This is a genomic window from Pseudomonas putida, from assembly GCF_001636055.1.
GTDB lineage: Bacteria > Pseudomonadota > Gammaproteobacteria > Pseudomonadales > Pseudomonadaceae > Aquipseudomonas > Aquipseudomonas machongensis.
Genome location: NZ_CP011789.1, coordinates 5,720,966 through 5,778,636, shown reverse-complemented (window position 1 = coordinate 5,778,636; position 57,671 = coordinate 5,720,966). Strand labels below are relative to the sequence as shown.

Below are 57,671 nucleotides of genomic sequence, written 5' to 3'. Positions count from 1 at the left end.
CCCAGGGCCGCATGTCCAGCCGCTGGCAGGCCGAGGGCGACGCCTACGACGATTTCGACCCGCTGGAAATGGACCGCCATTCGCAGTTGCAGCAGCTGTCGCGGGCCTTGTTCGAATCGGCTTCCGACTTGCTCGACCTCAAGGAAACCCTGACCCTGCGGGCCCAGGAGGCGCATGGCCTGCTGCAGCAGCAGGCGCGGGTCAACAGTCAGTTGCAGGAAGGCCTGACCGCCACCCTGATGGTGCCTTTCGAGCGCCTGGTGCCGCGCCTGCAGCGCGTGGTGCGGCAGGTGGCGAGCGAGCTGGGCAAACAGGTCGAACTGGTGGTCGGCAATGCCGAGGGCGAGCTGGACCGCAGCGTGCTCGAGCGCATGGTCGCGCCCCTGGAGCACATGCTGCGCAACGCCGTCGACCATGGCCTCGAGCCGCGCGAGGTGCGCCTGGCGGCAGGCAAGCCGGAGCAGGGCACCATCCACCTCAACCTGCTCCACGAGGGCGCCGACATCGTCATCGAGATGAGCGACGACGGCGCCGGGGTGCCGCTGGAGGCGGTTCGCAAGAAGGCCATCAAGCGCGGCTTGCTGGCGCCGCAGGCGCAGCTCAGCGATCACGAGATCTTGCAGTTCATCCTGCGTCCGGGGTTCTCCACGGCCGAGAAGATCACCCAGATTTCCGGGCGCGGGCTGGGCATGGATGTGGTCCATGAAGAGGTCAAGCAGTTGGGCGGCTCGATGAGCATCGAGTCCAGCCCAGGCAAGGGGGCACGCTTCCAGATCCGCTTGCCGTTCACGGTATCGCTGAACCGGGCGCTGATGGTGCACCTGGGCGAGGAGCAGTACGCCATCCCGCTCAACACCATCGAGGGCATCGTCCGCGTGCCGCCCGCCGAGCTCGAGGCCTGCTACCAGCTGGATCCGCCGCGCTATCGCTATGCAGGGCACGCCTACGACCTGCGCTACCTGGGCGAGCTGTTGCAGGATGTCGGCCGTCCGCGCCTGCTGGGGCAAAGCCTGCCCTTGCCGGTGCTGCTGGTGCATGCCCAGGAGCAGTCGTTTGCGATCCAGGCCGATGGCCTGTCGCCGAGCCGCGAAATCGTGGTGAAAAGCCTGGGGCCACAATTCGCTGCGGTGCCGGGGTTGTCTGGTGCGACCTTGCTCGGTGATGGGCGGGTGGTGCTGATTCTCGACCTGCTCGGTCAGCTGCGCGGCCAGCAGCGGCGCCTGGCGCGGTTGCCGGTGGGTGACGGCGAGCGGCGCCAGCTGTTCGGCCCGGCGGCGCGGCGTCCGTTGCTGGTGATGGTGGTCGACGATTCGGTCACCGTGCGCAAGGTCACCAGCCGCCTGCTGGAACGTCACGGCATGAGCGTGTTGACCGCCAAGGACGGGGTCGATGCGATGGCCCTGCTGGAGGAGCACCGCCCTGACGTGTTGTTGCTGGACATCGAGATGCCGCGCATGGACGGCTTCGAAGTGGCGACGCGGGTGCGGCGTGACAACCGCCTGCACGACTTGCCGATCATCATGATCACCTCGCGTACCGGGCAGAAACACCGCGACCGGGCCATGGCCATCGGCGTCAACGAATACCTCGGCAAGCCTTACCAGGAGTCGCTCCTGTTGCAGAGCATCGCCCACTGGAGCCAGCCTCATGCTTGAACATATCGCCGGTCAGCGCAGCAGCCTCACCGGGCTGTTGCTGCCCCTGGGCGACCGTACCCTGGTGCTGCCCAACGTTGCGGTGGCCGAGCTGATCGGCGAGCGTGCGTTCGTCTGCGAACTGCATGAGCCGGCCTGGCACATGGGCTGGATCGACTGGCGCCAGCAGTGTCTGCCGCTGATAGGCTTCGAGGCCGCCTGTGGCGGTGAAACGCCCTGTGGCGAGCGGGCGCGGATCGTTGTGCTCAACGCCTTGGGCGATACCGGGCTGCGCTACCTGGCGCTGCTGCTGCAGGGGATCCCGCGCTCGTGCAAGCTCGACAGCCAGTTGAACTATGTGGACGTGCCGCTGGGGGCGCTGGAGCTGGCGGCGGTGCAGGTGGGCGAGCAGGTGGCGCGGGTGCCGGACCTGGCGGCGCTCGAGCGGCTGGTGCGTGACGCGGATCTGCAACCTTCGACGCAGTAGCATGATGCTCGTGCGGGCCCTGTCGCGCCACTGCCCGCCAGGAACCCATTGGCCTTGTGGAGGTCTGAGCCTGCATGTACTACGGTGAACGCTTCAACGCCTGGACCCACCTGGTCGGTGCTGTCCTGGCCTGTATCGGTGCCATCTGGCTGATCGTCGTCGCGGGCTTGCAGGGCGACCCCTGGAAGATCGTCAGCTTCTCCATCTACGGCTTTACGCTGCTGTTGCTCTACAGCATTTCCACGCTCTATCACAGCACGCGCGGCCGGGCGAAGGTGGTCATGCGCAAGCTCGATCACCTGTCGATCTACCTGCTCATCGCCGGCAGCTATACACCGTTCTGCCTGGTCAGTCTGCGCGGGCCCTGGGGCTGGAGCCTGTTCGGCATCGTCTGGGGCCTGGCGGTGATCGGCATGCTCCAGGAGATCAAACCGCGCTCCGAGGCACGGATCCTCTCGATCATCATCTACGCGGTGATGGGCTGGATCGTGCTGGTGGCGGTCAAACCGTTGCTCCACAGCCTCGGTGGCGCCGGCTTTGCCTGGCTGGCGGCCGGCGGTGTGCTGTACACCGTCGGCATCATCTTTTTCGCCTTCGACAGCCGCTTTCGCCACTGGCACGGCATCTGGCACCTGTTCGTCATCGCTGGCAGCCTGATGCACTTCGTCGCGGTGTACTTCTACGTGCTATAGGGGGCTGATCTTAGAAATCGCCCCACAGCTGCTGCGCCACCGATAGCGCCACCACCGGCGCCGTCTCGGTGCGCAGTACGCGAGGGCCGAGGCGGGCGGCGTGGAAGCCGGCGCCCTTGGCCTGATCGACTTCGGCATCGCTCAAGCCACCCTCAGGTCCGATCAGGAAGGCCAGGCGTGTCGGTTTGTCATGGCTGGTCAGCGGCTCGGCCACCGGGTGCAGGACCAGCTTGAGATCGGCCTCGCTGTCTTTCAGCCATTCGGCCAGGGGCACCGGTGGGTGGATCACTGGCAGGGTAGAGCGCCCGCATTGTTCGCAGGCGCTGATCGCCACCTGGCGCCAGTGAGCCAGGCGCTTGTCGGCGCGCTCGTCCTTCAGACGCACTTCGCAGCGCTCGCTGACGATCGGGGTGATTTGGCTGACGCCCAGCTCGGTGGCTTTCTGGATCGCCCAGTCCATGCGCTCGCCGCGTGACAGCCCCTGGCCGAGGTGGATGTGCAGCGGCGAATCGGGTTGGCCGGGCAGGGCCTGGTCGAGGCTGACCCGCACGGATTTCTTGCCCACGTCGAGCAACTGGCCGAGGTATTCCTGGCCACTGCCGTCGAACAGTTGCACGGCGGCGCCGGCGCTCATGCGCAGCACGCGGCCGATGTAGTGGGCCTGGGCCTCGGGCAACTCGTGCTCGCCAAGGCTCAGGGGGGCGTCGATGAAGAAACGGGACAGTCTCATGGTTCGGCTCGGAATAGGGGTGAGGACATCATCCTCTGTGGGAGCGGGCTTGCCCGCGAATGCGCCAGTGGCAGCACTGCAGCATTCGCGGGCAAGCCCGCTCCTACAGGGTTAGGTGGTAGTCAGCCCGGATCGCGGAAGTCGGGATGGAAATCGGCCGGCACCGTCACGCTGACACTGTCACGGGTGGCGATATCGATGCCTTCGCTGGCCACTTCGGCCAGGAAGTCGATCTGCTCCGGGGTGATCACGTAGGGCGGCAGGAAATACACCACGCTACCCAGCGGACGCAACAGCGCGCCGCGGGTCAGGGCATGCTCGAAGACCTTCAGGCCGCGGCGTTCCTGCCATGGGTAGGCGACCTTGCCGGCCTTGTCCTTGACCATCTCGATGGCCAGGGCCATGCCGGTCTGGCGTACTTCGGCCACGTTCGGGTGATCGACCAGGTGCGCGGTGGCGCTGGCCATGCGCGCCGACAGCGCTTTGTTGGCGTCGATCACCTGGTCCTGCTCGAAGATGTCCAGGGTCGCCAGCGCGGCGGCGCAGGCCAGCGGGTTGCCGGTGTAGCTGTGCGAATGGAGGAAGGCGCGCAGGGTCGGGTAGTCGTCGTAGAAGGCCTGGTACACGTCATCGGTGGTCAGGCAGGCGGCGAGCGGCAGGTAGCCACCGGTCAGGGCTTTGGACAGGCAAAGGAAGTCTGGGCGGATACCGGCCTGCTCGCAGGCGAACATCGTGCCGGTGCGGCCGAAACCGACGGCGATTTCGTCATGGATCAGGTGCACACCGTAACGGTCGCAGGCTTCGCGCAGCAGCTTGAGGTAGACCGGATGATACATGCGCATGCCGCCAGCGCCCTGGATCAGCGGCTCGACGATGACCGCGGCGATCGTGGCGTGGTGTTCGGCCAGGGTCTGCTCCATGGCTGCGAACATGTTGCGCGAGTGTTCCTCCCAACCCATGCCTTCAGGGCGCAGGTAGCAATCGGGGCTGGGCACCTTGATGGTGTCGAGCAGCAGGGCCTTGTAGGTTTCGGTGAACAGTGGCACATCGCCGACCGACATCGCGGCGATGGTTTCGCCGTGGTAGCTGTTGGTCAGGGTGACGAAGCGCTTCTTGGCGCCTTGGCCCTTGTTCTGCCAGTAGTGGAAGCTCATCTTCAGCGCCACTTCGATGCATGACGAGCCGTTGTCGGCGTAGAACACTCGATCCAGCCCGGCCGGAGTCATGGCCACCAGGCGCTCGGACAGCTCGATCACCGGCTGATGGCTGAAGCCTGCGAGGATGACGTGTTCGAGCTGGTCGACCTGATCCTTGATGCGCTGGTTGATGCGCGGATTGGCATGGCCGAAAACGTTGACCCACCAGGAGCTGACCGCGTCCAGATAGCGCTTGCCCTCGAAGTCCTCGAGCCAGACACCCTCGCCGCGGCGAATCGGGATCAGCGGCAGGCTCTCGTGGTCTTTCATCTGGGTGCAGGGGTGCCACAGGACCTTGAGGTCGCGCTGCATCCACTGTTGATTCAGGCCCATGGGCGGATCTCCTGGCTGGGGTGGCAAGTAGGACGGCGTAAGCCTAAGCAAAGGCACCCCCAGGAACAACCTTGGATTTTGTGCAGGCTTGTGTGGGAGCTGGCTTGTCGGGACGCCGAACCGCCGCGAAGCACCCACCACAGAAACCTGAACCATTCGAAGCACTTGATAGCGCTGTGCTGGCAGGCTCCGGGGACCTGACGTATTCTTAGCGCATCTCTCCTGGGGAGATCCCTCCCACTTACATTTCGCTTCTGATCCGGAGTTCGCCGACATGGCTGCTGCTTGGGTGCGCCTGTGCGCGTTGGTATTGATTGGTGCATCCAGCGCTGGTGCGCTGGCGAAGGACAAGACCCCCACGGCCATTGTCGTCGGCGGTGGCCTGGCCGGCCTGACGGCAGCCTACGAGCTGCAATCCAAGGGCTGGCAGGTGACCCTGCTCGAAGCCAAGGGCGGCATGGGTGGCCGCTCGGGACTTGCGACCAGCGAGTGGATCGGCAACAACAAGGCGCAACCGGTACTCAATCAATACCTGGACCGCTTCAAGCTGGAAACCTTGCCTGCGCCCGAGTTCGTGCGTACCCCAGGCTACCTGATCGACGGCGAGTACTTCAGCGCGGCCGACCTCGCCACCAAGCAGCCCGCGACCGCCGAGGCGATCAAGCGCTACGAGAAGACCCTCGATGACCTGGCCCGTTCGATCGATGACCCGCTGAACCCGGCTGCCAACAGCACGTTGTTCGCCCTCGATCAGATCAACGTCTCCACCTGGCTGGACAAGCTGCAACTGCCGGCGACCGCCCGTCAGTTGATCAACCAGCAGATCCGTACCCGCTATGACGAGCCCTCGCGCCTGTCGTTGCTCTATTTCGCCCAGCAGAGCCGGGTCTATCGTGGGGTTGGCGATCGTGACCTGCGCGCCGCACGCCTGCCCGGCGGCAGCCCGGTACTGGCACAGGCCTTCGTCAAGCAACTCAAGACCATCAAGACCAGCTCGCCGGTCACCGCCATCGTCCAGGACAAGGACGGCGTCACCGTAAAGGTGGGGGCCGTGGGCTACCAGGCTGACTATCTGGTTCTTGCCGTGCCGCTGCGCGCGCTGGCCAAGATCCAGATGACGCCGGGGCTGGACAACCAGCATCTGGCGGCACTCAAAGGCACCAACTACGGCTGGCGCGACCAGTTGCTGCTCAAGTTCAAGAACCCGGTGTGGGAGAGCCGCTCGCGTATGTCGGGCGAGATCTTCAGCAACGCAGGCCTGGGCATGCTGTGGATCGAACCGGCGCTCAAGGGCGGTGCCAATGTGGTGATCAACCTGTCAGGCGACAACGCCCGCCTGCTGCAGGCCTTCGGTGACAAGCAGATGGTCGACCAGGTGCTGATTCGCCTGCATGCCTTCTACCCTCAGGCTCGTGGCGCCTTTACCGGTTACGAGGTCAAACGCTACAGCACCGACGCCGGCACCGGCGGCGCCTACCTGGCCTACGGGCCGGGGCAGATCAGCAAGTACTGGCGTCTGTGGGAGCGCCCGGTGCAACGTGTCGCCTTTGCTGGCGAACACACCGATGCACTTTACCCGGGCACCCTGGAAGGCGCGCTGCGCAGTGGCCAGCGTGCCGCGGGCCAGGTCGAGGACCTGGCCGCTGGGAAATCCTTCGATCCAGTGGTCAAGGCGGCGCCGGTCGCTGCTGCTGCGGGCGCTGCGGCAGTCGGCGCGGCAGCCGCCAAGGACAACAAGCCTGGCTTCTTCTCCCGTCTGTTCGGTGGCGACGACAAACCGGTGGCCAAGACCGAGCCGGTGACCAAGGCCGCCGAGCCGACACCCGCGCCGCCAGCTCCTGCTCCTGCAGCCGCACCAGCGGCGCCGGCCGTTGCGCCTGTGGCCAAGGAAGAACCGGTCAAGGCCCAACCCGCCAAGGCTGCACCGACCAAGGCGGCACCTGCCAAGCACGCACCAGCGCACAAGCCGCCGGCCAAGCAGGCCAGCAAGACGGAGCCGGTGAAGAAGGCCGCCGCAAAAGCCGAGCCCGTCAAGAAGAAACCCTCGACCGACACTCAGGCCAAGGCCAACTGATTGGTCATTGCGGGCACTCGTGGCATTGCCGCGATGTGCCCGCGCTGTTGCCTGCCCTGGCAAGTCCCCCGCGTTCGCCTACTGTTAATGTTTTCTTAATTAGATGAATTCAAAATAAGCTATCGATTTTTTCGATTATAAGAAGCGGACTTTTCCGCTTTATTTCGATACTTATCGCGTTATCTTGTGCACAGCTTTCACGGGGAATACGCCAACATGCAACTGCGCAATTCTGCTTCTCGCTATGGTGCGGTCAGCATCTTCCTGCACTGGGGCGTAGCTCTTGTCGTATTCGGGTTGTTCGGTCTGGGCCTGTGGATGGTCGGTCTCGACTACTACGATCCTTGGCGCAAAGCCGGGCCCGACCTGCACAAGAGCATTGGCCTGGTATTACTGGCTGTCATGCTGCTGCGGGTACTCTGGCGTTTGATCAGCCCACCTCCACCGGCTCCGGCCAGCCACGGGGCACTCACCCGCATGGCCGCCAAGCTGGGGCACCTGGCGCTGTATCTGGGGTTGTTCGCGGTCATGGCCGCCGGCTACCTGATCTCCACCGCCGACGGTGTCGGCATTCCGGTCTTCGGCCTGTTCGAAGTACCGGCACTGGTCAGCAACCTGCCCGATCAGGCGGACACTGCCGGTGTGATTCACCTGTATCTGGCCTGGGGGTTGGTGATTTTCGCCATCCTGCATGCCCTGGCAGCCTTGAAACACCATTTCATTGACCGTGACGCGACCCTGGCTCGTATGCTGGGCCGCAAAGCTTGACTCTCAACCTCAATTGCAAAGGAAGGAAGTAAGGATGTTGAAAAAGACTTTTGCCGCCCTGGCGCTCGGTACCGCTCTGATTGGCGCTGGTCAGGCCATGGCCGCTGACTACAAGATCGACAAGGAAGGCCAGCATGCTTTCGTCGACTGGAAGATCAGCCACTTGGGCTACAGCTTCATCCACGGCACATTCAAGGACTTCGACGGTTCGTTCTCCTGGGACAGCGCCAAGCCTGAAGCCAGCAAGATCAGCGTCGACCTGAAGACTGCCAGCCTGTGTTCCAACCATGCCGAGCGCGACAAGCACATCGCCAGCGCCGACTTCCTGGACGTGAAGAAATATCCGGACGCCAAGTTCGTCTCCACGGCCGTCAAGTCCACCGGTGACAAGACTGCCGACGTAACCGGCGACCTGACCCTGCATGGCGTGACCAAGCCGGTCACCTTCAAGGCCGTGTTCAACGGCGAGGGCAAGGACCCGTGGGGTGGCGAGCGCGCTGGCTTCAACGCCAAGACCACGCTGAACCTGAACGACTTTGGCATCAAGGGCCCAGGCCCGACTTCCCAGACCCTGGATCTGGACATCAGCCTGGAAGGCGTGAAGCAGAAGTGATTCGCGTCATCTGAAACGACAAGGGGCCGCTATGCGGCCCCTTGTCGTTTCTGTCAGCCCTTGCGGGTCAACAGCGCCGGACGCTCGCCACGGGGGCGGCTCGGCAGGTCGTCCAGTTGCTCGGGCGTCGGGTAGCGGTCGAGCTTGGATTCCTTGCGGATGATCACAGGCGTGCTCTGCGACTCGCGCGGATTGCGTACGGCAGGTTCCTGGCGGTTGCTGTCGTCCCGGCGCGCACGGCCCGGGTTGCCATCGCGGCGTGCACCACCACCATTGTTGTTGCGGGGGCGCTTCTCGCCAGAACCCTGGCCGCCCTGGCGCTGGCCGCCGCTACCGTTGTTGCTGCGAGGCTGGCCCGAACCCGAACGCTGCCCCTGGCCTTGAGCCTGCCCGCCGTTGCCGCCCGGGCGACGGTTGCGGCCCTGGTTCTTGCCGTTCTGGTAAGGGCTGACGTAGTCGGCGCGGTTACCGAAGTTGTCGATATCGTCGTCCAGGAACTCTTCCGGGTCGCGATCGGCGGGTACTTTGGGGGCATTGCCCTGGGCCTGGCCGGCCTGCTGCTGACGCGGCTTCCTGTTGTCGCGCTGCTTGCGTGGCTCCTGCTTCTTCTGCTGCGGCTTGTCGCCCGCAGTGCCCTTGTCGGCAGGCTTGTCGGCGGCCTGTTGCTTGGCCTTGCCTTTGTCCTTGCCCTTGTCCTTGCGTCCGCCGCTGCCTTCCTTGCTGCCTTCGGCACGTTGCTGCTGGTTGCGCCCGCCACGGCCGTTGTTCTGCTGGCGCTCGCGCACCTCGGGTTTCTCGGCCTCGACCTGCGAGGCATCGAAGCCCATCAGGTCGCCATCCGGGATCTTCTGCTTGGTCACCCGCTCGATGCTCTTGAGCAGTTTCTCTTCGTCAGGTGCCACCAGCGAAATGGCTTCACCGGAGCGGCCAGCACGGCCAGTACGACCGATGCGGTGAACGTAGTCTTCCTCGACGTTGGGCAGTTCGAAGTTGACCACGTGCGGCAACTGGTCGATGTCCAGGCCACGGGCGGCGATGTCAGTGGCGACCAGCACTCGCACGCTGTTGGCCTTGAAGTCGGCCAGAGCCTTGGTGCGCGCATTCTGGCTCTTGTTGCCGTGGATCGCGGCAGCGGTCAGACCGTGCTTTTCGAGGTACTCGGCAAGGCGGTTGGCGCCGTGCTTGGTACGGGTGAAGACCAGCACCTGTTCCCAGGCGCCGAGGGTGATCAAGTGGGCCAGCAGCGCACGCTTGTGGCTGGCAGGCAGGCGGTAGACGCGCTGCTCGATACGCTCGACGGTGGTATTGGGCGGCGTGACCTCGATGCGCTCGGGGTTGTGCAGCAACTTGTCGGCGAGGTCGGTGATGTCCTTGGAGAAGGTCGCCGAGAACAGCAGGTTCTGGCGCTTGGCCGGCAGGCGTGCGAGGACTTTCTTCACGTCATGGATGAAGCCCATGTCGAGCATGCGGTCGGCTTCGTCCAGAACGAGAATTTCCACCTTGGACAGGTCGACGCTGCCTTGGCCGGCCAGGTCGAGCAGACGGCCCGGGCAGGCGACCAGAACGTCGACACCCTTGGCCATCGCCTGGATCTGTGGGTTCATGCCGACACCGCCGAAGATGCAGGCGCTGATGAAGTTCAGGTCGCGGGCATAGATCTTGAAGCTGTCGTGGACCTGTGCGGCCAGTTCGCGGGTCGGGGTCAGGACCAGGACGCGCGGTTGGCGCGGGCCGTGACGCTGCGATTTGTCGGGGTGACCACCTGGGAACAGGCGCTCGAGGATCGGCAGGGCGAAGCCACCGGTTTTACCAGTGCCAGTCTGCGCGGCGACCATCAGGTCGCGGCCTTGCAACACGGCGGGAATGGCCCGCTGTTGCACCGGGGTAGGCTGGGTGTAGCCCGCAGCCTCGATAGCGCGGACAAGTGCCTCGGAGAGACCGAGGGAAGCAAAGGACATGGGCAATCCTGTTCTCGTGTGGGCTGGGCCCTGTGGGATGTTCTGCCTGGCGCGACGGGCATCGGTGGGATGCGATCGCGTCCGGTCCAGCTGGGCTTACACTGCGCATCCTGGAGGCGGCGGGCGGGCACTTGAGGGTGCGTCGCTGCTGGTCGAGATGCCTTTTGCGAGGCCGAGCGTCCGGGCGTGAGCCGGGCGGGAAGGCCCGAGTATAACAGAGCTATCGCGATGTGCTGCGATCCTGCTGCTCAACGGCGTCGAGAAAATGTTCGGCGGAGTTTGCGTTGCGCGCATGCTGGGCAGTACAGGGGCGCTCCGCGATCGCCAGCAGGGCTGTACTCAGGCTTGCTGTGCGTCGATCAGATGCCGTTCGATATCTTTGTGACGCGTGCCCAGCGACAGACGAAGGCCGGGTTGGCGCAAGCATTCGCGCAGTTGCTCGGGGCTCATGCCGCCCTGGCGCTGATTGAAGTTTTCCAGGGCCTTGTCCCACCACGCCGTGGCGCAGGCGCGGTCGAATTCGTTGTCGTAGGGGTAGCAGCCGTAGAGCAGTTCACGGGCGAACTGGCGGTGACGACTGGGTAGCGTGAGGCTCATGGCCTTGTAGCCGAGGCGGTGCAGGGTGGGGGGGCGAGGCAGTTGATCGTTGACCAGCGTGATGTCGGCCATCGCGGCCTCGCCGAATGGATCGTCGCCGTGCTTGCGCAACCACGCCTGGATCTTGGCACGGAACTGGGCCTTGCGGCTCCAATAGTGATGGATGACGTCGGTGCAGGTGGCCAGTTGCAACGTGCGGTAGGCGGCGACCGCCAGGCAGAACTCCTCGAGCGTATAGGCCTCGCGTGCCAGGGGATAAAGCTCGTCCATCAGCGCGATGGAGTGGTCCAGGATCGTTGCATCCTGTGCAGTCAGGCCCATGACACCGGAGTTGACCAGCGGCATCTGGCAGTCGGCCAGGGCACGCTGTTGCAGGAGCGTCAGCAGGTTCTTGTACAGCAGGCACTTCTGGTTTTCGCCGTAGCGACCGCCAATGGCATTGCACAGCAGGCTGCCGGGCTTTACCCGGCGGAACAGCTCTATGGGCGATTGGCGGAAAAAGGTATCGGTATCGATCAGCACTGCCAGCGGGTGCTGTTCGAGGACATGGCGCAGCAGCACATGCTTGCTGCGAAAGTGATACCCGTGCGGCTGGTTCCAGGTTGTACGCGTGTGCTCATCGAGCAGGTGCACGGTGACGGGCAGCTTGGCGTAGGGTTCGGGGTTGTCGGTGTAGACCTGGATGTCCATGGCTTCACCTGGCGTCTTGCGCAGGTTGGCCAGGGCGCTGACGATGCTGAAGCAGGCTTCCTGGTGATAGGTAGCCGGGCCGAAGGCGAGGTAGACGAGTTGCGGGGTGTCACGGTTGCACGGCTGCATCGGGGGAAACCTGGTATCAGCTTGAATGATCAAGGCTCCAATCTACGTTCGGAGCCTTAATCATTGCTTAAGCTATTGTTACCAATAGGTTTCAGCGCGGCAGCTTGAGGTTGTTCCAGATCGCCAGGCTCGGCTCGGCCTGGTTCAGCGTGTAGAAGTGCAGGCCCGGTGCGCCACCTTGCAGCAGCTCTTCGCACATCTTGCTGATCACTTCTTCACCGAATGCCTGGATGCTGGTGGCATCGTCGCCGTAGGCTTCCAGCTGCTTGCGGATCCAGCGCGGAATCTCGGCACCACAGGCGTCGGAGAAGCGCGCCAGCTTGCTGTAGTTGGTGATCGGCATGATGCCGGGCACTACCGGAATATCCACGCCCAGCTTCTGTACGCGCTCGACGAAGTAGAAGTAGCTGTCGGCGTTGAAGAAGTACTGGGTGATGGCGCTGTCGGCACCGGCCTTGACCTTGTGTACGAAGTTGGCCAGGTCGTCCTCGAAGTTGTGCGCCTGCGGGTGCATTTCGGGGTAGGCGGCAACTTCCAGGTGGAAGTGGTCACCGGTTTCCTGGCGGATGAACTCGACCAGGTCGCTGGCATGGCGCAATTCGCCACTGGCCATGCCCATGCCGGATGGCAGGTCACCGCGCAGGGCGACGATGCGCTTGATTCCGGCCGCCTTGTATTCGGCGATCAGGGCGCGCAGGTCGTCCTTGCTGTCGCCGACGCACGACAGGTGCGGGGCTGCCGGGACCTTCACTTCGTTTTCCAGTTGCAGCACGGTGTTCAGCGTCCGGTCGCGAGTCGAGCCGCCGGCGCCGTAAGTGCAGGAGAAGAAGTCGGGGTTATAGGTGGCCAGTTGACGGGCAACGGCCATGAGTTTTTCGTGACCGGCATCGGTCTTGGTCGGGAAGAACTCGAAACTGTAGCGGCGTTCCTGGGACATCGGTCGTTCCTCTGGCAGCGTGCTTCAAGCGCCAAGCTGCAAATAAAAGCCAGATCGGTGATGGCCGATCTGGCTTGGGCGTCGTTCAGATCCTTGCGCTGCTGCGGCGCGCAGTGCGCGCCGCATGCCGCTTAGTAGCGGTACGCGTCGGGCTTGAACGGGCCTTCGACAGTCACGCCGATGTACTCGGCCTGCTGTGGGGTCAGCTGGGTGACTACACCGCCGAAGCCGCGGACCATTTCCAGGGCCACTTCTTCGTCGAGCTTCTTGGGCAGCACTTCGACGGTCAGGCGCTCGGCCTTCTTCGCAGCTGGCAGCTCGGCGAACTTCTGCTCGAACAGGAAGATCTGCGCCAGTACCTGGTTGGCGAACGAGCCGTCCATGATGCGGCTCGGGTGGCCGGTGGCGTTGCCCAGGTTCACCAGACGGCCTTCGGCCAGCAGGATCAGGTAGTCGTCATTCTGCGGATCGAAGGTGCCGGCGCCGGTGCGGTGGATCTTGTGCACCTGTGGCTTGACCTCTTCCCATGCCCAGTTCTTGCGCATGAAGGCGGTGTCGATCTCGTTGTCGAAGTGACCGATGTTGCAGACCACTGCGCGCTTTTTCAGGGCCTTGAGCATGTTGGCGTCGCAGACGTTGACGTTACCGGTGGTGGTGACGATCAGGTCGATGCGGCCCAGCAGGTCCTTGTTGATGCCGGCTTCGGTGCCGGTGTTGATACCGTCCTTGAACGGCGAAACCACTTCGAAGCCGTCCATGCAGGCCTGCATGGCGCAGATCGGATCGACTTCGGTGACCCTGACGATCATGCCTTCCTGACGCAGGGACTGGGCCGAGCCCTTGCCCACGTCGCCGTAGCCGATCACCAGGGCCTGCTTGCCCGACAGCAGGTGGTCGGTGCCGCGCTTGATGGCGTCGTTCAGGCTGTGACGGCAGCCGTACTTGTTGTCGTTCTTGCTCTTGGTGACCGAGTCGTTGACGTTGATCGCCGGGACTTTCAGCTCGCCTTTGGCCAGCATGTCCAGCAGGCGATGTACGCCAGTGGTGGTCTCTTCGGTCACGCCGTGGATCTTGTCCAGCATGGCCGGGTATTTCTTATGCAGGATTTCGGTCAGGTCACCGCCGTCGTCCAGAACCATGTTGGCGTCCCAGGGCTGGCCATCTTTCAGGATGGTCTGCTCGATGCACCACTCGTACTCCTGCTCGGTTTCGCCTTTCCAGGCGAACACCGGGATGCCGGCAGCGGCGATGGCGGCAGCAGCCTGGTCCTGGGTGGAGAAGATGTTGCAGGACGACCAGCGCACTTCGGCGCCCAGGGCGATCAGGGTCTCGATCAGCACGGCGGTCTGGATGGTCATGTGGATGCAGCCGATGATCTTCGCGCCCTTGAGCGGTTGCTCGGCTTGATACTTGCGGCGCAGGCCCATCAGTGCGGGCATTTCCGATTCGGCGATGATGACTTCCTTGCGGCCCCAGTCGGCCAGGGAGATGTCGGCGACCTTGAAGTCGGAAAAACCAGCGGGCGTGTTTACAGCGCTCATGAAGAGCCTCCATTCGTAGTGTGCGAATGGGCGCCGTTGTGCGTTGAGCGTCCGCAGCAGCGGACAACGCCCCATCCGAGCCTGACAGGTGAACCTGCTGCAGCGCCCCTCGGACAGGTGGCGGGATGACCACCGCAGGGGGTGGCCATTGGAAAACGGCGAGATTATAGCCGCGCCCGTGTGACACACCCAAGACTTTCTGTCGATTTATCGCGACGATAGTCGATGTTCAATGGAGGCTGACCGGCGGGTCTGCCATCATTACCCCACGTCAGTCAGGCACGTCAGGAGTTGTAATGAATTTCCACACGCGCAAATGGGTAAAACCCGAAGACCTCAATCCCAACGGCACCTTGTTCGGTGGCAGCCTGTTGCGCTGGATCGACGAGGAAGCGGCGATCTACGCCATCGTCCAGTTGGGCAACCAGCGGGTGGTGACCAAGTATATTTCCGAGATCAACTTCGTCAGCGCCTCGCGCCAGGGCGAGATCATCGAGCTGGGTATCACCGCCACCGAGTTCGGCCGCACCTCGATCACCCTGCAGTGCGAAGTGCGCAACAAGATCACCCGCAAGAGCATCCTCACCGTCGACAAGATGGTCTTCGTCAATCTGGGCGAGGATGGCCTGCCGGCACCCCACGGGCGCACCGAGATCAAGTACATCCAGGATCAGTTCCCGGATTCGGCGGTGGAGTAGAGCTGGAAACCGTGCGGCGCACTTCGCGGGCTTGCCCGCGAAGTGCGCGCCATCGTCATCACGGCTGGGCGCTTACCCGTCGCACCACCTTGCCGATTGTCAGCCCCTGCACCAGGATCGACGACAGCACCACGATGTAGGTGATCGACAGCAACAGGTCGCGTTCGTCACCCACCGGCAGCGACAGCGCCAGGGCCACCGATACACCCCCGCGCAGGCCTCCCCAGGTCAATACCCGCACCGTGCCACGTGGCACTTCGCGCCAGCGCCGCAGCAAGACGATGGCTGGTGCCACGGTCAACAGGCGCGATGCCAGCACCGCGACCGCAAGCACGCCACCTGCTGCCAGGTGCAGCCAGTTGAACGGCAGCAGCAACAGCTCCAGGCCGATCAGGGCGAAGAGCAGGGCGTTGAGCATGTCGTCGATCAGCTCCCAGAAACCATCCATGTAGCGACGGGTCATGTCGTTCATCGCCAGGTTACGCCCCAGGTTGCCGATGATCAGGCCGGCTACCACCATGGCGATCGGCGCCGACACGTGCAGTTCGTAGCACATGGCCGAGCCACCGATCACCAGTGCCAAGGTCAGCATCACCTCGACCTGATACTGCTCGATGCTTTTGATCATGCGGTAGGTGGCGTAGCCGATCAGCCCACCGAACACCACGCCGCCTACGGCTTCGCGGGCGAACAGGGTGGCGGTGTCGGAAACGCTTGGCGTCTCGCCGAGCTGAATGATGCCCAGCAGCACGGTGAACACCACCACCGCGGTGCCGTCGTTGAACAGCGACTCACCGACGATGGTGGTCTTCAGCGGTTTGGAGGCGTTGGCGGTACGCAGTGCACCGAGCACCGCGATGGGGTCGGTCGGCGAGATCAGCGCGCCGAAGAGCAGGCAGTAGATCAGCGGTACGTCCCAGCCGAACATCGCGAACACCCAGTGGGCGAGATAGCCGATTACCACGGTGGCGATCAGAACGCCGATGGTGGCGAGCAGGCCGATTGGCCAGCGGTAGCTGCGCAGGTCGCCGAGGTTGACGTGCAACGCGCCCGCGAACAGCAGGAACGACAGCATCCAGTGCATCAGCAGGTCATTGAAGTCGATCTGGTTCATCAAGCCTTCGACGCGTTCCTCCAGGCCGGGAAAGCCGATCAGGCTCAGGCCTTGCAGGATCAGTGAGAACAGCAGGGCGGTGACCATCACGCCGATGGCGGGCGGCAGGCCGATGAAACGGTAGTTCACATAGGTGAGGAGGGTGGTGAGGCAGATGAACGCGGCAACTAATTCAAGCATCCTGAATCCTGTGACAATGGCTTCCAAGTCGTAACCCGAACAGCTCGGGCAGTTCTTTGATGGCCTGACGGAGCACTCGGGACACACCTTATGACCGGAATTATCAGGATCGTTCCTCAATTCACGGCTGAAGCGGCGCCTACAGGCGCTGCCCGGATCGCGTATATAGTGACGCGAGTCTTGTTCAAGGAACCTTCCGCGTGCTGGCAACTTCCCTCGTCCTGATCGCCGCCCTGCTGCATGCCACCTGGAACACCCTCATCAAGTTCAGCGCAGAACGCCTGCTGGTGATCGCCAGCATGGACGCGGTGGCGCTGGTCTTCGCGGTGCTCGCGGTGGCGTTCGTCGAGCCCCCTCCGGCCGCGATCTGGCCGTGGCTGCTGGCCTCGGCGCTGGCCGAGCAGGTCTATCGTGTCCTGCTGATCAAGGCCTACCGGGTCGGTGACCTGGGCCTGGTCTATCCTCTGATGCGTGGATTGTCGCCGCTGGTGGTACTGGGGCTGACCCTGGCTTTCGCCGGTGAGTCGCTGAGCGGCCAGCAGATCATTGGCATCCTGCTGATCCCCTGCGGCATGGCTTGTCTGCTCTGGCAGGGCGGTGGCGGTGATCGGTTGCCCTGGTCGATGCTGCCGGTGGTGGCGCTGATCGGCCTGTGCATCGGCTGCTACACCTGGTTCGACGGCCAGGCGGTGCGCCTGTGGGGTAAACCGTGGGACTACCTGGTCTGGCTCACTCTGCTGAGTGCCTGGCCGTTCCCGGTGCTGGCGGGCGTGGCCCGACGCGAACCCTTCGTGCTGTTCTGGCGCAGCCAATGGCGACTCGGGTTGGCGGTCGGGCTGTGTGTATTGCTGAGTTATGCCCTGGTGTTGTGGGCCATGCATCTGGGGTCGGTGGCGGAGGCGGCAGCGCTGCGCGAGGTCAGTGTGATCCTGGTGGTGCTGTTGGGCATGCGCTATCTCAAAGAACCTTTTGGCGGCCCGAGACTCCTAGCTTGCGGGCTGGTCCTGGCAGGCATGCTGGTGATGAAGCTCTGACCTTTCTGAACGAGGAGCCTGTCCATGACCGTTGCCCTGTGGTGCATCCTGATCGCCCTGGTCCTGCCGCCTTTGTGCGCATTGATTGCCAAAGTCGCCAGTGGCCGTTTTGGCTTGAGCGACAACCATGATCCGCGAGCCTTTCTCGACACGCTCTCGGGCCTGCCTCGGCGCGCCAATGCGGCGCAGCAGAACGGCTACGAGGCGTTTCCAGCCTTTGCCGCAGCGGTGCTGGTGGCGGATATCGTCGGCAACGCCGAGCAGGTGACCCAGGATGTGCTGGCGGTGCTGTATATCACCAGCCGCCTGCTGTACATCATCTGCTACCTGGCGGACTGGGCAGCGTTGCGCTCGCTGGTGTGGTTCGCCGGATTGGCGTTGATCGTGTCGTTGTTCGTGGTATCGGCATGAAGCTATCGCGGGCTTGCCCCGCAATAGCTCAACCCCCGATCACGGCACCTTCGGCACTTCAGGCAGAGCGGCCCCCTTGGGCCACAGCATCCAGATCTGCCCCTGCTGCTTCATGTTCCCTGCCAGCTCGCCGGCCTCGGGGCCGGTGCCCCAGAACAGGTCGGCGCGCACCTCGCCGGTGATCGCGCCGCCGGTGTCCTGCGCACCTACCGGGCGCACCACCGGCGAGCCGTCCGGTCGGGTGGTGGACAGCCACAGCAGGCTGCCCAGCGGAATCACCTTGCGGTCGATGGCCACGCTGTAGCCCGCGGTCAATGGCACGTTGAGCGAGCCGCGCGGGCCTTCGTCGCTGTCGGGGCCTGCGGCGAAGAATACATAGCTCGGGTTGCTCGCCAGCAGCTCCGGCACCCGTTGTGGGTTGGCCTGGGCCCAGGCGTGGATGCTGCCCATGGTCACGTCTTCTTTCTTCAACTGGCCCTGGTCCACCAGCCAGCGGCCGATCGGTCGGTAAGGGTGGCCGTTCTGGTCGGCGTAGCCCAGGCGCAGCTGGCGGCCGCTCTCCAGTTGCACGCGACCGGAGCCCTGGATCTGCAGGAACTGCAGGTCCATCGGGTCGGTCAGCCAGGCCAGCACCGGCGCCTTCACACCCTGGCGGTTGATCACTTCGGCGGTGTCGTAGGGCTTGAGCACACGACCTTCGATACGACCGCGAAGGCGTTTGCCTTTGAGCTCCGGGTATACGCTGGCCAGGTCGACCACGATCATGTCGTCGGGAGGGCCATAGACGGGGACCTGGGCTTGTGCCGTGCGCGTCAGGCTGCCTGGGTAGACCGGTTCGTAGTAACCGGTGATCAGGCCGTTGGCGTTGTTCTCGGCGGAGCGCAGGCCGTAGACCTGCAGGTTCTGTTGCAGGAAGGCACGTACCTGGGCGGGATCGCCCGGAACCGCAGCCGCCGCGCTGCACGTCGCAGCCCAGACCGGGTCGCGCTTGAGTTTCTCGCAGCCGTTGCGCCAGGCCTGGAAGCCTGCGACCAGGTCGCTGTCAGTGACGCTCGGCAAATCTTGCCAGGTGGCACCGGTATAGGTGGCGATGGCGTGGGGCTCGGGCTTGGTGCCCTCGCCGCCGTTGCAGCCGGCCAGCAGGGCCAAGGCCGGGAGCACCCAGGCCAGAGGGCGCAAAGCAGATTTCATAAGCGGGGTCCTGTTACGGGCGGAGATGAAAATTCGCCCTTGTCTTTTGTGTGGCTATTGGTCTTTGCCCGACGGGCGGCGATACTGGCGACCCGTTCATGCAGGCCGAAGAGACCGTGATGTTCAAGCGATTGACCGTAGTACTGCTCGCCACCCTGACGCTGACCGCTTGCGAGCGTGTCGATCCGAACTCGCCATTGGGCCAGCGCAAGGCAATCTTCAAGGACATGCTCAAGACCAGCGAAGACCTGGGCGGCATGTTGCGCGGCCGCTTGCCGTTCGATGGGGCGAGGTTCGCCGAAGGGGCGGTAAAGCTCGATACCCTGGCCCACGAACCCTGGCAGCACTTCCCGCAGGCTCGTGACGGGGGAGATAGCAGCGCCCGGCCTGAGGTCTGGGAGCGCCAGGCGCGTTTTCATGACCTGGCCCGCCAGCTCGAGAGCGTTACCGGCGAGCTGGTCGGTGTGACCCGCAGCCAGCCATTGGATGCTGCTGGGCTGAAGGCACCGATGGACCGCGTCGAGGCTGCGTGCAAGGCCTGTCATACCGAGTTTCGCAATCATTGATGGTCCGCGGTGCCCTGTGTGGGAGCGACCGCGTTTGCCGTTGGCCTCAGCGCTCGAGTTCGTCGACCGCTTCCTGCAGTTCCTTCTTGGCGTCGGCGAGCTTTTCCTTGCGCTTGTTGATCTTCTCCGAGTCGCCCTTCTTCATGGCCTTGTCCAGGTCCTTGGTGCGCTGGTTCACTTCATGCCGGGCGTCGAGCACCTTCTGCTCGCGCTCCTTGCGCAGGCTGCTATCGGTGCAGTTGGCCGTGACTTCGCTCAGGGCTTTTTCCAGGCCTGCGACCTGGGCACTGTTGTTGTGCGCGCGGGCTTCGCTCAACTGGTTTTCGATGGCGCTGCGCTTGGCGGCGCAGCCGGTCAGGCCGGGCTCGGGCTGGGCGGCCTGCAGGGGGCCGGTGGCCAGGCCGACGGCAGCCAGCAGAACGAGCGTGGAAACTGATTTCATGAACTAGAGCCTCTTTTCAGGGCAGGGCGGCAAAAAGGGAAATCCTGCCCTGATTTTGCCCATTTGGAAACCGCAATGGACTGATCGCTGGCAAGATGAGGAAAGTGCCTACGTAATCAGTGCATTACACGGACTTGCAGTAATTTCTGGAAACGAAAAAGCCCCTGTCGATCACTCGCCAGGGGCTTTTGTCAGGCCGGGTGTTTACAGGCCGGCGGCGTCGCGCAGGGTGGCGGCGCGGTCGGTGCGCTCCCAGGTGAAGGTGGTGAAGGTGTCGTCACCCACGGTCTTCTGCTGCGGCTCACGGCCGAAGTGACCGTAGGCGGCAGTCTCCTGGTACATCGGGTGCAGCAGGTCGAGCATGGTGGTGATCGCGTAGGGGCGCAGGTCGAAGCACTCGCGCACCAGCTGGATGATCTTGTCGTCGGACACCTTGCCGGTACCGAAGGTGTTGATCGAGATGGAGGTCGGCTGGGCTACGCCGATAGCGTAGGAGACCTGGATCTCGCAACGTTCGGCCAGGCCTGCAGCGACGATGTTCTTGGCCACGTAGCGACCGGCGTAGGCGGCGGAGCGGTCGACCTTGGACGGGTCCTTGCCGGAGAACGCGCCACCACCGTGACGGGCCATGCCGCCGTAGGAGTCGACGATGATCTTGCGGCCGGTCAGGCCGCAGTCGCCCACCGGGCCGCCGATGATGAAGTTGCCGGTCGGGTTGATGTGGTACTGGGTGCCCTTGTGCAGCAGTTCGGCCGGCAGGGTGTGCTTGACGATCAGCTCCATCACCGCTTCCTGCAGGTCTTTCTGCGACACTTCAGGGTTGTGCTGGGTCGACAGGACCACCGCGTCGATGCCGACCACCTTGCCGTTCTCGTAGCGGCAGGTGACCTGGGACTTGGCGTCCGGGCGCAGCCACGGCAGCAACTTGGACTTGCGCGCTTCGGCCTGACGCTCGACCAGACGGTGCGAGAAGCAGATCGGCGCAGGCATCAGCACTTCGGTTTCGTTGCTGGCGTAGCCGAACATCAGGCCCTGGTCGCCTGCGCCCTGGTCTTCCGGCTTGGAGCGGTCGACGCCCTGGGCGATGTCCACCGACTGCTTGCCGATGATGTTCATCACGGCGCAGGTGGCGCCATCGAAGCCGACGTCGGAGCTGTTGTAGCCGATGTCGATGATGACCTTGCGCACCAGGTCTTCCAGATCGACCCAGGCCGAGGTGGTGACTTCGCCGGCGATGATGGCGACACCGGTCTTGACCAGGGTTTCACAGGCTACGCGGGCGTATTTGTCCTGGGCGATGATGGCGTCCAGGACCGCGTCGGAAATCTGGTCGGCGATCTTGTCCGGATGCCCTTCGGACACGGACTCGGAAGTGAAAAGGGAGTATTCGCTCATCTCGAGGGGTTCCTAAAATTTACCGATGTGTGTGTCGCCAGCGGCCCGCTGGAAATGGCGGACCTGAATCTGGAAACCGTTACGCAAGCCAACATAGAGGCTGTCCCCGGGGATCAGCCCCGCAGCATTGGCCCAACGGGCCAGGTCGTCCTGCTCGAAGCCAAGCCAGAGGTCGCCGCAGGCGTCCCGCGCCCACCCCTGGTCATGACTGCACAGCTCGGTGACCAGCAGGCTGCCGCCCGCCTTCACCCGTTTGGCCAGCAGGCGCAAGGCCAGGGCCGGGTCGCTGAAATGGTGCAGGACCATGTTCAGCACAACGCAGTCGGCTTCCACATCCGTTGCACCCAGTGCATCGGCCAACTGCAGGATTACATTATCCAGGCCTTCACGTTCGCAGACCTGGCGCGCCAGCTCGAGCATGGTCGGGCTGTTGTCCATCGCCGTGACCTGGGCGAAGCGCTGCGCCAGGTCGGGCAGGAAGCCGCCATCGCCGGGGCCAACCTCCAGCGCGCTGGCGTCGCTGCCAAAGCTCAGCTTGTCGAGCAGGGACAGCAGGCTTTCGCGGTATTGCGGCACGCCGGCGATCAGGTCCTGCTGGGCACGGAATTTTTCTTCGACGCGCTGGAAAAAGTCTTGGCTGGTGGCCGCGCGGCGCTGCTGCACCTGGGCAATACGCGCCTGCACATCGTCCGGCAGGGCCAGTTCGTCGACTTCTTCGAGCAGGGCCGCGTGCAGGCGTCCGCCCTGGCGCAGGCTGTCGGGCAGGGCGCGGCGATAGAAGATCGCATTGCCTTCGCGGCGCGTGGCCACCAGTTCGGCCTGGGCCAGCACCTTGAGGTGGTGGCTCATGCCGGACTGGCCGATGTCGAAGATTTGCGCCAGCTCCAGTACGCCGAACGAGTCGCTGGCCAGGGCGCGCAGGACATTCAGGCGCAGCGCATCGCCACTGGCCTTGCACAGGGCAGCCAGTGCGTCGCTTTGCTGGGGTATCGCTTGCGCACGCAGGTTCATGGGGCGGCAGTCTAGACAGGCATCGTTGCCCTGGCAAGGCAATATCAAAAAGTTTTGATATTGCCTGATGGGTGGCTGATGCCTGGCTCCGGGGGCTGTGTGGGCGGGTTCACTCGCGCAAAGCATGAGGCTGGTCCCACGTTTTTTACCCGAAGTGCCAGCCAATCACAGGAAAAATCCCCGACTGCGACCATCCGTCATTGCCCCCAAGGCCCCCAGTGGGCGAAAATGGCCGCCTTTTTTCGTTTCACCACTTATTCAAGCCTCAGGAGATAAGCGATGCCCAGCCGTCGTGATCGTGCCAACGCCATTCGTGCCCTCAGCATGGATGCCGTGCAAAAGGCCAACAGCGGCCATCCAGGTGCCCCCATGGGCATGGCGGATATCGCCGAAGTGCTTTGGCGCGACTACCTCAAGCACAACCCGAGCAACCCGAATTTCGCCGACCGTGACCGTTTCGTGCTGTCCAACGGCCATGGCTCGATGCTCATCTATTCGCTGCTGCACCTGACCGGCTACGACCTGTCCATCGATGACCTGAAGGCGTTCCGCCAACTGCACAGCCGTACCCCGGGCCACCCGGAATATGGCTACACCCCAGGCGTCGAGACCACCACTGGCCCGCTCGGCCAGGGCATCGCCAACGCGGTCGGTTTCGCCCTCGCCGAGAAAGTGCTGGCAGCGCAATTCAACCGTGAAGGCCACCAGATCGTCGACCACAACACCTACGTGTTCCTGGGCGATGGCTGCATGATGGAAGGTATTTCCCACGAAGTCGCCTCGCTGGCCGGCACCCTGGGCTTGAACAAGCTGGTCGCCTTCTACGACGACAACGGCATCTCCATCGACGGCGAAGTCCACGGCTGGTTCACCGACAACACTCCGGCGCGTTTCGAAGCCTACAACTGGCAGGTCATTCGCAACGTCAACGGCCACGACGCCGAAGAAATCAAGATGGCGATCGAGACCGCGCGCAAGAGCGACCGTCCGACCCTCATCTGCTGCAAGACCATCATCGGTTTCGGCTCGCCGAACAAGCAGGGCAAGGAAGACTGCCACGGCGCGCCGCTGGGCAACGACGAAATCGCCCTGGCCCGCAAGGAACTGAACTGGAACCACGGCCCGTTCGAAATCCCGGCCGACATCTACGCCGAGTGGGACGCCAAGGAAGCCGGTGCCAAGGCCGAAGCCGAGTGGAACCAGCGTTTCGACGCCTACGCCAAGGCTTTCCCTGAACTCGCCGCCGAGTTCAAGCGCCGCGCTGCTGGCGACCTGCCGGCCGACTTCGCCGAGAAGGCCCAGGCCTACATCAATGAAGTCGCCGCCAAGGGCGAGACCATCGCCAGCCGCAAGGCCAGCCAGAACACCCTCAACGCTTTCGGCCCGCTGCTGCCCGAGTTCCTCGGTGGTTCGGCGGACCTGGCCGGTTCCAACCTGACCCTGTGGAAAGGGTGCAAGGGCGTCGAGGCCAATGACGCCAGCGGCAACTACGTGTTCTACGGCGTGCGCGAGTTCGGCATGACCGCCATCATGAACGGCGTGGCGCTGCACGGCGGCCTGGTGCCTTATGGCGCCACCTTCCTGATGTTCATGGAATATGCCCGCAACGCGGTGCGCATGTCGGCCCTGATGAAGCAGCGCGTCATCCACGTCTACACCCACGACTCCATCGGTCTGGGCGAAGACGGCCCGACTCACCAGCCGATCGAGCAACTGACCAGCCTGCGCAGCACGCCGAACCTGGACACCTGGCGTCCGGGTGACGCGGTCGAGTCGGCCGTTTCCTGGAAAGCCGCCCTGGAGCGCAAGGACGGCCCTTCGGCGCTGATCTTCTCGCGTCAGAACCTGCAGCACCAGGAGCGCAGCGCCCAGCAGATCGCCGACATCGCCCGTGGCGGCTACGTGCTCAAGGACTGCGCCGGCGAGCCTGAGCTGATCCTGATTGCCACCGGTTCCGAAGTGGGCCTGGCGGTCCAGGCATTCGAAAAGCTCAGCGAGCAGGGCCGCAAGGTCCGCGTCGTGTCGATGCCAAGCACCAGCGTGTTCGACGCCCAGGACGCTGCCTACAAGCAGTCGGTACTGCCGTTGGAAGTGGGTGCGCGTATCGCCATCGAAGCTGCCCATGCCGACTTCTGGTACAAGTACGTCGGCCTCGAAGGCCGCGTCATCGGCATGACCACCTACGGCGAATCGGCCCCGGCCGCCGCGCTGTTCGAGGAGTTCGGCTTCACTCTGGAGAACATCCTGGGTACCGCCGAAGAGCTGCTGGAAGACTGATGTAACGATCTGCGGGCGGTGTCGCCCTTGTTCGCGGGCAAGCCCGCTCCCACAGAGGTTGCAATTGACCTTGTGGGAGCGGGCTTGCCCGCGAATGCCGCACCGCAAATCCTGCAGACTGACGACAATCGATCTGTTTCGTGAGCGCTGAATGTCCCACCCTCGTCCCTACAAAGTTGCACTCAACGGTTACGGCCGCATCGGCCGCTGTGTCCTGCGCGCACTGTTCGAGCGGGGGGCGAAGGCCGGGTTCGAGATCGTTGCGTTGAATGACCTGGCCGACCAGGCCAGCCTGGAGTACCTGACGCGCTTCGACTCCACCCACGGGCGGTTCCCCGGCGAGGTGAGCGTTGACGGCGACTGTCTGCATATCAATGGCGACTGCGTGAAAGTCATGCGCAGTGCCACCCCTGAAGGCATCGACTGGGCCGCGCTGGGCATCGACCTGGTGCTGGAATGCTCCGGTGCCTACAACACCCGCGCCGATGGCCAGCGTTTTCTCGACGCCGGTGCGCCGCGCGTGCTGTTCTCGCAGCCGATGGCCAGCGAGGCAGATATCGATGCGACGGTGGTCTACGGTATCAACCAGCATCGCCTGACCGGCGACGAACTGCTGGTCTCGAACGCCTCCTGCACCACCAACTGCGGTGTGCCGCTGCTGCGCGTGCTGGACCAGGCTTTCGGCATCGAGTACGTGCAGATCACCACCATCCACTCGGCGATGAACGACCAGCCGGTGATCGACGCCTACCACCACGAAGACCTGCGCCGTACCCGTTCGGCGTTCCAGTCGGTGATCCCGGTGTCCACTGGTCTGGCGCGCGGCATCGAGCGCCTGTTGCCGGAACTTGCCGGGCGAATCCAGGCCAAAGCGGTACGCGTGCCGACCGTCAACGTCTCGTGCCTGGACATCACCCTGCAGACTGCCCGTGACACTACGGCTGCCGAGGTCAACCGGGTGCTGCGCGAGGCGGCGCTGGACGGCCCGCTCAAAGGCCTGCTGGCCTACACCGAACTGCCCCATGCCAGCTGTGATTTCAACCATGACCCGCATTCGGCCATCGTCGATGCCAGCCAGACCCGCGTCTCAGGCCCCCGCCTGGTGAACCTGCTGGCCTGGTTCGACAACGAATGGGGGTTCGCCAACCGTATGCTCGACGTTGCCGAACATTATCTGCACGTCGTCCACCAAACCCGCAGCAAACAGCCCTGAAGGACTGCATTCATGACCGTGTTGAAGATGACCGACCTCGACTTGCAAGGTAAGCGCGTACTGATCCGCGAAGACCTCAACGTGCCTGTGAAGGACGGTGTGGTAACGAGCGATGCGCGTATCCTGGCTGCGCTGCCGACCATCAAGCTGGCCCTGGAAAAGGGTGCTGCGTTGATGGTCTGCTCGCACCTGGGCCGCCCGACCGAGGGCGAGTTCTCCCAGGAAAACAGCCTCAAGCCGGTCGCCGACTACCTGAGCAAGGCCCTGGGCCGTGCGGTGCCGTTGGTCGCCGACTATCTCGACGGCGTCGAGGTCAAGGCCGGTGAGGTGGTGCTGTTCGAAAACGTACGCTTCAACAAGGGCGAGAAGAAGAACGCCGACGAGCTGGCGCAGAAGTACGCCGCCCTGTGCGACGTTTTCGTCATGGACGCCTTCGGCACCGCCCACCGCGCCGAGGGTTCCACCCACGGTGTAGCCAAGTTCGCCAAGGTCGCCGCTGCTGGCCCGCTGCTGGCGGCCGAGCTGGACGCCCTGGGCAAGGCCCTGAAGGCGCCGGCCAAACCCATGGCGGCCATTGTTGCCGGTTCCAAGGTCTCGACCAAGCTCGACGTGCTCAACAGCCTGTCGACCGTCTGCGACCAGCTGATCGTCGGCGGCGGCATCGCCAATACCTTCCTCGCCGCGGCCGGTCACCCGGTCGGCAAGTCGCTGTACGAGCCTGACCTGGTCGAGACCGCCAAGGCCATCGCCGCCAAGGTCAGCGTACCGCTGCCGGTCGATGTGGTCGTTGCCAAGGAGTTCGCCGAGAGCGCCGAAGCCACCGTCAAGGCTATTGCTGACGTGGCCGCCGACGACATGATCCTGGATATCGGCCCGCAGACCGCCGCCAACTTCGCCGAGCTGCTGAAGTCGTCGAAGACCATCCTGTGGAACGGTCCGGTCGGTGTATTCGAGTTCGACCAGTTCGGCAACGGCACTAAAGTGCTGGCCAAGGCCATCGCCGAAAGCGCCGCGTTCTCCATCGCGGGTGGTGGCGACACCCTGGCGGCCATCGACAAGTATGGCGTCGGGGCTGATATCTCCTACATTTCTACCGGTGGCGGTGCGTTCCTCGAATTCGTCGAGGGCAAGGTCCTGCCTGCCGTGGCAATCCTGGAAGAACGGGCCAAGGCCTGATAGTGACGGCGCCTGGCAAAGGGAGCGACCTGATGGTCAAGCAATTGCCTGTGATGATCGTGGCCTTGTTGCTGGGTGCCTGCTCCAGTGGCGGCGCCCCGCAAAGCGAGCCCGCCGGCGAGCCAAAGGGCGGCTGTTACCAGTCGCAGTGGCAGGCGGAGACGGTGCCGGTGATCAACAAGCGCCTGGGGCCGGACGGGCTTGAGAAGTACGACGAAGAACACCAGCGCAAGGCGCCCGGCTGCCCTTGATCGGACAGCGGGCAACCGATGGGCTGTTTTGTGGTCTTGAACAGAGGAGCGGTGGTGCGGCCTTCGCGGGCAAGCCGCACCACCGACTTCGAAGCGAGGATACTCAATGAAAGCGCTGCTGGCCGTACTGGCCCTGGCGACCCTGGCAGGCTGCTCCCTGCTGCAACCGTCGCAACCTGCCGCGACGGACAACTGGACCCGCTGGGTCTGCGACAGCCAGGCCGAAGTGCTGTGGCGCTTCGCCGATGCCGCGCAGCAGTCGGTCGATGTCCGCCTCGGCGGCGCTGACCAGCTCTACCGGCTCAAGGCTGAGCCCGGCGCCTCGGGCGCGCTGTACAGCGATGGCGTGCTTGCCTTCCACACCAAGGGTAATGAAGGCCTGGTGTACTGGGAAGCGACCAACGATCTGATTGGGCGGGGCTGCAAGGCACCGTGATTGGCCGGACCGCGACGGTGGTCCACAACTACTTGAACAGCAACCGCCCCTGCGGCAGGCTTGCACGAAACAACGACGCTTGTCGGGAGAGAGATACACAATGGCACTCATTAGCATGCGCCAGATGCTGGACCACGCCGCCGAGTTCGGCTACGGCGTTCCAGCTTTCAACGTCAACAACCTCGAGCAGATGCGCGCCATCATGGAAGCCGCCGACAAGACCGACTCTCCGGTCATCGTCCAGGCCTCCGCCGGTGCTCGCAAGTACGCCGGTGCTCCCTTCCTGCGTCACCTGATCCTGGCGGCGATCGAAGAATTCCCGCACATCCCGGTGTGCATGCACCAGGACCACGGCACCAGCCCTGACGTGTGCCAACGTTCGATCCAGCTGGGCTTCAGCTCGGTAATGATGGACGGCTCGCTGCGTGAGGACGGCAAGACCCCGTCCGACTACGAATACAACGTGCGCGTCACCCAGCAGACCGTGGCATTCGCCCACGCCTGCGGTGTATCGGTGGAAGGCGAGCTGGGCTGCCTGGGCAGCCTGGAAACCGGCCAGGCCGGTGAAGAAGACGGCGTCGGCGCCGAAGGCATCCTGGACCACAGCCAGATGCTGACCGATCCGGAAGAGGCTGCCGACTTCGTCAAGAAGACCCAGGTCGATGCCCTGGCCATCGCCATCGGCACCAGCCACGGCGCCTACAAGTTCACCAAGCCGCCTACCGGCGACATCCTGGCGATCGACCGCATCAAGGCGATCCACCAGCGTATCCCCAACACTCACCTCGTGATGCACGGTTCCTCGTCGGTTCCGCAGGACTGGCTGGCGATCATCAACGAGTTCGGCGGCGACATCAAAGAGACCTACGGCGTGCCGGTCGAAGAGATCGTCGAAGGCATCAAGCACGGCGTGCGCAAGGTCAACATCGACACCGACCTGCGTCTGGCGTCCACGGGCGCGATTCGTCGCTTCCTGGAGCAGAACAAGTCCGAGTTCGACCCGCGCAAGTACTTCGCCAAGACCGTCGAAGCCATGCGTGACATCTGCATCGCGCGTTACGAAGCCTTCGGTACCGCTGGCAACGCGTCGAAGATCAAGCCGGTTTCGCTGGATGAGATGTACCTGCGTTACGCCAAGGGCGAGCTGGCCGCAAAGGTCAACTGATCCGCTGATTGCCTGGCAGAAACCCGCAGAAATGCGGGTTTTTTTATGGCCGGACGGTGGGACATATGCAAAAGCCAAGGCGCGCTGACCATTAGTCGGCTATTTTCACTTTATCCATTGATAGCGAACTGATTGCATTGCGTCCTGCAAAGTCGCGTCTAGAGTAGAGAATCGGATCCAATTACAAGACGAAGTCGGTCGGACAAGAGAAGCGGCATGGATGGAGCTCAACCCGCGGCACCGGAAGGCAGCTCAGTACTGCTGGTGGTCGATGACTACCCGGAAAACCTGATCAGCATGCGGGCTTTGCTAGCCCGGCAGGATTGGCAAGTACTCACCGCAAGCTCAGGAATGGAAGCCCTGAGCACGTTGCTGGAACACGAAGTGGACCTGGTCCTGCTCGATGTACAGATGCCCGAGATGGATGGCTTCGAGGTCGCCCGCCTGATGCGTGGCAGCCAACGCACGCGCCTGACCCCGATCATCTTCCTTACCGCCAATGAACAGTCCGAAGCTGCCGTGCTCAAGGGCTATGCCAGTGGTGCAGTGGACTACCTGTTCAAGCCCTTCGATCCGCAGATCCTCAAGCCCAAGGTGCAGGCCCTGCTCGAACAGCAGCGCAACCGCCGCATGCTGCAGCGACTGAGCCGTGAACTGGAGTCGGCCCGGGCATTCAATGCCTCGATTCTGGAGAACGCCGCCGAGGGTATCCTGGTGGTTGACGAGGCGGGCGATATCAGCTTTGCCAACCCCGCCATCTCGCGTCTGCTGCAGGTGCCGGTGGACAAACTGCAGGGCGCCCATCTCCTGGACCTGATCCAACTGCCCAGCGCCGCGTTGTGGCGCGACTCGGACTTCTACCAGGCTTACCTGGGGCGGCAGATCTTCCGCGTGCACGATGCCCAGTTGCGTCCGCCCGAGGGGCCGCTGGTTCCGGTGGCGCTGTCGTGCGCGCCATTGCCCGCTGAACAGAAGGCCATGGTGGTGACCGTACTGGACATGTCGGTGGTGCGCAGCCTGCACCAGCAACTGGAACACCAGGCGGTGACCGACCCGCTGACCGGCCTGCTCAACCGCCGCGGTTTCTACCAGACGGCAGAAGGTGCATTGCTGCGCAACGAACGATCCGGCAAGGTCCAGGCCTTGATGTACATGGATCTGGATGGTTTCAAGCGCATCAACGATTCGCTGGGCCACGAGGCGGGCGACCGGGTCTTGCGCTGGGTCGCCGAACAACTCAAGGAGTGCCTGGGCAGCCAGGCGCTGCTCGGGCGCATGGGCGGCGATGAGTTCACGGCGTTGTTCGATGGCTTGCCCTATGCGGAGCACGCAGGCCGGTACGCCGAGACCCTGATCGAGCGCATGTCCAGCTGTCCGCAGGTGGACGGCCAGGATGTCATTCTTGGTGTCAGTATCGGCATCGCCACCTATCCCGATTGCGGCGCCACCGTCGAAGGCCTGCTGCGCGCTGGCGATGCGGCGATGTATGCCGCCAAGCGCGCCGGGCGCCAGCAGTATCGCTTCTATGATCAGGAGCTCAACGGCCGCGCGCGTTCGCGGCTGATGCTCGAGGATAGTGTGCGCACCGCCATCGAGCACAAGGACTTCACCTTGGTCTACCAGCCACAGGTGGGGTTCGCCGACGGACGCCTGCGTGGCTTCGAGGCGCTGCTGCGCTGGCAGCACCCCAGTGTCGGCGATGTACCGCCGGGGCTGTTCATTCCGTTGCTGGAGGAGGCGCGTCTTATCCATCGGCTGGCGAGCTGGATCTACAGCAAGGGCGCGGCCCAGCGTCACGAGTGGCGTCAGGTGTTCGCCGACGATGTAGTGCTGGGTATCAGCCTGAGCCGCGCGCAGTTCACCCAGCCGAACCTGGTCGATGAATTGCGGCGGGCGATCCAGGAGCATGGCCTGGAGCCTGCGCAACTGGAAGTGGAGGTGGCGGAAACCTCGTTGATGTACGACATCGACGCGGCGGCCAAGCAGGTGACGCGTTTGCGCGAGCTGGGCGTGCGCGTGGCGCTGGATGACTTCGGCGCAGGGGATTGCTCGCTGCGCATGCTGCGCGACCTGCCGATCGACACCCTGAAACTCGACCGTAACCTGGTCGCCCGCCTGCCCGATTCGAAGGTCGATACGGCGCTGGTGCGCAGTGTCATCGCGCTGTGCGCCGACTACGGCATCACGGTGATCGCCGAGGGCGTGGAAACAGACGCCCAGGCGCAGTGGCTGCGCGACAGCGGCTGCGCCTACGTGCAGGGCTTCCTGGTTGCGCGGCCAATGACGGCAGGGGATGCGCGTGGTTTTCCGGCGGTGTATCCGTGGGCGCAGGCTGGATCGCCTGCCTCCCTGACCTGATAAATCTGCCAGTTGTCTGTTCCCGTCGTTGTGGGCGACTGTTGCCTCTCCAGCCATGAATGGCAGGTAAAAAGGTGGTGAGCAGCGCACTGTTCCAGCAGACCCCCTCGATCAAGGTACTCGACAATCGGCGCCAAGCGGTGCGTGAGGTCGAGTATCACCGTGCGTCGCCATTGGACGCCGATACGCGTATCACGCGACAGGTTTTCAGTCCGGCAGGGCGATTGGCACAGATCACTGATCCACGGTTGCATGACGCAGGTGTTGCCAACTTCGTCCATGGGCACGACCTGACAGGCCAGGTCATACGCACGCAAAGCGTCGATGCGGGGGTGAGCCTCGATTTGAAAGACGCGGCCAGGCGCGACTTGTTCTCGGTGAGCCGTATTGGCAGGACGTTGGATGGCCAGGACAGTTTCGCCGAAGCCGTGACCCGCACCCTGCGCTACGAACCGGTCAATATGCCCGGGCGTCTGCTGGCAGTGGGCGAGCAGGTTGCTGGCGATATCCCTCATACCAGTGAGCGTGTGTTGTACGGCGGCAATGAGGCGCAAGAGAAAGCCCGCAACCTGGCAGGTACCCAGATCGCCCACTACGATCCAGCCGGGCGCGTTTCTATCCTCGCCAACGCTCTCGGCAGCGCAGCCCTCTGTGTGCAGCGCAAACTGTTGAAGGGTGGTGACGACGATACTCTGTGCGTTGACTGGCAAGGTGAGGCCACTGAGGCCTGGGACGCACTGCTGGAGGATCAACGCTACACGACTCGTACTCAGGTAGACGCCACAGGCAAGGGCCTCACCACGCTGGACTGCGCAGGCCATCAACAGCGCAGCGCCTACGATGTGGCAGGCGCCCTGGCGGCCAACTGGCTGATGCTCAAAGGCGCGCCAGAGCGTGAGATCGTCAGGTCGGTGAGTTATTTGGCGGGTGGACGCAAGCAGCATGAGGTGCATGGCAACGGCATCGTCACTGTGTACACCTACGAACCGACGACCCTGCGCCTGGCGACCGTGCGGACTACTCGCCAGACCAGCGAAGGCCAGCGATTGCAGGACCTGCACTATCGCTATGACCCTGTCGGCAACGTCGTCGGGCTGGCCAACGACGCCGAGCCGACGCGCTTCTGGCGCAACCAGAAGATCAGCGCGCAAAGCGAGTACCGCTACGACAGCCTGTATCAACTGGTCTTCGCCAGCGGTCGTGAGATGGCCAATGCCGGGCAGCAGGGCAATCATCTGCCAGGCGTGCTGGTGCCGCTGCCGGTGGATGATTCGGCCTATACCCTCTACACCCGGACTTATACCTACGACAGCGCGGGCAATCTCACGCATGTCCGTCATAGTGCGCCGGCCACGAACAACAACTACGTCACTGCAATCACCGTCAGCCAGTGCAGTAATCGCGGCGTGTCGAGTACGTTGGCCAGCGACCCGAGCAAGGTCGAGGCGCTGTTCACCGCAGGGGGCGAGCAGCGTGTGCTGCTGCCGGGACAGCCGCTTGAGTGGACGGCACGCGGTGAGTTGCGCAGGGTTGCAGGCGGTACTCAGGAAAGCTATCGCTACGACGCTGGCAGGCAGCGTGTGCTCAAGGTGAGTCATCAGCAGCAAGGTGGATCACTGAAGGTGCAGCGCACGCTGTATCTGCAGGGGCTTGAGTTGCGTATCACCATGGTCGACGGCGTCGTGCAGGAGAGTCTGCACACCGTGGTGCTGGGCGAAGCAGGAGGCGCCCAGGTGCGGGCGTTGCGTTGGGAGTCGGGCAAACCGGAGGGGGTCGATAACGACCAGGTACGGTTTGGCTATGACAACCTGATCGGCAGTGTAGGGCTGGAGCTCGATGGCGAGGGCAGTGTCATCAGCTTCGAGGAGTACTACCCCTTTGGCGGGACAGCGATTCTGGCGGGGCGTCATCGTATCGACGTGGAGTACAAGACGGTTCGCTATTCGGGGCGGGAGCGTGATGCGACAGGGCTTTATTATTATGGGTATCGCTATTACCAGGCGTGGGTGGGGCGGTGGTTAACCTCCGATCCTGCAGGGGACATTGATGGTCCTAATCTATATCGAATGTTGAATAACAATCCCGTAGGAAATTTCGACGACTCAGGTCTGAGGATCATGAGCTTTAATCTCGACGAGAGCCGAGGAGATCTCATCTATGGCCTGAGCGACCCGCGTCACAATTATCTAAGGGTTGTTGTCGATGGTTACAAGGGTTTCGATGACACATCCGCTTTGACGATCGATCACTATAATCTAGCGATCGCGAAAGCCATCCGATTGAAAGCGCTGGCGGACTTTGAACTGCCGGATAATGCTTCTCCAAGACAGGTTTTAAACGCTGTTCGTACGGATGCTAGGCTTATAGATGTGATTAAATTGGCCTTTGGCAGTTATGTGCTCTGGGATAGCTATTTCTCAGCAGGCCGGGAAAATGAAAAATTTAACATTTCTGCTATTTATGGCGACGTTTCACGGCAGTAGGGAAAGAGTTCCTTTCATGATTGGTGGGAGGGGGACACCGGGCCACAGTTACTATGGAAGCGAGGATCGAAACTGGGTTTATATATGGCAGCCCACGACGCTGGACAAAAAAATCACTTTGTCCTGGATGACTTGAAAACGTCGACGGTTGTCACGAAAAAGGGTGAGTTTGGAAGTTCTATTAGTGCGAGCGAGTTACGTTATGCCTTTCGAAACAGGCATGCGTTGCGTGGAAAAATTCACTTTTACAAAGGCGGATGGGAAGTCTCGGCACCTTGGCAGACATCACCGTGGAAGTGGAGCGCATACAAATCTAAATCTGAGCATCGCGACCGTTTTTCGCGATGGCAGGCGCTGCGACGAGAGTCGCGTCGACTGCGCAACGCATAGTTCCGGTTAAGACGATGCTCGGATGATGTGCGGCTTGGCTACAACTCATCCGCAAACGGCAAATCCGGTCCAACTCGTGAGCAGGTGATCGCCGCCGCACGAATGGCAAAGCCCAGCATGCCATCGATCGTTTCCCGCTCCAGCGCCGCCAGCCCTGCGGGGCTGTCTGCACCCAGGCGGGCGAGGTAGCTCAGCACTGCCGCCTGGAAGGTATCGCCAGCGCCTACCGTGTCTTTCACTGCCAGCGAGGCATCCGCAGGTTGTGTCCATGAGCCGTGCGCGCAATGTACGCTGGCGCCGTCTGCACCGTGGGTGACGAACACCAGTCGGCAGCGGTCGTTCAGCCAGCCACGGGCCACCTCGGACGGCGTGCGATCCGGATAGAGCAGCGCGAGGTCTTCCTCGCTGGCCTTGATCAGGTGGGCGTGGGCCGCGAAGGCTTGCACCTGGCGTCGCCACAACGCCACGTCGGGCTGCGGGTTGAGGCGGACGTTGGGGTCGAGGCTGATCAGCCGGTGTGCGCTTTGGCGCTGCACCAGCGCCAGTAGTGTATCCGCCACTGGCGTGATCACCAGGGTGTAGGAGCCCACGTGCAGGCCGCGCACCTGGTCATCGAGCGCCGGTAGGTGTTCGAGGCGCACCTGCCGGTCGGCGCAGCCTTCGCCGCGGAACTGGTACTGCGCCGAGCCGTTGGTATCCAGCCCGACCATGGCCAGGGTGGTCGGTGCATCGCTGGTCACCAGGTAACTGCAATCGACCTTTTCCTCTTCCAGCACCCGACGCAGGCGTGTGCCCAGGTAGTCGCTGGACAGCCCGCCGAACAACGCCGAATCCACGCCCAGCCGGCGCAGGCCGACCGCGACGTTGAACGGCGAACCGCCGGCTATCGCCTTGAAGCCCAGCTCGCTGCTGCGCGGGCTGTCATCCAGGCTGAACACATCGAACAGGGCTTCGCCACAGACCAGGTACATGAAATTCTCCGAAACGAAGTAAGCGGGCAGGATACCTGCGATCAGTGCGCAGGCAGATGCGAAAGATAACGTTGATAGGCTGTTTCGTAGGCCGCCTGCTGTGCGGGCCGGGGTGTGGTGCGGGTGCTTTCGTCGAGTTCGACGCAGCGCTGGCACAGGGCCTGCAGGCTATCTCCTTCGCCGAGCTTTCGGCCCAGGCTCCAGGCGGCCTGGATGGCAGCGCCCAGGGCGGCGGCTTCGGTCTGGCGCGGGCACACCACCGGCAGGCCGAGCAGGTCGGCGAGCGTCTGGCGCCACAGTGGGCTTTTCGCCGCGCCGCCGACGAGGCGGATCTCCTGCCCCTGCAGGCCACTGGCGCGCAACAGGTCGAGCCCGTAGCGCAGGCTGAAGCAGGTGCCTTCGAGCACCGCCCGGCAGAGGTTGGCGCGGGTCAGGTTGCTGCTGGTCATGCCGTGCAGACTGGCGCTGGCCTCGGGCAGTGCCGGCACGCGTTCACCATTGAAGAATGGCAGCAGCAACAGGCCGTCGGCGCCGACCGGGGCTTGTGCGGCGAGCTCGCTGAACGCCGACAGGTCAAGCTGCAACAGGTCTTGCACCAGGGCGCAGGCGCTGGTGAGGTTCATGGTGCAGATCAGCGGCAGCCAGCCGCCGGATGAGCCGCAGAAGGTCGCGACTTCACCGTGGGGGCTGACGTGTGGCTCGTCGAGGTGTGCGGCAAGGGTGCCGGAGGTGCCCAGGCTGAGGGTGATCATGCCGGGATGGATGTTGCCGGTGCCGATGGCGCCGAGCATGTTGTCGCCGCCACCGCTGGCCACCCAGGCGCCAGTGTCCAGGCCCAGCGCCCGGGCTGCCGAGGGCTGCAGGGTGGCGATGCAGTCGCCGGGTTCGACCAGCTCGGGCAGTGCCGCCAGCAGGCGCTTGCCGGGCTCGATCAGCGCCAGCACATCGGCGGCCCAGGTGCGAGTGCGCACATCGTAGTAGCCGGTGCCCGAGGCGTCGCCAGGTTCGCTGCAGGCACGGCCGGTGAGCCAATGGTTGAGGTAGTCGTGAGGCAGCAGCAGGTGTGCGGCGCGGGCGAACAGCTCGGGGTGATGGCGCTGGCTCCACAGCAGCTTTGACAGCGTATAGCCCGGCGCGACCACCAGCCCCAGGCGCTCCAGCGAGCCTGCGGCGCCGCCGAGGGCGGCCAGCAATTCGTCGTTTTCCGGGGTGGTCTCGGTGTCGCACCAGAGCTTGGCCGGGCGCAGCACTCGGCCCTGGTCGTCGAGCATCACCAGGCCGTGTTGCTGGCCAGACACGGCCAGTGCGCGGATGGCATGGCCGCCGACCCCTGCGTCGGCCAGGGCATTGGCTACCGCCGTGCGCAGCGCCTGCAGCCAGTCTGCCGGATCCTGTTCGCGGCGCCCGTGGTCGCCCTGCGGCGCCGCATGTGCCGCGCTGCCCAGCCCCAGTACACGGCCGCTGCCTGCGTCGAGCACCAGGGCCTTGGTGCCCTGGGTGCCGCAGTCGATGCCGAGGAACAGTCCGTCCATATCGCCGTGCTCCGTCTCAGTCGCCCAGTACCCGGCGCAGGGTTTCACTCACGCCGACTTCACGCAAGCAGACGTACAGGCGCTCGAAGGCCTCGACAAAGGCCCGCGAGTTGGGGATCGCCGTGCCGAAGATCGCCTCGTCGCCCAGCACCCGGGCGGCCAGCCCTTCGCGCTGGACGACACGGGCCTGGCACTGTGCCGCGCGCGGATCGGGAATGCTGTAGACATTGCCCTTTTCATCCTTGCCGCCCAGGTACAGCGCCCAGGCTGCGACTACCAGCGCCACGCGCTCCAGTGGCTTGCCGTCGGCGATCAGGCGGTTGGCGGTGGGCACGATGAACTTGGGGAATTTTGACGAGCCGTCCGAGCACACCCGCTCCAGCTGGTCGGCGATGGCACGGTTGGAGAAGCGCTCGGTGAGGCTGTCCTTGTAGTGCGTCAGGTCGATGCCCGGTACCGGAGCCAGTTGCGGGGTGACGTCCTGGTCCATGAAGGTGCGCATGTAGCGGCGCAGCAGGTCGTCGGCGAGGGTCTCGTGGACGAAGCGATAACCCTGCAGGAAGCCCAGGTAGGTCAACGCCAGGTGGCTGCCGTTGAGCAGCTTGATCTTCATCTCTTCATAGGGCGTGACGTCGTCGGTGAACTGCACGCCGACCTTCTCCCAGGCCGGGCGACCGCTGACGAACTTGTCTTCCAGCACCCACTGCAGGAACGGCTCGCAGACCACCGGCCAGGCGTCCTCGACGCCATGGCGCTCGGCCAGTTGGCGGCGGTGTTCGTCGCTGGTCATGGGCGTGATGCGGTCGACCATGGCATTGGGGAAGCTGACGTGCTGGGCGATCCACTGGGCCAGGTCGTGGTTGAGCAGGTGGGCGAAGGCCAGCAGTGCCTTGCGCGCCACGTCGCCATTGTGTGGAAGGTTGTCGCAGGACATCACCGTGAACGCCGGGGTGCCGGCCTCGCGGCGACGGCGCAGGGCCTCGCAGAGAAAGCCGAATACGCTGTGCGGCTGGTCAGGCCTGGCCAGGTCGTGCTGGATCATCGGCAGGTTCTCGAGGAACTCGCCCGTGCTGTCGTCGATGCAGTAGCCGCCCTCGGTGATGGTCAGCGAGACGATGCGGATGGCCGGGTCGGCGAGTTTGTCGAGCAATGCCTGGCTGTCGCTTTCTGCCAGCAGCATGCCGCTGATGGCACCGATTACACGCACTTCGGTGTCGGGATTTTCGCCCAGCTCGAACAGGGTGTAGAGGTGGTCCTGACTGGCCAGGGCGTCGCGCATGGCGCGGTCTTCGCTGCGCAGGCCGGCGCCGCAGATCGCCCAGTCGAGGGCTTCGCCACGGTTCATCAGGGCGTCGGTATAGGCGGCCTGGTGGGCACGATGGAAGCCGCCGACACCAATATGCACGATGCCCTGGCGCAGTTGCGCCGGGTCATAGGCGGGGCGTGCGACCGCGGTCGCCAGCTTGTCGAGATTGCGCTTGTTGAGTTTCATCGAAAAATCCTTGAAGACGGCTCAGGCCGCCTGTTGCAGTCGTTTGTCCAGGGCCTTGCCGTTACTGTCGAACAGATGGCAGTGCGCCGGATCGAAGCTCAGTTCCAGTTGCTCGCCGTACTCGGGCGCGAAGTCGCCGCGGACCCGCACGGTGAGCATCTCGCCGGAGGCGCTACGCACGTGGCAGTAGCTGTCGCTGCCCAGGCGTTCGCTGACATCGGCGGTGACCTGCAGCGAGCCATGCTCGCCGTGACCGCTGCGGCTGATGCTCAGGTGCTCCGGGCGAATGCCCAGGGTGATCTGGCTGCCGGTGGCCAGTTCGCCTGCGCATAGCGGCAGGGCGATACGGGCGCCGCACTCGAGGGCGACCTCGCACTGGTTGCCCTGGCTGCGGCTCAGGTGCCCGCGCAGGAAGCCCATCTTCGGTGTGCCGAGAAAACCTGCGACGAACAGGTTTGCCGGATGGTGGTACAGCTCCAGCGGCGAGCCGACCTGCTCGATGCGACCGGCGTTGAGCACCACCACCTTGTCGGCCAGGGTCATCGCCTCGACCTGGTCGTGGGTGACGTAGATCATGGTCGCCGCCAGTTCCTTGTGCAGGCGCGAGAGCTCCAGGCGCATCTGCACGCGCAGGGCGGCGTCGAGGTTGGACAGCGGCTCGTCGAACAGGAAGATCTTCGGGTTACGCACGATCGCCCGGCCGATGGCCACCCGCTGGCGCTGGCCGCCAGAGAGCTGGCGCGGCTTGCGCTCGAGCATCGGTTGCAGCTCGAGAATGCGCGCGGCGTTGTCGACCTTGCTGGCGACCTCGGCCTTGGCCACGCCCGCCAGGTCCAGGGCGAACGACAGGTTCTTGCGCACGGTCATGTGCGGATACAGGGCGTAGGTCTGGAACACCATCGCCAGGTTGCGCTTGGCCGGAGCGGTGTCGGTGATGTCGACGCCATCGAGGGTGATGCTGCCGCTGCTGACCTCTTCGAGGCCGGCGATCAGGCGCAGCAAGGTCGACTTGCCACAGCCGGATGGCCCGACGAACACCACGAATTCACGGTCGTGCACGTCCAGGTCGATGCCCTTGATGATGGCGTGGCCATCAAAGCCTTTTTGCAGGTTGCGGATCTTCAGGTCAGCCATGTCGAGTTACCTGTGCAGTGGCCAGGAAAAAATGAGGTTTTGCAGAATCCTGTAGGAGCGGGCTCGCCCGCGAACACCGGCATAGCCGGTGCCATGCATCGCAGTGTTTGCTTCGCGGGCAAGCCCGCTCCTAGAGAAATGGTGTAGTTGGGGGTATTCATTTCACCGCTCCGAACGACAGCCCGCGCACCAGCTGCTTCTGGCTGATCCAGCCAAAGATCAGGATCGGTGCGCAGGCCAGGGTCGAGACGGCCGAGAGCTTGGCCCAGAACAGGCCTTCGGGGCTTGAGTAGGAGGCCACCAGCGCGGTCAGCGGTGCGGCGGCCGAAGAAGTCAGGTTGAGCGACCAGAACGCCTCGTTCCAACACAGGATCAGCGACAGCAGCACGGTCGAGGCGAGGCCGCCACGGGCGATCGGCAGCAGCACGCGCAAGATTTCCTGCCAGGTGCCGGCGCCGTCCAGGCGCGCCGCTTCGAGGATGTCGACGGGGATGTCCTTGAAGTAGGTGTACACCATCCACACCACGATCGGCAGGTTGATCAGGGTGTAGACGATGATCAGCGACAGCCGTGAATCGAGCAGGCCGAACTGCTTGGCCAGCAGATAGATCGGCATCAGCACCCCCACCGGCGGCAGCATCTTGGTCGACAGCATCCACAGCAGCGTCCGCTTGGTGTGGCGGGTTTCGAAGAACGCCATCGAGTAGGCCGCAGGCACTGCGATCAGCATGCACAGCAGGGTTGCGGAGAACGAGATCAGCACCGAGTTCCAGGCGTAGGCGAAGTAGTCGCTGCGCTCGTTGATGTGCAGGTAGTTCTCCAGCGTCGGGTGGAAGATGAACTGCGGCGGCGTAGCGAAGGCGTCGAGCTCGGTCTTGAAGCTGGTCAGCAGCATCCAGAAGATCGGGAAGAAGATCGCCAGGGCAATGCCCCAGCACAGCAGGCCGATCAGCGCATCGCGCAGGCGGCGGGTTTGCTTGAGTGTCAGCATGGCGGGCTCCTCAGCTGCGCTCGGTGAGGTTCTTGCCGATCATGCGCACCAGCACGATGGCGGCGATGTTGGCGATCAGCACGGCGATCAGGCCACCGGCCGACGCCATGCCGACGTCGAACTGCAGCAATGCCTGGTTGTAGATCAGGTAGGCGAGGTTGGTGGACTCGTAGCCCGGCCCGCCGCTGGTGGTGGTGAAGATCTCGGCGAACACCGACAGCAGGAAGATGGTCTCGATCATCACCACCACGGCGATCGGCCGCGCCAGGTGCGGCAGGGTGAGGTGCCAGAAGATTGCCAGCGGGCCGGCGCCGTCCAGGCGTGCGGCCTCCTTCTGTTCCTGGTCCAGCGACTGCATGGCGGTCATCAGGATCAGGATGGCGAACGGCAGCCATTGCCACGACACGATCAGGATGATCGACAACAGCGGATAGTGCGCCAGCCAGTCCACCGGCTGCGCGCCGAACAGGCGCCAGACCGCCGCGAGGATCCCGGACACCGGGTGGAAGATCAGGTTCTTCCACAGCAGCGCGCTGACCGTGGGCATGATGAAGAACGGCGAGATCAGCAGCACGCGCACCACGCCGCGGCCCCAGAACTCACCAGCCTCCAGCAGCGCGGCGATGAGCACGCCGAACACCACGCTGATCGCCAGCACGCTGCCGACCAGGGTCAGGGTATTCAGGGCGCCGGGCAGGAAGCCGGCATCGGTGACGAAGAAGCTGAAGTTCTCCAGGCCGACGAAGTCGTTCTCGCCGGGGTACAGCAGGTTGTAGCGGATCAGCGAGAAATACAGGGTCATGCCCAGGGGCACGATCATCCATAACAGCAGCAGCGCCACCGAAGGGCTGACCAGGAACCAGCCGGGGCCGACGCGGCGTTTGCCGGGGCGGGCGGGGGCGTGGGTCGGGGTGTCGAGGGCCGAGGTGTTCATGACGACTCCGTGTACGGCAGAAAGAGGCGAGCAGCCGGCCGCCGGCACACCGAGGGCGGCGTGCTGGCGGTCAGTGGCGGTCTACTTGGGGTAGCCGGCGCGTTTCATCTCGCGTTCGGTGGACGACTGGGCGGCAGCCAACACCTGTTCAGGCTTCATCTGGCCGGTCAGGGCGGCGGAGAACAGCTTGCCAACCTGGGTACCGATGGCCTGGAACTCAGGAATGGTCACCAGCTGGATACCCACGTAGGGCACAGGCTTGAGGGTCGGATGGTTGGGGTCGACCTTCTTCAGTGACTCCAGCGTGACCTTGGCGAACGGTGCGGCCTGCAGGTAGGCCTCGCTGTAGGTGGAGGCACGGGTGCCTGGCGGCACGTTGGCCACGCCTTCCTTGTCGGCGACCAGCTGGCCATAGGCCTGGGAGGTGGCCCAGGTGCTGAAGGTCTTGGCCGCGTCCTTGGACTTGGAACTGGTGGGGATCGCCAGCGCCCAGGAATACAGCCAGGTCGCGCCCTTGTCGGTGACTTCCTTCGGCGCGAAGGTGAAGCCCACATCGTCCACGACCTTGCTCTGGCTCTTGTCGGTGACGAACGAGCCGGCGACGCTGGCGTCGACCCACATCGCGCACTTGCCGCTGTTGAACAGCGCCAGGTTCTCGTTGAAGCCATTGCTGGAGGCGCCGGGCGGGCCGTACTGCTTCATGGTGTCGACGTAGAAGTTCAGCGCCTTGGTCCACTCGCTGCCGGTGAACTCCGGCTGCCACTGCTCGTTGAACCAGCGGGCGCCGAAGGCATTGGCCAGGGTGCCGATGAGCGCCATGTTCTCACCCCAGCCGGCCTTGCCGCGCAGGCAGATGCCGTACTGGCCGGCTTCGGGTTTGTTGAGCTTGGCGGCAAATTCGCCCAGTTGGGTCCAGGTCGGTTGCTCGGGCATCTGCAGCCCGGCCTGCTGGAACAGGTCCTTGCGGTAGTAGGTGATCGAGGCTTCGGCATAGAAGGGCAGGGCGTAGAGCGTGCCCTTGACCGACAGGCCGTCGCGCACCGAAGGGAAGACATCGTCGAGCTGATAGTCGGCAGGCAGGTCCTTCATGGGCTCCAGCCAACCCTTGGCGCCCCACAGCGCGGCTTCGTACATGCCGATGGTGAGCACGTCGAATTGCCCGCCTTGGGTGGCGATATCGGTGGTCAGGCGTTGGCGCAGGACGTTCTCTTCGAGCACCACCCACTTGAGCTTGATGTCCGGGTGCTGTTCCTCGAACACCTTGGACAGCCGCTGCATGCGGATCATGTCGTTGTTGTTGACGGTGGCAATGGTCAGGGTTTCGGCAGCCTGGGCAAACACCGGCAGGCTCAGACAGGCAACGGCCACGCAGGCCTTGATCGAGTCGTTCATCGTTGAACTCCTCTTCCGGACCGCAGGGCGGCGCGGAAGTCACTATTGTTTTTTTTGTGTCGCTGGTTGCCGATTACACTCCTGCATCGCCAGCGCAACAAAGCCTCGACTGCACGCGGGCCGATACTTTTTTGCACTGGGGTATTTGCAGTGTGATGCACTGCTCAAACGTTTCAGGAAAGGTTCTGCTCGGTCAGGCGCTGGGTAACCAGGCTGCGGTAGCCCGACGGTGTCATGCCCTTGAGCTGCTGGAAACGCCGGTTGAAGTTGGACAGGTTGCTGAAGCCGGATTCGAAGCACACCTCGGTCACCGGCAGGTCGCTGCGCGCCAGCAGCTCGCAGGACTTGCTGATCCGCAGGCGATTGACGAATTCGACGAAGCCACGCCCGGCGGCCTGCTTGAAGAAGCGCGAAAAGTAGGTGGGGGTCATGCCAAGGTGTTCGGCGACCTCGTTCTGGGTGAGGTCCTGGGCGTAGTGCTGGAAGATGTAGTCCACCGCGCGGTTGATGCGGTCGACGTTGTGTTCATCGGCCAGTTGCGAGGAGGTGACGGTGGACAGCAGCTGGTAGTCCTCGCAGGCAGCCAGCTGTTCCATGAGGATAAAAAAGTATCCCAGGCGCGTCATGCCGGCACTTTGCGAGATGCGTTGCATCAGTTGCTGGCTCTCGGCGATCAGGCGCGGGTCGCGAAATTCGATGCCATAGCTGGCACGGGCCAGCAGTGGCGTCAGCTGGTTGAGCTCGGAGAATACCTGGCTGCCTTGCTCGAGCACTTCGTCGGTGAAGTTGACCAGCATGTCCCGGGTGTCGACCACCTCGTCGGCGGCCACCTGGCTGATCCAGTTGTGTGGCAGGTTTGGCCCTGTGAGAAACAGCGTGCCCGGGGCGAAGTTGCCGATGTAGTCGCCGATGAACACCTTGCCGGAGCTGGCGACGATCAGGTGCAGCTCGTATTCCTTGTGGAAGTGCCAACGCACCAGCGGGCTCGGGAAACCGTGCTGGCGGTAGATCAGCGAATGGCCTTCGTGGTCGTCCATCAGCTCATAGGACGGGTCCGTGATCTTGCTGGCTTTGGGCATGGTGAGTGCTTCGAGCAGGGGCGAATACAGCATCCTAGCCAAATTTTGCGTCCTGTAGGAGCGGGCTTGCCCGCGAAAGGGCCAGACCTGCCAACCACAGGCCCTCACCAATTCGGTAAACTCCCACCCCATGACCACCCTACGCTACTTGCAAGCCTACCCCCCGCACCTGCAGGAACAGGTCCGCCAGATGATCGCCAGCGATCGCCTGGGCGGTTACCTGCAGCAGCGCTACCCCGCGCGCCACGAGGTGCAGAGCGACAAGGCGCTGTACCTCTATGCCCAAGACCTGCGTCAGCAATACCTGCGCAGCGCGCCGCCGCTGGACAAGGTGCTCTACGACAATCGCCTCGACCTCACCCACCGGGCCCTGGGCCTGAACACGGCGGTGTCGCGGGTGCAGGGTGGCAACCTCAAGGCCAAGAAGGAAATCCGCATCGCCTCGTTGTTCAAGGACGCGGCGCCGCAGTTTCTGCGCATGATCGTGGTGCACGAGCTGGCACACCTGCGTGAGCGCGACCACAACAAGGCGTTCTACCAGCTGTGCCAGCACATGGAGCCGGACTACCATCAACTGGAGTTCGACTTGCGTGTCTACCTGACCTGGCGCGAATTGCCAGGCAATGCATGAGGATCCCATCAGCATGGACGTGAGCAAGACCAAGAGCAGCTTCTATCGCCGTCTCTACGTGGCCTGGCTGATCGATAGCCAGACCGCCACCAGCGTGCCCGCGCTGATGGAAGCCACCGGCATGCCGCGGCGTACTGCCCAAGACACCATCGCCGCGCTCGCCGACCTGGATATCGTCTGCGAATTCGAGCAGCAGAGCGGCGCGCGCAACCACGCTGGCCACTACCGCATCCGTGAATGGGGTGCGATCGACAAGCAGTGGATCATCCAGCACCTGCGCACTATTCGCGAAGTGCTCGGCTATCCATGACCACCCTCCAGGACCCGTTCATGTCGTCCAGCCGCTTCAGCAACTACGCCGCCATGGCCGAGGGCATCGCAGCCCTGTTGTTCCCGCATGCCGAAGTGGTGGTGCACGACCTGGCCAGCCAGACGGTGGTGCATATCGCCAACAACATTTCCAAGCGCCAGCTCGGCGATGATTCCGGGCTCGACGACCTGCCCAGCCAGCTCGATGACAGCACCCGCCTGGGGCCGTATGAAAAGCTCAACTGGAACGGGCAGAAAATCCGTTCGATCAGCAGCGTGATGCGCGACGCCAGCGGCCAGCCCGAGGCGCTGATCTGCATCAACCTCAACGTTTCGATTCTCGAGCAGGCGCGCGATGCGCTGGAGGCGTTCTTCCAGGCCAGCCGCCTGTTGCCGCAACCGCAGGCATTGTTCCGCGACGACTGGCAGGAGCGCATCAACACCTTCCTGCATGCCTGGTTGCAGGCGCGTGGATTGAGCCTGGGCGGGCTGGACCGCGAGCAGAAGCGGCAGTTGGTCGAGGCGCTGCACGGGGAGGGCGCGTTCCGCGGCAAGAGCGCTCACGACTACGTGGCCAACGTGCTGGGGATGGGGCGGGCGACGGTATACAAGTATGTGAAGGCGTTGCGCGAAGGCTGAGGCCATCGCTGGCAAACGACAGGCTTTCAATGCCTGGAAAAATAGTCTACGGTAGAATTTAATTCTACATCGTAGCGTTTGCCCCTGCGCATCGCCCAAGGAGCCCCCATGACCATCCTGGACACCCTGCCCCACGCCATCCGCGAAGCCCATGAAGCCCTTCGTCCCCAGGTGGCGGTTACGCCGCTCAGCCACAGTCCGGGGCTCTCCCGCCAGAGCGGCTGCAATGTTCATCTCAAGTGCGAACATCTGCAGCATACCGGCTCCTTCAAATTCCGCGGGGCCAGCAACAAGCTGCGCCTGCTCGACCCTACGCAGCGTCAGGCTGGCGTGATCACCGCCTCTTCCGGCAATCACGGGCAGGGCCTTGCACTGGCCGGGCAGTTGCGGGGTGTGCCGGTCACCGTGTACGTCAGCAGCAGCGCCTCGCCGCTGAAGATCCGGGCCATGCGCGGCCTGGGGGCCGAGGTTATCGAACTCGACAGTGACCCGCTGTCGGTCGAGCTTGAGGCGGCTCGCCAGGCCAAGCTGCAGGGCAAGCCTTTCGTCTCTCCCTACAACGACGCGCAGATCATCGCTGGCCAGGGCACCATCGGCATGGAGCTGTTCGAGCAGGCGCCGGACCTGGACGCGGTTTTCGTCGCTGTCGGTGGTGGCGGCTTGATCTCGGGCATTGGCGCTGCATTGCGCGCGCTTGCACCCTCGGTGCAGGTCATCGGCTGCTGGCCGGCCAACGCACCCACCCTGCAGCGCTCGCTGGAGGAGGGGCGGATCATCGAGATGCAAGAACTCGATACCCTGTCGGACGGCACGGCCGGCGGCGTCGAGCCCGGCGCCATCACCTTCCCCCTGTGCCAGCAGTTGCTGCATCGCACCGTGCTGGTCAGCGAGGCTGAGATCAGCGCAGCCATGCGCGACGTCGCAGCCCACGACCGCTGGATCGTCGAAGGGGCGGCAGGGGTTGCCGTCGCGGGCATGCAGAAACTGGCTGGTGAGTTCCAGGGCAAGAAGGTCGCGGTGGTGCTGTGCGGGCGCAACATCGTGCTGGAGAAGTTCCTGGAGGCGATCCAATGAGGATCATCGACAAGGCGCAACTGGTCGAAATCCTCGACCGGGATTTGGCGGTACGCCTCATCGAAGAGGGTTTTATCGCCTTCTCCGCGGGCAAGGTCCATGTGCCACCGGTGCAGAATTTCGCCTTCACCGAACAAAACGGCGACTGCTGCGTGAAGTCCGCCTGGCTGCAGGGCAGCGATACCTTCACGGTGAAAGTCTCCACCGGTTTCTACGACAACCCGTCCAAGGGCCTGGAAAGCAACGATGGCTTGATGCTGGTGTTTTCGGCCAGTACCGGCCAACCGCTGGCGCTGCTCCAGGACCAAGGCTGGCTGACCTGCCTGCGCACTGCAATGGCCGGGCGTGTCGTCGCCCGCCTGTTGGCGCCGCGCAAGGTACGGGCTATCGGTGTACTGGGCAGCGGAGTGCAGGCGCGGATGCAGCTCGAACAACTGCTGCCGGTCACCGACTGCCGCCGTCTGATCGCCTGGGGCCGCGATGCCGGGCGGCTTGCGGACTATCGACGGTTCGCCGAAGGGCTGGGCTTCGAGGTGCGCACCACCCATGAGGCCCGCGAGCTTGCCGAGTCCGCCAACCTGATCGTCTGTACCACGCCTTCGCGCGAGCCGCTGCTGCAGCGTGAATGGATACAGCCCGGCACCCATATCACCGCGGTGGGAGCCGATGGGCCGGGCAAGCAGGAGCTCGACCCGGCGCTGGTAGCTGCCGCCGATTGCATCGTGGTGGACGCTGTCGGGCAATGCAGCCGCTACGGCGAGGTGTCCCACGCCCTGGAGGCCGGGCTCATTGCACCTGGCGACCTGATCGAGATCGGCGCGTTGCTGGCTGGGCAGGCAAGTGGTCGTACGCAGGATGACGCGATCACGTTGGCTGACCTGACCGGTGTGGCGGTGCAAGACGCGCAGATCGCGCGCTGTGCATTGATGTCCCTTGGGGCAAGTCGCCAAGGAGACCTGCTCGCACAGTTCGGCCAAAATAGAGGCTAAATGACATCATCGTCCGCTGCCGTTGCCCGTCGCCTTTGTGTACTCTCCCGTAAGTGTGGGGCTCTCAACTGCGAAAGGAACTGAGCATGCGGCCACTGCTTTGCGTTCTGGGATTGACCGCAATGATGTTCACGGCGCTCGCGGCGGCGCAGCCACCGCTGCGCCTGGTGGCGGATAAATGGCCGCCGTTCTCCGACAGTGCCATGCCGGGCGGAGGCCTGGCCACCAGCATCGTCACTACGGCACTCACCCGCGCCGGGTACGCCAGCGAGTTCGAGGAAGTGCCCTGGGCGCGGGCGCTGCTGGGGATTGGCGAGGGGCGCTACGACGTGCTCATCAATGCCTGGTACAACGAATCGCGTACTCGCCTGGGCCAGTTCTCGGGGGCCTATCTGACCAACCGTATTCGCCTGCTCAAGCGCCAGCGCGAGGTACTTGGCTTCAAGCGACTGGCCGATCTTTATCCGTATAGCATCGCCGTGGTGCGTGACTACGCCTACTCACAAGCGTTCGATGGCGACAGCCGGCTGAACAAGGTGGCGGTGCGCAACTTCCCGTCGGCGATCCGCATGCTGGCGGCAGGGCGCGTAGACCTGGCGGTGGAGGACGAGTACGTGGCGCGCTACAACCTGCAGCGGGAGCCGCAGGAGGTGCGCGAGGCGGTGGATTTCGTCGAGCGGCCGCTGGGGGAGAACAGCCTGCATATCCTGGTCAGCCTTCAGCATCCTGAGCATCGGCAGATCGTCGAGCGTTTCGAGCGGGCGATTGCAGCGATGAAGGCCGATGGCAGCTATGCGCGGTTGTTGAAGCAGTATGGCTTGTGACCTGGGGTGTCGGTGCAGGCCCTATCGCGGGACGAGCCCGCTCCCACAGGTACAGTGCAGGCCTGAACATCTGGGAGCAACTGTCTTGCTCAAAATTTAAAGTTCAGCCCAATTCCTGTGGGAGCGGCGCTGTCACGCCCCGACTCGTCCCGCGGTAGGGCTGGTGCGGACAGCCGACTCAAGCCGGCTCCCCTTCCTTGATCAGATGCGCCGCCAATGTACGCAACGGCCCCAGTTGCCGGCAGATCAACGCCAACTGGGTCTGTACCAGTCGCTGATGCTCATCCAGCTCCTCGGGCATCTGCTCCAGCTGGTTGGCCAGCGCTTCTTCTTCATCGCTGTGAATGGCCACTGGCAGCCGCGCCGCCAGGCCATTGGCGATCTCGTCGAGACTGCGCGCCAGGCTGCTGCCGACGCCATCGATCAACTGCTCGTGTACTTCGGCAGGCAACGCCGTGTCCCGGTGTGCACCCAGCCCTGACAGGTAGCTGAGCAAGGTGTGCGACAGCACCAGGAAGCGGAAGCCGACATCGGCCTCCTTGCGGAAGTGCCCCGGCTCCATGAGCATGTTCGACAGCGTGGTAGACAACGCCGCATCGGCATTGTGGGCGTTGCGTCGAGCCAGGCGGTAGGCGAGGTCGTCGCGCTTGCCGTTGGCGTACTGCTGCATGATCTGGCGCAGGTACAGGCTGGCGCAGGTCAGGGTGTTGGCCAGCACCTTGTTCAGGCGCCGCCCCTGCCAGTCGGGCAGGAACAGGAATACCGCGAGGATCGCGATCAGGGCGCCCACCAGGGTGTCGAACAGGCGCGGCAGGAACAGCCCGTAGCCATCGCCGATCTGGTTGAAGCAGAACAGCACCATCAGCGTGATCGCCGCCGTGGCCAGGGTGTAGCGTGTGGTGCGGTTGACGAAGAACACCACGCCAGCGACCACCGCGAACAGCGACTGGACGATCGGGTTGGGGAACAGGTCGAACAGCGCCCAGCCAACCGTCAGGCCGATGGCGGTACCGAAGATCCGCTGCACCAGCTTGCGCCGCGTCGCGCCATAGTTGGGCTGGCAGACGAACAGGGTGGTGAGGATGATCCAGTAGCCTTGCGTGGGATGGATCAGGTGCACCATGCCATAGCCGATCGACAGCGCCAGCGGCAGGCGCAGGGCATGGCGGAACAGCAGCGAAGTGGGCGTGAGCTGGGTGCGCAGGCGTTTCCATACCTCCTTGAACGTGCGCGGCGAACGGTCGAGCAGGCTGCTGTCGCTGGCGTCGGCGAGGCTGTCGGGGTTGCTGGCCGCGCCGAGCAAGCGGTCCAGCGTGGCCAGGTTCACCGCCAGTGCCCGCAGCGAGCGCAGCAGGCTGCGCCAGGCCGGGTTGTTCTGGGTGCGCAGATGCTCCAGCGAGGCGTTCAGGTCTTCCAGCGCCTCGGGGTAGCCGCTGGCGAGCACGAACGGCTGGCGCAGGCGGATCGAACGGGCCAGTTCCTGGCAGGACGAACCCTGTTTGCGCAGCAGGCGCTGGCAGCGGAACATCACATCGCTGTGGAAGAACGCCTCGCTCAGGGCGTTGTAGGGGTAGTGCGAGGCGCTGACGCGCTCGTGGATGTCCTGGGCCAGGAAGTACAGCTTCAGGTAGCGACTGACCTTGGAGCTGGGCTGGCTGTTGCCGACCCGGTGCAGGATGATTTCCTTGGCGGCATTGAGCGCGGCCACCACCTTGCCGTTCTGCTTGGCCAGCTCCAGGCGTGTGGCCTCCACGTCGAGGGTGCGCACCGGTTCGAACAGGCTGGCCTTGAGCTTGAGGTAGCTGCCCAGCTCGTAGAACAGCTTGGCCAGGCTCTGCTGCACCGGCTGGTTGGAGAACAGCGCCTGCCAGAGTACCGAGAGCGCCCCGTACCACGCGGCACCAGCCACCAGCAGCAGCGGCTCGTGCCAGAAATCAGTGACCACGCCGCCGCGCTGGTCAACGCCGATCATGGTGTACACCGACAGGATCAGCGTCGCCGAGGCGATGGCGCCATAGCGTTCGCCAAGGGCACCGAGCATGGTCAGGCCAAAGGCTGCCAGGGCCAGTGAGCCGGCGAAGATCCAGGGGTAGGGGAAGAGCAGCTCGACCGACAACGCGGCGATGGCGAAACACACCAGCGTGACGGCCAGCGCACTGAGACGGCCCTGCCAGCCGTCGTCGGTCTCGGCCAGGGCGCTGGCAATGATGCCGAGGAACAACGGGATGAGCAGGCTCATCTCGTTCTGGTACCAGCACCAGGCCATGGTGCCGGTCAGGGCGATGGTCACCCGGATGGCATAGCTGAACTTGTCTTGGCCCCACAAGCGACGCAATGAATGGCGGAACGAGCTCGATGACATAGTGGCCTTGGGCTGTGAGCGAATGGGTGTCCTTACATGGCCGTGGAGCGGCGGGGCGCCCATCGCGGGACGAGCCCGCTCCTACAGGCACCCCGCTGTCCAGGAAAACAGCGGGGGCCTGTAGGAGCGGGCTCGTCCCGCGATGGGCTGCGCAGCAGCCCCAAAAAAACCGGCACTCGGCACAGACCAGCAAGAAGCGTTCCGTGCTGAAAGGATTCTACTCTAAACGAACTGCGCCGCTGCGTTGGCAGAGGCCCACGCCCACTGGAAATTGAACCCGCCCAGGTGGCCGCTGACGTCCAGCACCTCGCCGATGAAGAACAATCCCGGGCTCTTGAGCGATTCCATGGTCTTGGACGACACCTCGCGGGTGTCGACGCCGCCCAAGGTCACTTCCGCGGTGCGGTAGCCCTCGGTACCTGCCGGCACCAGTTGCCAGGCCGCGAGCTGCCCGGCGATCTGGGTCAATTCTGCCGGGGTGTACTGCTTCAGGGGTTTCGAAACGAACCACTGCTCGGCCAGCAGGGTCGCCAGCTTGCGGGTGAACACCTCGCCCAGCACGGTCTTCAGCTCGCTGTTGGGGCGTTCGGCCTGCACGCCTTGCAGCCATTCCAGCGCATCACGGTCGGGCAACAGGTTGATCTCCAGCGTGTCGCCCGCTTCCCAATACGAGGAAATCTGCAGGATCGCCGGGCCGCTCAGGCCGCGATGGGTGAACAGCAGGTTTTCGCGAAAACTGGTGCCGTTGCAACTGGCAATGCAGTCCAGCGACGTGCCGGAGAGCTCAGTGCACAATGCCTTGAGCTGGGGCTCGGTAATGGTGAACGGCACCAGCGCGGCGCGGGTCGGCAGCAGGGCGTGGCCGAACTGGCGGGCGACCTGGTAGCCGAAGCCGGTTGCGCCCAGGGTCGGGATCGACAGACCGCCGGTCGCGATCACCAGCGACTGGCAGGCAAATGCTCCGGCACTGGTCTGCAGGCGATAACCGCTGTCGGTCTTCTCGATCTGCTCGATGCTGGTATTCATCCGCAGCTCGGCGCCGGCGTCGTCGCATTCGGCCAGGAGCATGTCGAGGATGTCGCTGGACTTGTTGTCGCAGAACAGCTGGCCGAGCTTCTTCTCGTGGTACGGCACGCCGTGCTTGGCGACCAGCGCGATGAAGTCCCATTGGGTGTAGCGCGCCAGCGCCGACTTGCAGAAGTGCGGGTTCTGCGAGAGGAAATTGGCGGGCTCGGTGTACATGTTGGTGAAGTTGCAGCGCCCGCCGCCGGACATGAGGATTTTCTTGCCCGGTTTGTTGGCATGGTCGAGCAGCAGCACGCGGCGGCCGCGGCGCGCGCTGAGCTGGGCGCACATCAGGCCGGCGGCGCCGGCGCCGAGGATGATCACGTCGGTGGAGTGCACGGTGTTACCTCATGGATTGCCGGGGCCGCTTCGCGGTCCATCGCAGGCAAGCCAGCTCCCACAGGATCCCCAGAGCCTAGGCCGGGTGCATTCCCTGTGGGAGCTGGCTTGCCTGCGATGGGCTGCACAGCAGCCGCAAAATGGTTCAGACGATACGGACCTTCAGGGCACGCCCTTTGATCTTGCCGCTGTTCAGTCGCTGCATCGCCTGCTTGGCCACGGCCCGCTCGACCGCCACGAAGGCCACGAAATCGAAAATCGCGATCTTGCCCACCTGCTTGCCCGGCAGCCCGGCATCGCCGGTCAGGGCGCCGAGGATGTCGCCCGGACGCAGCTTGTCCTTGCGCCCGGCGGCGATGCACAGGGTGGTCATGGTCGGCAGCAGTGGTTCACCGCCCTTGCTCTTCAGGCTGTCCAACTGCTCCCAGCGCAGCGGGCGCTTCTGCAGGTCTTCGATGGCCTGGGCGCGGTGGCCTTCGGCCGGGGCCACCAGGCTGATCGCCACGCCTTTCTCGCCGGCACGGCCGGTACGCCCGACGCGGTGCACATGGATCTCGGCATCGCGCGCCAGTTCCACGTTGATCACAAGGTCCAGGCCGTCGATATCCAGGCCGCGGGCGGCGACATCGGTGGCCACCAGCACCGAGCTGCTGCGGTTGGCGAACATCGTCAGCACCTGGTCGCGGTCACGCTGTTCCAGGTCACCGTGCAGGGCCTGGGCGACGATGCCCTTGGCGGTGAGGTGGGCGACCAGGTCCTCGCACTGCTGCTTGGTGAAGCAGAACGCCACGCACGACTGCGGGCGGTAGTGGCCCAGTACGCGGGTAACCGCCTCCAGGCGCTGCTGCGGGTCGATCTCGATGAAACGCTGCTCGATCTGGTTGTCGCTGTGCTGGCTCTCGACCGTGACCTGCTGCGGCTTGCGCATGAAGTCGGCGGCCAGTTGCGCGATGCCGGCCGGGTAGGTGGCCGAGAACAGCAGGGTCTGGCGGCGCGATGGGGTCTTGCCGATGATTGCGGCGATGGCGTCGAAGAAGCCCATGTCGAGCATGCGGTCGGCTTCGTCGAGTACCAGGGTGTTGAGCCCCTTCAGGTCCAGGGTGCCCTTGTCCAGGTGCTGCTGGATGCGGCCCGGGGTGCCGACGATGATGTGCGCACCGTGCTCCAGCGAGGCGATCTGCGGGCCCAGCGAGACGCCGCCGCAGAGGGTGAGGATCTTGATGTTGTCCTCGGCGCGGGCCAGGCGGCGCAGTTCCTTGGCGACCTGGTCGGCCAGTTCCCGCGTCGGGCACAGCACCAGCGCCTGGCAGCCGAAGAAGCGCGGGTTGATCGGATTGAGCAGGCCGATGCCGAAGGCGGCGGTCTTGCCGCTGCCGGTCTTGGCCTGGGCGATCAGGTCCTGGCCCTTGAGGATGACCGGCAGGCTCTGGGCCTGGATGGGGGTCATCGAGGCATAGCCCAGGGCGTCCAGGTTGGCCAGCATGGCGGCGGACAGCGGCAGGGAGGCGAAAGCGGTGGATTCGGTGGTCACGAGGCGGGCCTGCGGTGCGAAGCGAAAAATGCCGCACAGTCTACCAGCCTCATGGCCATTCGCCCTACGTTTCCACGTGTTCTTCCGGACGACGGGCACGCCTTCCGTCCGTCGGCGACAGTTGCAGGAAGATCGCCGCGGCCAGCATCGCCATCAGGCCGATGGTCAGGAAGGTCAACTGGAACGCGCCCAGCGTGGTTTCCACTCCCTCTGCGCTCCCCGAGGCGGTAAAGCCGCCGAGCAGCGCACCGGCGCAGGCCACGCCCAGGCTCAGGGACAGTTGCGCGACCACCGACAGCAGGCTGTTGCCGCTGCTGGCGCTGGCGTCGTCGAGGTCGATCAGCGTCACCGTGTTCATCGCGGTGAACTGCAGCGAGTTCACCGCGCCCAGCAAGCCTAACTGCATCAGCAGCAGCCAATACGGCGTCTGCTCGTCGACCAGTCCCAGGCTGGCCAGCAGTACCCCCAGCAACAGCGTGTTGCCGGTGAGGATGATGCGATAGCCGAGGCGCTCGATCAGTGGCCGCGCCACCGACTTGGCGATCATCGCCGCGGCGGCCAGCGGGATCATGCTCATGCCGGCCTGGGCCGGCGAATAGCCCAGCGCCACCTGCAGCAGCAGCGGCACCAGGAAGGGCAGGGCGCCGCTGCCCAGGCGGGCGAACAGGTTGCCGAGGATGCCGATGGCAAAGGTACGCACGCGGAACAGGCTGGGCGAGAACAGCGGCTCCGGGTCACGCCCGGCGCGCAGCCAGTAGGCGGCAAGGCAGGCCATGCCGGCGAACAGCAGCAACATCACCCGCAGGTGTGGCAGGTGCAACTCGCCCAGGCCCTCCATGGCGATGGTGATCAGCACCATCGCGGCGCCGAACAGGATGAATCCGGGTCCATCGAAGGTGGTGCGTTCGCTGCCGCGCAGGTCGGGGATGAACTTCCATACCGCGTAGCACCCCAGCGCGCCGACCGGCAGGTTGAGCAGGAAGATCCAGTGCCAACTGAGGATTTCCACCAGCCAGCCGCCGACGGTTGGGCCCAGCAGCGGGCCCAGCAGGCCGGGGATGGTGATGAAGCTCATGATCCGCACCAGCTCCGAGCGTGGGTAGGCGCGCAGCACCACCAATCGCCCGACCGGCAGCATCAGGGCACCGCCCAGGCCCTGGATGACGCGGGCGATGATCAGAAAGCCCAGGCTGTTGGCCGCCGCGCACAGCAGCGAACCCAGGCTGAACAGCAGGATGGCGCCGAAGAAGATGTGCTTGGTGCCGAAGCGGTCGGCGATCCAGCCCGAAGCCGGAATCAGCAGGGCCACGGTGAGCATGTAGGCGATGATCACGCCCTGCATGCGCAGCGGGTCTTCTGCCAGCGAGCGGGCCATGGCCGGCAGCGCGGTGTTGAGGATGGTGCCGTCGAGCGACTGCATGAAGAAGGCGATGGCCACCACCCAGGGGATCCAGCGGGCGGTGGTAGGGTCGAGCGGGGCGCGTTCGGGCATGGCCTCTATCCTGAAAAGTGCGCAGTTCCCTGTGGAAGCGTCTAAACGGCGCTCCCACAGGGGCGTGGCGTTACAGTGTCAGCGTCAATCCTCTGACCAACGCCCCGGGCAGATGACTCGATCCGGTTTGCCGTTGCCCATAGGTGCTGGTCGACAGGATCAGTTCGCGTTCGCGGGTCAGGTCCTCCAGCTGAGGGCCCAGCAGATTGTAGAGGCTGTCGTCGAAGCGCATGGTGCTGACCGGGCCCTGGATCTGGCCGTCTTCCACCCAGAACGTGGCGAAGCGGGTCAGGCCGGTCATGCGCGCTGCCGGCAGGTCTGAATAGTTCAGGTACCAGAGGTTGCTGATGTACAGCCCGGTGCCCAGGCGCGCCAGGATATCCGCCGACGCCAGCTCCCCAGGTGCCAGGCTCAGGGCGCACGGTGCCTCATAGCTGTCGGCGCCGTTGCCCTGCAGGGCGAACTCTGCCGCGCTGCGAGGGCTGACCAGGCGCGCGCTGCCCCGGCCTTCGACGATCAGCGCTACGTCCTCGCGGGGCGAGCCCTCGCTGGAGAACGACGGGCTCAGCGAACCGCTGACCTGCTCCGAGAAGCCAACCCGTGGATCGAGCTGGGCATCACCGGTGTACAGACGTTGCAGTGGGCTGTTGCCGGTGGCCAGGGCCTGGGCCGAGAAGCCTCCCCAGCCGAGCATGCCCGCGATCTCGTCCATGGCCGCTGGCGCCAGGTAGGCGCGGTAGCGGCCAGGCTTGAGGGTGATCGTCGGGCGCCCCAGGTACTCAAGCTGTTCGCGGGCCAGTTGCAGGCGTGCACTGAAGGCCTCGCCGCTCCAGACCTGGCCCGCATAGTTGGCCTTCACCGCCTGGCCGTTGCTGTGGAACAGGCTCCAGTCGAAATTGAAGCTGTTGGCCTGGTGCCAGCCGAAGGCCCCGAACGAGCTGGCGAAACCCCGGCAGATCGGGCCGGCGGCGTAGATGCCGACCAGATCGAGGTTGCCTGCCTGCTGCTCGACCAGTGCCAGTACTTCAGTGAAGTCGGGCAGCGCCGGTTCTTGCACGCTGTGGCTGTGCCAAGCGCTTTCGTCGATTTTCAGGTAGGGGTCGAGCGGCAGCAGTGGCAAGGTCTGGCGCAGTTGCGCCAGGGCATCTTGCAGGCGCTGGCGATCCAGTTGCGCATCGTCACCGAGAGTGAACTGCTGTTCGGCCTGACGCCCGTCACGCACCAGACGCAACAGTGCGCTGGCCTGGGCCACTTCGCCGGCCTGACGCACCTTGGCATGGTTGAAACGCACGAAGCGCGACTGCTCGGCGCTGTAGCCGAGGGTGAACTGCTCGCCGGGGTGCAGCGCCTCGCGCAGCGCACTGACCAATGCCTCGAAGCGTTCTTGATAGGGGGTGCTCATCAGGCGTCTCCTCCGAATACGTCGATCTGGCGGAACACGCAGGCCGGCGAGGCATGGCCGACCCGGATGACCTGGTTGGGCTCGCCCTTGCCGCAGTTGGGTGTGCCAAGCACCTGGAAGGTGCTGCTATCGCCCACTGCCGACAGGTTGCGCCAGAACTGCGCGGAGATGCCGCGATAATTGGGGTTCTTGACGACACCCTTGAGCTCGCCGTGTTCGATCAGTTGGCCCCATTCGCAGCCGAACTGGAACTTGTTGCGCGCATCGTCGATGGACCAGGAGCGATTGGTGCGCATCAGGATGCCGTGCTCGATCCCACCGATGAGTTGTTCGAGCGACTGGTCGCCCGGCTCGATGTTGAGGTTGGCCATGCGGTCGATCGGGGCGCGGTTCCAGCCACAGGCGCGGCTGTTGGCCACGCCGTCGAGCCCTGAGCGCAACTGCGACAGGGCGCCGCCCAGCGGGCGCAGTAGCTTGCCCTCGCGGATCAGGAACTGCTTGCTGGCCGCGGTGCCGTCGTCGTCGAAGCTGTAGCTGGCCAGCTCCTCGTCGATGGTAGGGTCGAAGGTCACGTTCAGCAGGGGCGAGCCGTATTGCAACTGCCCGAAATCGCTGGGCTTGACGAAGCTGGTGCCCGCGTAATTGCGCTCGTCGCCAAGAATACGGTCCATCTCCAGCGGATGGCCGATGGACTCGTGGATCTGCAGCATCATCTGGTCGGGCATCAGCAGCAGGTCGCGCGCACCGCTCGGGGTGTTGGGCGCCAGCAGCAGTTGCAGGGCTTCGTCGGCGATACGCCGGGCGGCGCCGACCAGGCCGCAGCGCTGGACGACTTCGAAGCCACCCTGCTGACCAAAGTTCTCCCGGCCCAGGCTGCGGCTCTGGCTGTCGCGCCCATCGCTGGCGGTGACGCCAAGGCCCGGAAAGATGAAGCGCTGCGCGTTGCGCAGCTCAGCGCCGGCCGAGTTCAGGTAAGTCTGCTCGACCAGGGTGATGCCCAGGCTCGCCTGCCAGTCCACCAGACGTTCGTCCTTGGGCACACTGGCCGATTCAGTGGCGAGCAGCTCGAGGCAATCAGCAAGGTTTGGCAGCGATTGGTCGAAGTTGGGCGAGATATGGTCGTGGCGCGTGCTCGGCACCGGTTGGTCGCGCAGGTCGAGCAGGTGGTGGCCGGTGATCTGCCGGGCCAGGGCCTCGGCGTGTTCCAGGGCGCGTTGCAGGCCGCTCTGCGACAGGTCGGCGGTGGCGGCGTAGGCCTCGACGCCGTTCAGGCGCACGGTGAGCATGGCACCTTCGTCCTGGCTGAAGAATGGCGGTTC

49 protein-coding genes and 1 riboswitch (2 of these 50 running past the window's edge) are annotated in these 57,671 nt (G+C 64.2%); of the genes, 24 read left to right on the top strand and 25 right to left on the bottom strand.

Annotated features, from left to right (window positions below):
* The 3 genes from AB688_RS25810 to trhA form a co-directional block, all read left to right on the top strand.
* A protein-coding gene (locus tag AB688_RS25810; protein ID WP_231100280.1) for an Hpt domain-containing protein crosses the window boundary here: on the top strand, positions 1-1,655 show its 3' end. It extends 3,622 nt beyond the left edge of the window; only the last 1,655 of its 5,277 coding nucleotides appear in the window; its start codon lies beyond the left edge, outside the window; the stop codon is at positions 1,653-1,655.
* Positions 1,648-2,121, top strand: coding sequence for a chemotaxis protein CheW (locus AB688_RS25805; RefSeq protein WP_063546546.1), 474 nt, complete (start codon positions 1,648-1,650; stop codon positions 2,119-2,121). Before AB688_RS25810 ends, AB688_RS25805 begins: the two co-directional genes overlap by 8 nt.
* Before the next feature lie 74 nt (positions 2,122-2,195).
* Complete coding sequence (trhA, locus tag AB688_RS25800) at positions 2,196-2,813, top strand: PAQR family membrane homeostasis protein TrhA (protein WP_063546544.1); 618 nt, start codon at positions 2,196-2,198, stop codon at positions 2,811-2,813.
* Positions 2,814-2,823: 10 nt separating this feature from the next.
* Here trhA and AB688_RS25795 read toward each other — a convergent pair whose 3' ends face one another.
* Positions 2,824-3,543: a 16S rRNA (uracil(1498)-N(3))-methyltransferase gene (locus tag AB688_RS25795; RefSeq protein WP_063546542.1), complete on the bottom strand. Its 720-nt coding sequence runs from the start codon at positions 3,541-3,543 to the stop codon at positions 2,824-2,826.
* A gap of 122 nt (positions 3,544-3,665) precedes the next feature.
* Positions 3,666-5,072 carry an adenosylmethionine--8-amino-7-oxononanoate transaminase gene (locus tag AB688_RS25790; protein WP_063546540.1) on the bottom strand — a complete coding sequence of 469 codons (1,407 nt, stop codon included), beginning with the start codon at positions 5,070-5,072 and terminating at the stop codon, positions 3,666-3,668.
* Positions 5,073-5,346: 274 nt separating this feature from the next.
* On the opposite strand from AB688_RS25790, the gene AB688_RS25785 reads away from it, so the two are divergent.
* From AB688_RS25785 to AB688_RS25775, 3 genes are all read left to right on the top strand, one after another.
* Entirely contained in the window at positions 5,347-7,146 is a 1,800-nt protein-coding gene (locus AB688_RS25785) for a flavin monoamine oxidase family protein (protein WP_063546538.1), read from the top strand.
* 216 nt (positions 7,147-7,362) lie between these two features.
* Complete coding sequence (locus AB688_RS25780) at positions 7,363-7,914, top strand: cytochrome b (RefSeq protein WP_063546536.1); 552 nt, start codon at positions 7,363-7,365, stop codon at positions 7,912-7,914.
* A gap of 34 nt (positions 7,915-7,948) precedes the next feature.
* Positions 7,949-8,527, top strand: a complete 579-nt coding sequence (locus AB688_RS25775; RefSeq protein WP_063546534.1) for a YceI family protein — start codon at positions 7,949-7,951, stop codon at positions 8,525-8,527.
* Positions 8,528-8,580: 53 nt separating this feature from the next.
* On the opposite strand, the gene AB688_RS25770 is transcribed toward AB688_RS25775, so the two are convergent.
* The 4 genes from AB688_RS25770 to ahcY form a co-directional block, all read right to left on the bottom strand.
* The gene (locus AB688_RS25770) at positions 8,581-10,485 is read right to left on the bottom strand and encodes a DEAD/DEAH box helicase (protein ID WP_063546532.1); all 1,905 of its coding nucleotides are present in this window, start codon (positions 10,483-10,485) and stop codon (positions 8,581-8,583) included.
* A 339-nt stretch (positions 10,486-10,824) separates the two neighbouring features.
* The gene (locus AB688_RS25765) at positions 10,825-11,901 is read right to left on the bottom strand and encodes a hypothetical protein (RefSeq protein WP_063546530.1); all 1,077 of its coding nucleotides are present in this window, start codon (positions 11,899-11,901) and stop codon (positions 10,825-10,827) included.
* A 91-nt stretch (positions 11,902-11,992) separates the two neighbouring features.
* A complete protein-coding gene (metF, locus tag AB688_RS25760) occupies positions 11,993-12,838 on the bottom strand; it encodes a methylenetetrahydrofolate reductase [NAD(P)H] (RefSeq protein ID WP_054894825.1) in 846 nt (281 codons plus the stop codon).
* A gap of 131 nt (positions 12,839-12,969) precedes the next feature.
* Positions 12,970-14,379 (bottom strand): adenosylhomocysteinase, encoded by a 1,410-nt coding sequence (gene ahcY, locus AB688_RS25755; protein WP_063546528.1) that lies wholly within the window; start codon positions 14,377-14,379, stop codon positions 12,970-12,972.
* 21 nt (positions 14,380-14,400) lie between these two features.
* Positions 14,401-14,496: riboswitch (S-adenosyl-L-homocysteine riboswitch) on the bottom strand.
* Between the two features lie 179 nt (positions 14,497-14,675).
* On the opposite strand from ahcY, the gene AB688_RS25750 reads away from it, so the two are divergent.
* Positions 14,676-15,077, top strand: a complete 402-nt coding sequence (locus AB688_RS25750) for an acyl-CoA thioesterase (RefSeq protein WP_054894823.1) — start codon at positions 14,676-14,678, stop codon at positions 15,075-15,077.
* 58 nt (positions 15,078-15,135) lie between these two features.
* Here the strand turns inward: AB688_RS25750 and AB688_RS25745 are convergent, their stop codons facing one another.
* Positions 15,136-16,371, bottom strand: coding sequence for a cation:proton antiporter (locus AB688_RS25745; RefSeq protein ID WP_063546526.1), 1,236 nt, complete (start codon positions 16,369-16,371; stop codon positions 15,136-15,138).
* Between the two features lie 200 nt (positions 16,372-16,571).
* On the opposite strand from AB688_RS25745, the gene AB688_RS25740 reads away from it, so the two are divergent.
* Positions 16,572-17,405 carry a DMT family transporter gene (locus tag AB688_RS25740; RefSeq protein ID WP_063546524.1) on the top strand — a complete coding sequence of 278 codons (834 nt, stop codon included), beginning with the start codon at positions 16,572-16,574 and terminating at the stop codon, positions 17,403-17,405.
* A gap of 24 nt (positions 17,406-17,429) precedes the next feature.
* On the top strand, positions 17,430-17,816 hold the full coding sequence (locus AB688_RS25735) for an MAPEG family protein (protein ID WP_054894820.1): 387 nt from the start codon (positions 17,430-17,432) through the stop codon (positions 17,814-17,816).
* 39 nt (positions 17,817-17,855) lie between these two features.
* Here the strand turns inward: AB688_RS25735 and AB688_RS25730 are convergent, their stop codons facing one another.
* Entirely contained in the window at positions 17,856-19,007 is a 1,152-nt protein-coding gene (locus tag AB688_RS25730) for a murein transglycosylase A (protein WP_063546522.1), read from the bottom strand.
* A 119-nt stretch (positions 19,008-19,126) separates the two neighbouring features.
* Between AB688_RS25730 and AB688_RS25725 the strand changes: the two genes are divergently transcribed.
* Positions 19,127-19,573, top strand: coding sequence for a c-type cytochrome (locus tag AB688_RS25725; protein ID WP_063546902.1), 447 nt, complete (start codon positions 19,127-19,129; stop codon positions 19,571-19,573).
* Between the two features lie 46 nt (positions 19,574-19,619).
* Here the strand turns inward: AB688_RS25725 and AB688_RS25720 are convergent, their stop codons facing one another.
* From AB688_RS25720 to AB688_RS25710, 3 genes are all read right to left on the bottom strand, one after another.
* Complete coding sequence (locus AB688_RS25720; RefSeq protein WP_063546520.1) at positions 19,620-20,015, bottom strand: DUF1090 domain-containing protein; 396 nt, start codon at positions 20,013-20,015, stop codon at positions 19,620-19,622.
* 204 nt (positions 20,016-20,219) lie between these two features.
* Positions 20,220-21,410 (bottom strand): methionine adenosyltransferase, encoded by a 1,191-nt coding sequence (gene metK / locus AB688_RS25715; RefSeq protein ID WP_063546518.1) that lies wholly within the window; start codon positions 21,408-21,410, stop codon positions 20,220-20,222.
* Between the two features lie 12 nt (positions 21,411-21,422).
* A complete protein-coding gene (locus AB688_RS25710; protein ID WP_063546517.1) occupies positions 21,423-22,421 on the bottom strand; it encodes a metalloregulator ArsR/SmtB family transcription factor in 999 nt (332 codons plus the stop codon).
* Between the two features lie 279 nt (positions 22,422-22,700).
* Between AB688_RS25710 and tkt the strand changes: the two genes are divergently transcribed.
* From tkt to AB688_RS25670, 8 genes are all read left to right on the top strand, one after another.
* A complete protein-coding gene (gene tkt, locus AB688_RS25705; RefSeq protein ID WP_063546515.1) occupies positions 22,701-24,698 on the top strand; it encodes a transketolase in 1,998 nt (665 codons plus the stop codon).
* A 151-nt stretch (positions 24,699-24,849) separates the two neighbouring features.
* Positions 24,850-25,911 (top strand): erythrose-4-phosphate dehydrogenase, encoded by a 1,062-nt coding sequence (gene epd / locus AB688_RS25700; protein ID WP_054895473.1) that lies wholly within the window; start codon positions 24,850-24,852, stop codon positions 25,909-25,911.
* 12 nt (positions 25,912-25,923) lie between these two features.
* Positions 25,924-27,087 carry a phosphoglycerate kinase gene (locus AB688_RS25695; RefSeq protein ID WP_063546513.1) on the top strand — a complete coding sequence of 388 codons (1,164 nt, stop codon included), beginning with the start codon at positions 25,924-25,926 and terminating at the stop codon, positions 27,085-27,087.
* Positions 27,087-27,338, top strand: coding sequence for a hypothetical protein (locus AB688_RS25690; protein ID WP_371105668.1), 252 nt, complete (start codon positions 27,087-27,089; stop codon positions 27,336-27,338). The genes AB688_RS25695 and AB688_RS25690 overlap by 1 nt, the downstream gene beginning before the upstream one ends.
* A gap of 106 nt (positions 27,339-27,444) precedes the next feature.
* Positions 27,445-27,774, top strand: coding sequence for an MliC family protein (locus AB688_RS25685; RefSeq protein WP_063546511.1), 330 nt, complete (start codon positions 27,445-27,447; stop codon positions 27,772-27,774).
* Between the two features lie 100 nt (positions 27,775-27,874).
* A complete protein-coding gene (fba, locus tag AB688_RS25680) occupies positions 27,875-28,939 on the top strand; it encodes a class II fructose-bisphosphate aldolase (protein ID WP_009399343.1) in 1,065 nt (354 codons plus the stop codon).
* 216 nt (positions 28,940-29,155) lie between these two features.
* Entirely contained in the window at positions 29,156-31,297 is a 2,142-nt protein-coding gene (locus tag AB688_RS25675) for a putative bifunctional diguanylate cyclase/phosphodiesterase (protein WP_063546509.1), read from the top strand.
* A gap of 77 nt (positions 31,298-31,374) precedes the next feature.
* Complete coding sequence (locus AB688_RS25670; RefSeq protein WP_196759877.1) at positions 31,375-33,780, top strand: RHS repeat protein; 2,406 nt, start codon at positions 31,375-31,377, stop codon at positions 33,778-33,780.
* Between the two features lie 428 nt (positions 33,781-34,208).
* Here the strand turns inward: AB688_RS25670 and AB688_RS25665 are convergent, their stop codons facing one another.
* The 8 genes from AB688_RS25665 to AB688_RS25630 form a co-directional block, all read right to left on the bottom strand.
* Positions 34,209-35,141, bottom strand: coding sequence for a carbohydrate kinase family protein (locus AB688_RS25665; protein ID WP_063546505.1), 933 nt, complete (start codon positions 35,139-35,141; stop codon positions 34,209-34,211).
* Between the two features lie 41 nt (positions 35,142-35,182).
* Positions 35,183-36,673, bottom strand: a complete 1,491-nt coding sequence (gene xylB / locus AB688_RS25660; RefSeq protein ID WP_063546503.1) for a xylulokinase — start codon at positions 36,671-36,673, stop codon at positions 35,183-35,185.
* Positions 36,674-36,689: 16 nt separating this feature from the next.
* Positions 36,690-38,165, bottom strand: coding sequence for a mannitol dehydrogenase family protein (locus AB688_RS25655; RefSeq protein WP_063546501.1), 1,476 nt, complete (start codon positions 38,163-38,165; stop codon positions 36,690-36,692).
* 21 nt (positions 38,166-38,186) lie between these two features.
* Complete coding sequence (locus tag AB688_RS25650; RefSeq protein WP_063546499.1) at positions 38,187-39,299, bottom strand: ABC transporter ATP-binding protein; 1,113 nt, start codon at positions 39,297-39,299, stop codon at positions 38,187-38,189.
* Positions 39,300-39,456: 157 nt separating this feature from the next.
* Positions 39,457-40,290, bottom strand: a complete 834-nt coding sequence (locus tag AB688_RS25645) for a carbohydrate ABC transporter permease (protein WP_063546497.1) — start codon at positions 40,288-40,290, stop codon at positions 39,457-39,459.
* A 10-nt stretch (positions 40,291-40,300) separates the two neighbouring features.
* Complete coding sequence (locus AB688_RS25640) at positions 40,301-41,224, bottom strand: carbohydrate ABC transporter permease (RefSeq protein WP_063546495.1); 924 nt, start codon at positions 41,222-41,224, stop codon at positions 40,301-40,303.
* An 81-nt stretch (positions 41,225-41,305) separates the two neighbouring features.
* Positions 41,306-42,616, bottom strand: coding sequence for an ABC transporter substrate-binding protein (locus AB688_RS25635; RefSeq protein WP_063546493.1), 1,311 nt, complete (start codon positions 42,614-42,616; stop codon positions 41,306-41,308).
* Positions 42,617-42,789: 173 nt separating this feature from the next.
* Positions 42,790-43,695 (bottom strand): AraC family transcriptional regulator, encoded by a 906-nt coding sequence (locus AB688_RS25630; protein WP_054895474.1) that lies wholly within the window; start codon positions 43,693-43,695, stop codon positions 42,790-42,792.
* A 130-nt stretch (positions 43,696-43,825) separates the two neighbouring features.
* Here AB688_RS25630 and AB688_RS25625 point away from each other — a divergent pair, with 130 nt between their 5' ends.
* The 6 genes from AB688_RS25625 (at position 43,826) to AB688_RS25600 (ending at position 48,161) form a co-directional block, all read left to right on the top strand.
* Complete coding sequence (locus AB688_RS25625) at positions 43,826-44,326, top strand: M48 family metallopeptidase (RefSeq protein ID WP_054895460.1); 501 nt, start codon at positions 43,826-43,828, stop codon at positions 44,324-44,326.
* Between the two features lie 13 nt (positions 44,327-44,339).
* Positions 44,340-44,636, top strand: a complete 297-nt coding sequence (locus tag AB688_RS25620) for a winged helix-turn-helix domain-containing protein (RefSeq protein ID WP_054895459.1) — start codon at positions 44,340-44,342, stop codon at positions 44,634-44,636.
* Complete coding sequence (locus tag AB688_RS25615; protein ID WP_231100279.1) at positions 44,633-45,274, top strand: helix-turn-helix transcriptional regulator; 642 nt, start codon at positions 44,633-44,635, stop codon at positions 45,272-45,274. Before AB688_RS25620 ends, AB688_RS25615 begins: the two co-directional genes overlap by 4 nt.
* Positions 45,275-45,382: 108 nt before the next feature.
* Complete coding sequence (locus AB688_RS25610) at positions 45,383-46,348, top strand: threonine/serine dehydratase (RefSeq protein ID WP_063546489.1); 966 nt, start codon at positions 45,383-45,385, stop codon at positions 46,346-46,348.
* Positions 46,345-47,337 carry an ornithine cyclodeaminase family protein gene (locus AB688_RS25605; RefSeq protein ID WP_063546487.1) on the top strand — a complete coding sequence of 331 codons (993 nt, stop codon included), beginning with the start codon at positions 46,345-46,347 and terminating at the stop codon, positions 47,335-47,337. Before AB688_RS25610 ends, AB688_RS25605 begins: the two co-directional genes overlap by 4 nt.
* Before the next feature lie 86 nt (positions 47,338-47,423).
* A complete protein-coding gene (locus tag AB688_RS25600; protein ID WP_054893129.1) occupies positions 47,424-48,161 on the top strand; it encodes a substrate-binding periplasmic protein in 738 nt (245 codons plus the stop codon).
* Positions 48,162-48,339: 178 nt separating this feature from the next.
* Here AB688_RS25600 and yccS read toward each other — a convergent pair whose 3' ends face one another.
* The 6 genes from yccS to AB688_RS25570 all read right to left on the bottom strand — a co-directional run.
* Entirely contained in the window at positions 48,340-50,523 is a 2,184-nt protein-coding gene (gene yccS, locus AB688_RS25595) for a YccS family putative transporter (RefSeq protein WP_054893130.1), read from the bottom strand.
* A gap of 222 nt (positions 50,524-50,745) precedes the next feature.
* On the bottom strand, positions 50,746-51,927 hold the full coding sequence (locus AB688_RS25590; protein ID WP_063546485.1) for an NAD(P)/FAD-dependent oxidoreductase: 1,182 nt from the start codon (positions 51,925-51,927) through the stop codon (positions 50,746-50,748).
* A 145-nt stretch (positions 51,928-52,072) separates the two neighbouring features.
* Positions 52,073-53,410, bottom strand: coding sequence for an ATP-dependent RNA helicase DbpA (dbpA, locus tag AB688_RS25585; protein ID WP_231100341.1), 1,338 nt, complete (start codon positions 53,408-53,410; stop codon positions 52,073-52,075).
* 112 nt (positions 53,411-53,522) lie between these two features.
* Positions 53,523-54,950: a multidrug transporter subunit MdtD gene (gene mdtD, locus AB688_RS25580; RefSeq protein WP_054893133.1), complete on the bottom strand. Its 1,428-nt coding sequence runs from the start codon at positions 54,948-54,950 to the stop codon at positions 53,523-53,525.
* A gap of 70 nt (positions 54,951-55,020) precedes the next feature.
* A complete protein-coding gene (locus tag AB688_RS25575; protein WP_063546481.1) occupies positions 55,021-56,352 on the bottom strand; it encodes a TldD/PmbA family protein in 1,332 nt (443 codons plus the stop codon).
* On the bottom strand, positions 56,352-57,671 hold the 3' portion of the coding sequence (locus AB688_RS25570) for a TldD/PmbA family protein (protein WP_063546479.1). It continues 123 nt past the right edge of the window; only the last 1,320 of its 1,443 coding nucleotides appear in the window; its start codon lies off the right edge, out of view — the gene reads right to left on this strand; its stop codon occupies positions 56,352-56,354. Before AB688_RS25570 ends, AB688_RS25575 begins: the two co-directional genes overlap by 1 nt.

Bases quoted from the DNA above. Each gene is read 5' to 3' on its own strand.
- AB688_RS25640 (WP_063546495.1), bottom strand. From the start codon at position 41,224: ATGAACACCTCGGCCCTCGACACCCCGACCCACGCCCCCGCCCGCCCC.
- AB688_RS25725 (WP_063546902.1), top strand. From the start codon at position 19,127: ATGTTCAAGCGATTGACCGTAGTACTGCTCGCCACCCTGACGCTGACC.
- AB688_RS25635 (WP_063546493.1), bottom strand. From the start codon at position 42,616: ATGAACGACTCGATCAAGGCCTGCGTGGCCGTTGCCTGTCTGAGCCTG.
- AB688_RS25675 (WP_063546509.1), top strand. From the start codon at position 29,156: ATGGATGGAGCTCAACCCGCGGCACCGGAAGGCAGCTCAGTACTGCTG.
- AB688_RS25780 (WP_063546536.1), top strand. From the start codon at position 7,363: ATGCAACTGCGCAATTCTGCTTCTCGCTATGGTGCGGTCAGCATCTTC.
- xylB (WP_063546503.1), bottom strand. From the start codon at position 36,673: ATGGACGGACTGTTCCTCGGCATCGACTGCGGCACCCAGGGCACCAAG.
- AB688_RS25695 (WP_063546513.1), top strand. From the start codon at position 25,924: ATGACCGTGTTGAAGATGACCGACCTCGACTTGCAAGGTAAGCGCGTA.
- metK (WP_063546518.1), bottom strand. From the start codon at position 21,410: ATGAGCGAATACTCCCTTTTCACTTCCGAGTCCGTGTCCGAAGGGCAT.
- AB688_RS25785 (WP_063546538.1), top strand. From the start codon at position 5,347: ATGGCTGCTGCTTGGGTGCGCCTGTGCGCGTTGGTATTGATTGGTGCA.
- tkt (WP_063546515.1), top strand. From the start codon at position 22,701: ATGCCCAGCCGTCGTGATCGTGCCAACGCCATTCGTGCCCTCAGCATG.
- AB688_RS25650 (WP_063546499.1), bottom strand. From the start codon at position 39,299: ATGGCTGACCTGAAGATCCGCAACCTGCAAAAAGGCTTTGATGGCCAC.
- AB688_RS25750 (WP_054894823.1), top strand. From the start codon at position 14,676: ATGAATTTCCACACGCGCAAATGGGTAAAACCCGAAGACCTCAATCCC.
- AB688_RS25745 (WP_063546526.1), bottom strand. From the start codon at position 16,371: ATGCTTGAATTAGTTGCCGCGTTCATCTGCCTCACCACCCTCCTCACC.
- AB688_RS25610 (WP_063546489.1), top strand. From the start codon at position 45,383: ATGACCATCCTGGACACCCTGCCCCACGCCATCCGCGAAGCCCATGAA.
- yccS (WP_054893130.1), bottom strand. From the start codon at position 50,523: ATGTCATCGAGCTCGTTCCGCCATTCATTGCGTCGCTTGTGGGGCCAA.
- AB688_RS25615 (WP_231100279.1), top strand. From the start codon at position 44,633: ATGACCACCCTCCAGGACCCGTTCATGTCGTCCAGCCGCTTCAGCAAC.
- epd (WP_054895473.1), top strand. From the start codon at position 24,850: ATGTCCCACCCTCGTCCCTACAAAGTTGCACTCAACGGTTACGGCCGC.
- AB688_RS25625 (WP_054895460.1), top strand. From the start codon at position 43,826: ATGACCACCCTACGCTACTTGCAAGCCTACCCCCCGCACCTGCAGGAA.
- AB688_RS25645 (WP_063546497.1), bottom strand. From the start codon at position 40,290: ATGCTGACACTCAAGCAAACCCGCCGCCTGCGCGATGCGCTGATCGGC.
- AB688_RS25805 (WP_063546546.1), top strand. From the start codon at position 1,648: ATGCTTGAACATATCGCCGGTCAGCGCAGCAGCCTCACCGGGCTGTTG.
- AB688_RS25685 (WP_063546511.1), top strand. From the start codon at position 27,445: ATGAAAGCGCTGCTGGCCGTACTGGCCCTGGCGACCCTGGCAGGCTGC.
- AB688_RS25605 (WP_063546487.1), top strand. From the start codon at position 46,345: ATGAGGATCATCGACAAGGCGCAACTGGTCGAAATCCTCGACCGGGAT.
- AB688_RS25600 (WP_054893129.1), top strand. From the start codon at position 47,424: ATGCGGCCACTGCTTTGCGTTCTGGGATTGACCGCAATGATGTTCACG.
- AB688_RS25620 (WP_054895459.1), top strand. From the start codon at position 44,340: ATGGACGTGAGCAAGACCAAGAGCAGCTTCTATCGCCGTCTCTACGTG.
- AB688_RS25665 (WP_063546505.1), bottom strand. From the start codon at position 35,141: ATGTACCTGGTCTGTGGCGAAGCCCTGTTCGATGTGTTCAGCCTGGAT.
- AB688_RS25735 (WP_054894820.1), top strand. From the start codon at position 17,430: ATGACCGTTGCCCTGTGGTGCATCCTGATCGCCCTGGTCCTGCCGCCT.
- trhA (WP_063546544.1), top strand. From the start codon at position 2,196: ATGTACTACGGTGAACGCTTCAACGCCTGGACCCACCTGGTCGGTGCT.
- AB688_RS25575 (WP_063546481.1), bottom strand. From the start codon at position 56,352: ATGAGCACCCCCTATCAAGAACGCTTCGAGGCATTGGTCAGTGCGCTG.
- AB688_RS25655 (WP_063546501.1), bottom strand. From the start codon at position 38,165: ATGAAACTCAACAAGCGCAATCTCGACAAGCTGGCGACCGCGGTCGCA.
- AB688_RS25775 (WP_063546534.1), top strand. From the start codon at position 7,949: ATGTTGAAAAAGACTTTTGCCGCCCTGGCGCTCGGTACCGCTCTGATT.
- dbpA (WP_231100341.1), bottom strand. From the start codon at position 53,410: ATGCTGGCCAACCTGGACGCCCTGGGCTATGCCTCGATGACCCCCATC.
- AB688_RS25710 (WP_063546517.1), bottom strand. From the start codon at position 22,421: ATGAACCTGCGTGCGCAAGCGATACCCCAGCAAAGCGACGCACTGGCT.
- AB688_RS25630 (WP_054895474.1), bottom strand. From the start codon at position 43,695: ATGCCCAAAGCCAGCAAGATCACGGACCCGTCCTATGAGCTGATGGAC.
- AB688_RS25720 (WP_063546520.1), bottom strand. From the start codon at position 20,015: ATGAAATCAGTTTCCACGCTCGTTCTGCTGGCTGCCGTCGGCCTGGCC.
- AB688_RS25770 (WP_063546532.1), bottom strand. From the start codon at position 10,485: ATGTCCTTTGCTTCCCTCGGTCTCTCCGAGGCACTTGTCCGCGCTATC.
- AB688_RS25730 (WP_063546522.1), bottom strand. From the start codon at position 19,007: ATGAAATCTGCTTTGCGCCCTCTGGCCTGGGTGCTCCCGGCCTTGGCC.
- AB688_RS25765 (WP_063546530.1), bottom strand. From the start codon at position 11,901: ATGCAGCCGTGCAACCGTGACACCCCGCAACTCGTCTACCTCGCCTTC.
- ahcY (WP_063546528.1), bottom strand. From the start codon at position 14,379: ATGAGCGCTGTAAACACGCCCGCTGGTTTTTCCGACTTCAAGGTCGCC.
- metF (WP_054894825.1), bottom strand. From the start codon at position 12,838: ATGTCCCAGGAACGCCGCTACAGTTTCGAGTTCTTCCCGACCAAGACC.
- AB688_RS25795 (WP_063546542.1), bottom strand. From the start codon at position 3,543: ATGAGACTGTCCCGTTTCTTCATCGACGCCCCCCTGAGCCTTGGCGAG.
- AB688_RS25790 (WP_063546540.1), bottom strand. From the start codon at position 5,072: ATGGGCCTGAATCAACAGTGGATGCAGCGCGACCTCAAGGTCCTGTGG.
- fba (WP_009399343.1), top strand. From the start codon at position 27,875: ATGGCACTCATTAGCATGCGCCAGATGCTGGACCACGCCGCCGAGTTC.
- mdtD (WP_054893133.1), bottom strand. From the start codon at position 54,950: ATGCCCGAACGCGCCCCGCTCGACCCTACCACCGCCCGCTGGATCCCC.